The organism is Pedobacter kyonggii (assembly GCF_004310665.1).
In the GTDB taxonomy this organism is placed as follows: Bacteria; Bacteroidota; Bacteroidia; order Sphingobacteriales; family Sphingobacteriaceae; genus Pedobacter; species Pedobacter kyonggii.
In genome coordinates this window covers 1-45961 of the sequence record NZ_SIXF01000038.1, presented here as the reverse complement: position 1 = coordinate 45961, position 45961 = coordinate 1, and the positions used below count along the sequence as shown (strand labels likewise).

The 45961-nt window shown below is 37.5% G+C and carries 39 protein-coding genes and 1 pseudogene; 19 read left to right on the top strand and 21 right to left on the bottom strand.

Annotated elements, in window-relative coordinates; translation table 11 throughout:
* The 5 genes from EYS08_RS26185 to EYS08_RS23130 form a co-directional block, all read right to left on the bottom strand.
* Positions 1-197 (bottom strand): hypothetical protein (locus tag EYS08_RS26185; protein WP_208745889.1); only part of this gene is annotated, 197 nt, incomplete at its 3' end.
* Between the two features lie 216 nt (positions 198-413).
* Entirely contained in the window at positions 414-695 is a 282-nt protein-coding gene (ppnP, locus tag EYS08_RS23145; protein ID WP_131032314.1) for a pyrimidine/purine nucleoside phosphorylase, read from the bottom strand.
* 8 nt (positions 696-703) lie between these two features.
* The gene (locus tag EYS08_RS23140) at positions 704-2599 is read right to left on the bottom strand and encodes a DUF3857 domain-containing protein (protein ID WP_131032313.1); all 1896 of its coding nucleotides are present in this window, start codon (positions 2597-2599) and stop codon (positions 704-706) included.
* A complete protein-coding gene (locus EYS08_RS23135; protein WP_244216028.1) occupies positions 2599-4569 on the bottom strand; it encodes a DUF3857 domain-containing protein in 1971 nt (656 codons plus the stop codon). The genes EYS08_RS23140 and EYS08_RS23135 overlap by 1 nt, the downstream gene beginning before the upstream one ends.
* 183 nt (positions 4570-4752) lie before the next feature.
* Complete coding sequence (locus EYS08_RS23130; RefSeq protein WP_131032311.1) at positions 4753-5760, bottom strand: sterol desaturase family protein; 1008 nt, start codon at positions 5758-5760, stop codon at positions 4753-4755.
* A gap of 230 nt (positions 5761-5990) precedes the next feature.
* Between EYS08_RS23130 and guaB the strand changes: the two genes are divergently transcribed.
* The 5 genes from guaB to EYS08_RS23105 all read left to right on the top strand — a co-directional run bounded on the left by guaB (position 5991) and on the right by EYS08_RS23105 (position 12500).
* Positions 5991-7460, top strand: a complete 1470-nt coding sequence (gene guaB, locus EYS08_RS23125; RefSeq protein ID WP_131032310.1) for an IMP dehydrogenase — start codon at positions 5991-5993, stop codon at positions 7458-7460.
* 361 nt (positions 7461-7821) lie between these two features.
* Positions 7822-10401 carry a TonB-dependent receptor gene (locus EYS08_RS23120; RefSeq protein WP_131032309.1) on the top strand — a complete coding sequence of 860 codons (2580 nt, stop codon included), beginning with the start codon at positions 7822-7824 and terminating at the stop codon, positions 10399-10401.
* 365 nt (positions 10402-10766) lie between these two features.
* Positions 10767-11360, top strand: a complete 594-nt coding sequence (locus EYS08_RS23115) for an LOG family protein (protein WP_131032308.1) — start codon at positions 10767-10769, stop codon at positions 11358-11360.
* 78 nt (positions 11361-11438) lie between these two features.
* Positions 11439-11900 (top strand): MaoC family dehydratase, encoded by a 462-nt coding sequence (locus EYS08_RS23110; protein WP_131032307.1) that lies wholly within the window; start codon positions 11439-11441, stop codon positions 11898-11900.
* A 60-nt stretch (positions 11901-11960) separates the two neighbouring features.
* Complete coding sequence (locus EYS08_RS23105; RefSeq protein ID WP_131032306.1) at positions 11961-12500, top strand: hypothetical protein; 540 nt, start codon at positions 11961-11963, stop codon at positions 12498-12500.
* Here EYS08_RS23105 and EYS08_RS23100 read toward each other — a convergent pair.
* Together EYS08_RS23100 and EYS08_RS23095 are read right to left on the bottom strand one after the other, a co-directional pair.
* Positions 12497-12958 (bottom strand): DUF1801 domain-containing protein, encoded by a 462-nt coding sequence (locus tag EYS08_RS23100; protein ID WP_131032305.1) that lies wholly within the window; start codon positions 12956-12958, stop codon positions 12497-12499. The two genes, EYS08_RS23105 and EYS08_RS23100, sit on opposite strands and share 4 nt — an antisense overlap.
* Before the next feature lies 1 nt (position 12959).
* Entirely contained in the window at positions 12960-13403 is a 444-nt protein-coding gene (locus EYS08_RS23095) for a DUF2721 domain-containing protein (protein ID WP_131032304.1), read from the bottom strand.
* 253 nt (positions 13404-13656) lie between these two features.
* Between EYS08_RS23095 and EYS08_RS23090 the strand changes: the two genes are divergently transcribed.
* From EYS08_RS23090 to EYS08_RS23065, 6 genes are all read left to right on the top strand, one after another.
* The gene (locus EYS08_RS23090) at positions 13657-15285 is read left to right on the top strand and encodes an acyl-CoA carboxylase subunit beta (RefSeq protein WP_131032303.1); all 1629 of its coding nucleotides are present in this window, start codon (positions 13657-13659) and stop codon (positions 15283-15285) included.
* Between the two features lie 442 nt (positions 15286-15727).
* Positions 15728-16891, top strand: coding sequence for a dipeptidase (locus EYS08_RS23085; RefSeq protein ID WP_131032302.1), 1164 nt, complete (start codon positions 15728-15730; stop codon positions 16889-16891).
* Positions 16892-17197: 306 nt separating this feature from the next.
* Positions 17198-18154: a thioredoxin-disulfide reductase gene (gene trxB, locus EYS08_RS23080; RefSeq protein ID WP_113951968.1), complete on the top strand. Its 957-nt coding sequence runs from the start codon at positions 17198-17200 to the stop codon at positions 18152-18154.
* 957 nt (positions 18155-19111) lie between these two features.
* Positions 19112-21022 carry a beta-N-acetylhexosaminidase gene (locus tag EYS08_RS23075; RefSeq protein WP_131032301.1) on the top strand — a complete coding sequence of 637 codons (1911 nt, stop codon included), beginning with the start codon at positions 19112-19114 and terminating at the stop codon, positions 21020-21022.
* 59 nt (positions 21023-21081) lie between these two features.
* A complete protein-coding gene (locus EYS08_RS23070; RefSeq protein ID WP_131032300.1) occupies positions 21082-21678 on the top strand; it encodes a hypothetical protein in 597 nt (198 codons plus the stop codon).
* Between the two features lie 248 nt (positions 21679-21926).
* Positions 21927-22298, top strand: a complete 372-nt coding sequence (locus tag EYS08_RS23065; RefSeq protein ID WP_131032299.1) for a diacylglycerol kinase family protein — start codon at positions 21927-21929, stop codon at positions 22296-22298.
* On the opposite strand, the gene EYS08_RS23060 is transcribed toward EYS08_RS23065, so the two are convergent.
* The 3 genes from EYS08_RS23060 to EYS08_RS23050 all read right to left on the bottom strand — a co-directional run bounded on the left by EYS08_RS23060 (position 22287) and on the right by EYS08_RS23050 (position 24056).
* Positions 22287-22853, bottom strand: coding sequence for a DUF922 domain-containing protein (locus EYS08_RS23060; RefSeq protein ID WP_131032298.1), 567 nt, complete (start codon positions 22851-22853; stop codon positions 22287-22289). The genes EYS08_RS23065 and EYS08_RS23060 overlap by 12 nt on opposite strands.
* Before the next feature lie 119 nt (positions 22854-22972).
* Positions 22973-23572 (bottom strand): hypothetical protein, encoded by a 600-nt coding sequence (locus tag EYS08_RS23055; protein ID WP_131032297.1) that lies wholly within the window; start codon positions 23570-23572, stop codon positions 22973-22975.
* The gene (locus EYS08_RS23050) at positions 23559-24056 is read right to left on the bottom strand and encodes an RNA polymerase sigma factor (protein WP_029275756.1); all 498 of its coding nucleotides are present in this window, start codon (positions 24054-24056) and stop codon (positions 23559-23561) included. Before EYS08_RS23050 ends, EYS08_RS23055 begins: the two co-directional genes overlap by 14 nt.
* A gap of 121 nt (positions 24057-24177) precedes the next feature.
* Between EYS08_RS23050 and EYS08_RS23045 the strand changes: the two genes are divergently transcribed.
* The 4 genes from EYS08_RS23045 to EYS08_RS23030 all read left to right on the top strand — a co-directional run bounded on the left by EYS08_RS23045 (position 24178) and on the right by EYS08_RS23030 (position 28287).
* The gene (locus EYS08_RS23045; RefSeq protein ID WP_244216027.1) at positions 24178-25761 is read left to right on the top strand and encodes a dicarboxylate/amino acid:cation symporter; all 1584 of its coding nucleotides are present in this window, start codon (positions 24178-24180) and stop codon (positions 25759-25761) included.
* A complete protein-coding gene (locus EYS08_RS23040) occupies positions 25758-26258 on the top strand; it encodes a hypothetical protein (protein WP_131032296.1) in 501 nt (166 codons plus the stop codon). Before EYS08_RS23045 ends, EYS08_RS23040 begins: the two co-directional genes overlap by 4 nt.
* A 173-nt stretch (positions 26259-26431) precedes the next feature.
* Complete coding sequence (locus EYS08_RS23035) at positions 26432-26794, top strand: BlaI/MecI/CopY family transcriptional regulator (RefSeq protein WP_131032295.1); 363 nt, start codon at positions 26432-26434, stop codon at positions 26792-26794.
* A gap of 5 nt (positions 26795-26799) precedes the next feature.
* Entirely contained in the window at positions 26800-28287 is a 1488-nt protein-coding gene (locus tag EYS08_RS23030) for a M56 family metallopeptidase (protein ID WP_131032294.1), read from the top strand.
* Between the two features lie 299 nt (positions 28288-28586).
* Here EYS08_RS23030 and EYS08_RS23025 read toward each other — a convergent pair whose 3' ends face one another.
* Positions 28587-31229 carry a TonB-dependent receptor gene (locus EYS08_RS23025; RefSeq protein ID WP_165456542.1) on the bottom strand — a complete coding sequence of 881 codons (2643 nt, stop codon included), beginning with the start codon at positions 31227-31229 and terminating at the stop codon, positions 28587-28589.
* Between the two features lie 14 nt (positions 31230-31243).
* Positions 31244-32200: a GLPGLI family protein gene (locus tag EYS08_RS23020; protein WP_131032292.1), complete on the bottom strand. Its 957-nt coding sequence runs from the start codon at positions 32198-32200 to the stop codon at positions 31244-31246.
* Positions 32201-33079: 879 nt separating this feature from the next.
* Here EYS08_RS23020 and rplU point away from each other — a divergent pair.
* Positions 33080-33391, top strand: a complete 312-nt coding sequence (gene rplU / locus EYS08_RS23015) for a 50S ribosomal protein L21 (protein ID WP_025146774.1) — start codon at positions 33080-33082, stop codon at positions 33389-33391.
* Between the two features lie 52 nt (positions 33392-33443).
* Entirely contained in the window at positions 33444-33872 is a 429-nt protein-coding gene (gene rpmA / locus EYS08_RS23010; protein ID WP_131032291.1) for a 50S ribosomal protein L27, read from the top strand.
* Positions 33873-34265: 393 nt separating this feature from the next.
* On the opposite strand, the gene EYS08_RS23005 is transcribed toward rpmA, so the two are convergent.
* The 6 genes from EYS08_RS23005 to EYS08_RS22980 all read right to left on the bottom strand — a co-directional run bounded on the left by EYS08_RS23005 (position 34266) and on the right by EYS08_RS22980 (position 41418).
* On the bottom strand, positions 34266-35240 hold the full coding sequence (locus EYS08_RS23005; RefSeq protein WP_131032290.1) for a polyprenyl synthetase family protein: 975 nt from the start codon (positions 35238-35240) through the stop codon (positions 34266-34268).
* 46 nt (positions 35241-35286) lie between these two features.
* Positions 35287-37419: a ribonuclease R gene (gene rnr, locus EYS08_RS23000; protein WP_131032289.1), complete on the bottom strand. Its 2133-nt coding sequence runs from the start codon at positions 37417-37419 to the stop codon at positions 35287-35289.
* A gap of 268 nt (positions 37420-37687) precedes the next feature.
* A complete protein-coding gene (locus tag EYS08_RS22995; RefSeq protein WP_131032288.1) occupies positions 37688-38728 on the bottom strand; it encodes a sialidase family protein in 1041 nt (346 codons plus the stop codon).
* Between the two features lie 6 nt (positions 38729-38734).
* A complete protein-coding gene (locus EYS08_RS22990; RefSeq protein ID WP_131032287.1) occupies positions 38735-40441 on the bottom strand; it encodes an ABC transporter ATP-binding protein in 1707 nt (568 codons plus the stop codon).
* Entirely contained in the window at positions 40441-40704 is a 264-nt protein-coding gene (locus EYS08_RS22985) for an Imm32 family immunity protein (RefSeq protein ID WP_208745941.1), read from the bottom strand. The genes EYS08_RS22990 and EYS08_RS22985 overlap by 1 nt, the downstream gene beginning before the upstream one ends.
* Positions 40705-41418 carry a 3'-5' exonuclease gene (locus EYS08_RS22980; RefSeq protein ID WP_131032286.1) on the bottom strand — a complete coding sequence of 238 codons (714 nt, stop codon included), beginning with the start codon at positions 41416-41418 and terminating at the stop codon, positions 40705-40707.
* A gap of 97 nt (positions 41419-41515) precedes the next feature.
* On the opposite strand from EYS08_RS22980, the gene EYS08_RS22975 reads away from it, so the two are divergent.
* Complete coding sequence (locus tag EYS08_RS22975; protein WP_131032285.1) at positions 41516-42013, top strand: DUF1579 domain-containing protein; 498 nt, start codon at positions 41516-41518, stop codon at positions 42011-42013.
* A 52-nt stretch (positions 42014-42065) separates the two neighbouring features.
* Here the strand turns inward: EYS08_RS22975 and EYS08_RS22970 are convergent, their stop codons facing one another.
* The 3 genes from EYS08_RS22970 to EYS08_RS22960 all read right to left on the bottom strand — a co-directional run bounded on the left by EYS08_RS22970 (position 42066) and on the right by EYS08_RS22960 (position 45457).
* Positions 42066-42962: a DUF72 domain-containing protein gene (locus EYS08_RS22970; protein ID WP_131032284.1), complete on the bottom strand. Its 897-nt coding sequence runs from the start codon at positions 42960-42962 to the stop codon at positions 42066-42068.
* A 160-nt stretch (positions 42963-43122) separates the two neighbouring features.
* Positions 43123-44511, bottom strand: a complete 1389-nt coding sequence (locus EYS08_RS22965; RefSeq protein ID WP_131032283.1) for an arginine decarboxylase — start codon at positions 44509-44511, stop codon at positions 43123-43125.
* A gap of 367 nt (positions 44512-44878) precedes the next feature.
* The gene (locus EYS08_RS22960; RefSeq protein WP_131032282.1) at positions 44879-45457 is read right to left on the bottom strand and encodes a PhnA domain-containing protein; all 579 of its coding nucleotides are present in this window, start codon (positions 45455-45457) and stop codon (positions 44879-44881) included.
* Between the two features lie 296 nt (positions 45458-45753).
* On the opposite strand from EYS08_RS22960, the pseudogene EYS08_RS26180 reads away from it, so the two are divergent.
* A pseudogene (locus tag EYS08_RS26180) lies at positions 45754-45961 on the top strand (IS110 family transposase); the annotation flags it as partial.

The window sequence follows — 45961 nt, the reverse complement described above, 5'->3', positions numbered from 1 at the left end:
AAAGCCCATTGACTGAATGTGTTTTGTATTTGAGAACAGCTTAACACAAAGCCCATAACAAAATCCATCGGAGAAATCTTCTTTGCACTGCGCTGAAGAAAACCACTGCTTCGAGCTATAGTATCAATGGTTGATCCATTAAAAAAAATATCAAATCTTTTCTTTATTTTAGAGTTGAAAAAGCGGCTTGTAGACATTGTCAAATGTGTTTAGAACTACAAGTTGCTTTTTCCCTTTTAAATAATAATCACAGACTTTTCAACCTTTGTCAATATCATTAACTTGACGCTAATGCGAACTTTCGGGAGAGAGATCTATCCAGATAGATTTTGCTTCGCAGAGCCTTCGGGTTCTCGGCTTCGTTACACTCCGCTCGAAATGACGACATTTTCGGTTTGTTATTCTTTTATTAACTACCTGTACTGGCATAAATATGCCGTTTGTACGATTGCATTTACTTTAAAAGATGAGTTTGCAGGCACTTCAAAATTACTGCCAGCTTTAATGCTTTGCCAGTCTGTAGTACCTGGTAAAAGCGCTGTTAGTTCACCCTCTATAACATGCATAATTTCTTTCTGAGCTGTTCCAAAAGTATATTCTCCTGGATTTATAACGCCGATAGTCGATTTTCCTTCAGCGGTTTCATAGCCTAACGATTTAACGTTGCCATCAAAATATTGGTTTTCAGTAATCATACGCTAATTTATAAAGTTTTTGCTAAAACGGCTTTTTGTTTATCAGCCTGGTAAATCTTTTTATAAAAATCTACATACTCACCATATTTTTCTGGTGGATACTTTTTATTGTTCATGGTTTGCGTGCGGCTATAAACAATCATATTATCCTTAACACTAAATTTCGCGGAATATGATCCAAACTCAGAACTAATTGCAATATCTTTTGGAATAAATTCTACATTATACCCTTTTGGTAAAATGTAATTAATTTCATCATCGTCATTATAACTGAACGGAACAGCAAAGTATGTTTTTCTGTTCTCTACTTTAAGCGGAACGCTTTCGCGGCGGTTAACCTGGTTTACCACCAGAAATAACTTATCTCCACCTTTAGTTAACAATGGATTGGTTTTAAAGTTAATCTCTTCTGTAAGCACAGGTAATGTTTTATCTGGCTGTACATACTTATAACTGATCAGTTCTGCTACCGGAATAGGACTATCTCCAATTATTGTTTTCCGGAGATCTACTGGTTCCATTAAAGTCATTGGAAAATTTTCTTCAAACTGCGCGTTGCCATAAGTAGATTTTATTTCAGCGCTGGCTGTACCATCTTCTGCCAAGGTAATTTTGGTTTTTCTGATCTGATAATTTTCTTTGGCATTGTAAGCAGGGGTATGCACTATTTTTCCTCCATCTTCGGTAACCATTAATACATTTCGGTCAGAATTGCTATAGCCGATAAATCCCATTGGTTTATATTGGCTTGTGCATTCTAAAAAGGTAGTATCTTTTGCTAATGGAACACACAAAATCATGTGATTTGCCTGCCCCATACTGGAATAATTGGGGTTTAAACTTGGCATGTCATTTCCAATAACAATTAAGTTTGAAGAAATTCCAGCCTCGTTAAGCAGTGCTTTCATGTAATTGGATAATGCCTTACAATCTCCATAATTTACCTGGGCAACTTTTTCAGCTAAAATCGGTCTAAAGCCGCCAATCCCCAGTTGAACACTTACATAACGGGTATTTTGTTGCAAATGGTTATACAAAATCCGGATTTTTTCTTTTGGTGTTTTAGTATCCTTGATTAAATTCTGTACCATTAATTTGGTCGCTTCAGGAAGTTTATTTCCACCTTGATTTAAAGTATACAGCCACGATCCGAAATTTTTCCAATTATCGAAATTTCCTGTCGAACCATCATATTCAAATTGATTGGGGGAGGCTTTAACCCAGGCAGAAATGTTATCAATGCCTGTACTTAAAGGCTCTTCAGCAACTGCTGCAACATTGGCACTTTTCCATTTGTACTGTACTTTTTCTCCATTAATTATCGAGTCGGTCTGTAAATTCGAACTCGTAATATACCGCATTTTGTAATTTTTGGCCCTTTGAATCGTATATGCCGATTTTTCTACCGATACTCCAAAGCCTTTTAAGTCGCGCCATGAAGGGAAATAAAGCAGTCCATTATAGTCCTGGCTATAACTGTACTCTATGGTGTATGGATAGGTAATACTTACAAATTTTAAGTGCTTAAGTCTATTCTCTTCGAAGATCGAAAAATCCGAAATCAGGCTTTGGTCTTTAATATCCGAACTTTTATAATCTTTAACTTTTTTACCTGCTGCATCGTAAAGCGTAGCTCTAATGTTGTAGATACTGCTAAATTTATCGTAAAATTCTGCCATTTCACCAAAACCTTCTCCCGCCTTGTTTAATATGGTTATGGCTACCTTATAATCCATTTTTGCCGTGCCAAGTCCTTTAATATCAAAAAAGGATTCTTCATTTCTCACTACGGCCACGGCATCCTTTTTCAAGTTTTCGGGGATCTTCGCCACATCGTAATCTACCTGAGCAAATGTGGTATTAATGGCAGCAAGTGCGAACACCAAACTTAAATAATACTTCATTATACTTTCTTTTTAAAGACGATTTGTTCGGCCTGTTTTTCTACAACCGTTTTAAATAATTCTTTTAAATCGAAATATTCTTCTGGTGTATAAAGCGATTTGTTTACGCTTATGATACTTCTTACCATTAAGGTTTTACCTTCTGCAACGTAATTGATTGTAAACGTCCCGTTGTCTTCAGGAAGCTTATAAACCCCGCCTTTTGGCAGCTTATCCACCTCATAATCCTCAGGGAAATTGATTGTAATCCTATAACTTTCTTTAAACGGATAGGCAAAATCAACCGGGAATTTCCGTTGCTCTAATTTGAATAAATTTTCTTTGGTTCTTTCAAAAAGGAGAGGCGTAAAATACACCAGGTTTCCGGCTTCTTCCACATTATCTTCAATTACTACATCCATGCTTTCTGTCAACAACTCATCAAGATTGTCGAGGTTGTCGATTTTGTAATTTGAAATCTCTAGGCCTGTTTTGTCTTTTTTGAAGTTTTTAACAAATTCAGTTTCGTTATTCGTTTTTCTATATTTATTGCGCAGGTTTAATGCACTGTATCCTTTTGAGTATTGATTAATTTTGCCGGTTAGCTTATTTTCTTTATCAAGTGTCATGTTATAAACAAAAATCTTTTCACTTGATAAGCTTGGTTCTGTAGAAAGCCATTTTCCATTAAAGCTTTTTAAATTCATATAAAAGCCCTGGTGGCTCAGGTTCTCATAATCTAACATACCGACAGGAAGATCTTTATCTGTAGCATCAAGAAAATAAAGTGTATTCCCGATCTGTGTAACGCCAATTATGTTATTAAACGCAGATTCTACCGGATAGCCTGGGTGTTCTCCATTTTCTCTTGTACTGATCAAAACAGGGTAAGCCTCAATTTTTGCTTCTTTCAATAAGCTTAATAGAGAAAGGTTGATATCAGCAGACGAACCAGTTTTCTTTTCGAAGATACTTTTTGGATTGGTTTCTTTAGCATACTCCGAGTATTCTTTATTCCATTTTAAGTTGTTTTTAACATAGTTAAAAATGAGTTTCACTGCTGCAAGGGTATCTTTTTCGCCTTTCAGAATGCCAGGAAGTACAGATTTGGCATAACTGTTTTTATTAATAAAACCGCCAAATTTTTCGTCTTGAGCCAGCCCATTAATGATTTTGGACCACGAACCATTAAAGTCTTGGTAAAGTTCGCCTGGAAATTGGGTTGCCCTAAGTTCAAATTTTATTTTGGGGATATAATCATCCATCGTGGTTACATAAGGCTCCTCTTTCAACGCAGGTACATTAGCAGCGCAATATTTATCGTAAACAGCAGTAGAACTTAGGCCGGGTACATAAGATGCACTTACATTTTGGTGTAACGGATGATCGACCTGATAATACCCACTTAGGTTGTTCTTATAAGTTAGGTATTCAGGTATTTTTACATTGTACTCAGACCAGAGCGTTGGAATGTTTGACTGAAATTTCCAGCCGCGTAATGTGAAAATAAAATCTGATTTGATTTTGTACTTAAATTCGATGATAGAGCCTTCTTTAACATTAGGCAATGCAAATTTTTTAACTACATTGTTTTTATCGAACTCTTCAGTAAATCTGGCATCCTTGTTCAGTTTACTGGTAACCATTTTGCCATCAACCATATTGTATGTTGCAGCATCCATAAAACTGAGGTCTTCTTTGGCAGAATTACTGTTTCTATACAGTTCTACTCTATAATTAGCCAGATCGTAACCGTTTTTGTTTAAGATTTTGTAACGAATATGCCGTTCAAACACATAAATAAATCCTCCAGTAGGATTATATTCGAAATAACAGTCGCCAACATCAAACAGTTTAATCGCCGAGGCAGAGGAGTCCTGGCCTGTAGCTTTCACTTCGAATTCTGTTGGTGCAATTTTACCAAACTTAAATTCTCTTTTTATAGTTTGAGTGGTTTGGGCATAGACGGTGCTAACTCCAATGCATAGCATTAGAGTCAGAAATTTGAGAGCATTTTTCTGCATTTATAAAATTAGTTTTTTGGTTACTGCAATATTAGAAAGATTTAGTTAAATATGATCAATTAATTGACAACATATTTTTAATCTAAGACTTTTAAATCAGCTTGGTAAGGTATAAGCAAAGATTTTATAAAGTACTTCTGTTAACTCATCTTATGAATTGGCCATTTCAGTTTTGTAGTTTTTCAAATATTCCGATCTCACTATTTTTGCCGTTTTATGGTCTTTGGTGTGGCTCCATCCCGGAGGCATAAAGATATATAGAAACTTGTTTTTAATACCTGGTGCACGCCAAACATCTTTGGCCAACAGAACAATCTCGCCGAAATAAGCATCTAAAAAACTGTTTTTTTTCATTTCCCGGGTAATACCATATTCAATTTTTATCGTTTTATCTTCTTCCTGATAGGTTTTAAAGACATGGTCCCAGATGGGTAGCAGGTTGCAGAAATTTGTATCCATATACAATGCATTCTTGGCATGGTGTACACGATGGTGAGATGGAGTAAGTATGATTTTATTTAAAAAACCGAAACGGCCATCTTTAGAAATGTTTTCTCCAATGTGGATAAAAGATCCCCAAAAACCATCGATAAACATGATTAAAAAAAGCAGGGCAGGGCTTACACCTAAAAGAATGCATGTTGTAGTTCTAATGAGGTCTGCATAAGGTGCCTCAAGAAAAAAATGCGCAAAATTTACCGATAAGTTCATGGTTTCGGGTGCGTGATGGGTGGAATGCAAACACCAAAAAAGCCTTACTTTATGTGCTAAAAAATGATAAATAAAATGGCCCAATTCCCAGATCACATAGCCATATATTAGCCAATACCAGGTAATCTCAGTTTTAAAAATGGCGTATTTACCAAATAAGCCGATACAGATAGACACCATGCCGATAGAAATAATGCGGCCAATAAAAGAATTAATCACCAGTGAAAAGAAAGAAATCCGGTAATCAACTACTTTAAAACGGCGGTAAAATGCCATCCTGATGATTTCAAAAACCAATAAAAAGGGAATCAAGGGCCCCATAAGCGCACTAATGCCATTCCAGCTCATAAACTGGCTATAATCATTGGTCTGCAGTAGTTTTAACAGCGCTGGTAAGCCTAAAAATCCAACGAGCCATTCCTTTACGCCTTCAAGAAAATCTATCATCTTATTATATTTGGTTTGTTGAAATTATATAAAACTAAAATTTTATTCAAATAAAATCTCTAAATGGATAGGTCATTGTTACCATATATTCATTAAACCTTGATTTTTGCTTTGTGATGGTAACGATTGTCAGACAAGCTCAATATTTAAGCATTTTTATTATTATACTTTTATATTCTCTCAATTTTCGTATCTTTGCCTGGCAAATAATAAATCCTAATTTATTTGCTATGCAACTCGATTCCACAAAGTTTATTGCCACAGGTTTAACGTATGACGACGTACTTCTAGTACCTGCATATTCCGAAATTCTGCCCCGTGAAGTAAATACAGCCACTTTTTTAACAAAAAAAATTAAACTTAATGTTCCATTGATTTCTGCCGCGATGGATACTGTAACAGAAGCCGAACTAGCTATTGCCATTGCGCAAAATGGTGGTATAGGTATGTTACATAAAAACATGACCATAGAAAGACAAGCCGAAGAAGTACGTAAGGTTAAACGTTCTGAAAGCGGTATGATCCAAGATCCGGTTACTTTATTGGAAACAGCTGTTGTGGCCGATGCTTTCAAGATTATGAAAGAGCATAAAATTGGGGGTATTCCTGTTGTAAGCAGCGACAATAAATTGGTGGGTATTATTACAAATAGGGATTTACGTTTCCAAAAGGATATGAAAAGACCGATTTCTGAGGTAATGACTAAAGAAAATTTAATTACTGCGCCAGAAGGTACTACTTTGGTTCAGGCAGAGGAAATTCTTCAGAACCATAAAATCGAGAAACTTCCTGTAGTGAGCAAAGATGGTTACCTAAGCGGTTTAATTACTTTTAAAGATATTTCGAAGGTTAAAAATTACCCTGCCGCCTGTAAAGACGAACGTGGCCGTTTACGTGTAGGTGCTGCGGTTGGTGTTACAGCTGATACTATACAACGTGTTGATGCCTTGGTTCATGCCGGTGTTGATGTTATTACCATCGATACTGCTCATGGCCACTCAAAAGGAGTTGTTGATAAATTAAAAGAAGTTAAAGCCAAATATCCTGATCTGCAGGTTATCGTTGGAAATATTGCTACCGGTGCCGCTGCAAAATTCTTAGCCGATGCTGGTGCTGATGCCGTTAAGGTTGGTATTGGTCCTGGTTCTATCTGTACAACAAGAATTATTGCTGGCGTTGGTGTTCCTCAATTATATGCAGTTTACGAATGTGCCAAAGCTTTAAAAGGCACAGGTGTTCCTGTTATTGCCGATGGTGGTATTAAACACACAGGTGATATTGCCAAAGCAATTGCTTCTGGAGCAAGCACCGTAATGGCAGGTTCGTTATTTGCAGGTGTTGAAGAATCACCAGGCGAAACCATTATCTACGAAGGACGTAAATTTAAATCTTATCGTGGAATGGGCTCAATTGAAGCAATGGAGCAAGGTTCTAAAGACCGTTATTTCCAGGATGTGGAAGATGATATTAAAAAGCTAGTTCCGGAAGGTATTGTTGGCCGTGTGCCATTTAAGGGTACCTTAGCAGAAGTAATGTATCAATACATTGGTGGTTTACGTGCAAGTATGGGCTATTGCGGTGCAGCAAGTATCGAGGCCTTACAAGAAGCACAATTTGTGCAGATTACGGCTGCAGGTATGCGCGAAAGCCATCCGCACGATATTACGATTACTAAAGAGGCACCTAATTATACAAGATAAGTATTTCCTTCCCAATAATCGTCATTGCGAGAAACGAAGCAATCTCATTATTCAACATTTTTATAGAATTTAATTATAGCGGGGCATCGTTTACGATAGCCCCGTTTTGTTTTTAGACCTTATAGGTTTTTAAAAGCTATAAGGTCTGGAGAATTAATAAAAAATAGAAAAATCACAAAATAAAATTTGGCAGCTAAAGTTTTTTAATATATTTGTCTACTAAATCTATAGAATTTATATGATAATTATGAAAACACATCAAAAAACACGCTCGTATTGTTGTTGTAGCCATTCTAAAACAGTAATCGGATACTTCCGAACGAGTCATTAATCAACAACATTAAACAAACTATAACTAATCATGAACAAAAGTTTACTAATTCTCTTTTCATTTTTACTTTCGGCAAGTTTTGCCTTTGCCCAAAGCCCAATAACTGGCGTAATTAAAACAACAAATGGCAGTACAATACCACATGCTACCGTAAAGGTAAGAGGAACAAACCAGGCCGTAGTGGCCGATGATAATGGTGTTTTCAGCTTAAATGTAAAACAAGAGACTCCATTTTACCTTCAAGTAAGCTCAGTTGGCTATAAACCTCAGGATTTTCAGGTTTTAAAACTCCAGGAAACACCAATAGAGTTGGTTCTGGTAGAAAATGCATTATTAGATGAGATCGTTGTAACGTCGAGAAGACGTTCGGAGGTTTTACAGGATGTGCCTATTCCAATTACTGTAATCGGTGGCCAGGCAGCAGAAAATGCAGGTGCTTTTAACGTTAACCGTTTAAAAGAGTTAGTGCCATCTGTACAATTGTATGCTTCGAATGCCAGAAATACAACACTTAATATTAGAGGTTTGGGTTCAACATTCGGTTTAACTAACGATGGTATCGATCCGGGTGTAGGTTTTTACGTAGATGGTGTTTACCATGCGCGTCCGGCTGCTACTTCAACCGATTTCCTGGATATCGAACAAATAGAAGTAATCCGTGGTCCTCAAGGTACGTTATTTGGTAAAAATACTACCGCCGGTGCATTTAACATCACCACTACAAAACCAACCCAAACACCAAGTGCCAAAGTAGAACTAAGCGTTGGGAATTATAACTTTATCCAGGCAAAAACGTCAGTTTCGGGAGGAGTGGCAAAAAATCTTGCTGCAAAAATATCAATCTCCGGTACCCAACGCGATGGTACAATATGGAATACCAAAGAGGAACGTAAATATAGCGGACAAAACAACCTTGGTTTTAAAGGCCAGTTGTATTTCACCCCTTCGGATAGGTTACAGATATTGTTGAGTAGCGATGTAAGTGTTCAGCACCCTGCAGGTTACCCATTGGTAATTGCTGGTGTTGCGCAGACAGAAAGAAGCGCTTACCGCCAGTATGCCAAAATTGTTTCAGATTTAGGCTATCAACAACCAAAAATTGATCCTTTCTCTCGAGAGATCAATACCAATACTCCCTGGAGACACAATCAGTCAATCGGTGGTATATCTTTAAATGTGGATTACAAGATTGGTGGCGGAACATTAACTTCTACTACTGCATGGAGATTCTGGAACTGGGATCCTACCAACGACAGGGATTTCTCTGAACTGTCTGCATTGACCAAATCTCAAGGTAACTCCCGTCATGATCAATATTCACAGGAAATTAGATATGCCGGTAATATCACCGATAAATTAAGCGGCGTAATCGGCGTGTTTGCCCTTGCCCAAAACTTAAAAGGTTTAGCCCAAACTGAAGAGGTAGGCAAAGATCAGTGGAGGTTTGTACAAACCAGCAATACCGGTAGCCAGGCTTTATACTCAACACCAGGTTTATTAGATGGCTTTGGTATTAAAACCAATTCAACCATCAAATCGTTAAGTGCTGCTATTTTTGCTCAGGTAGATTGGGAGTTTTTAACCAATCTGCATGTTTTACCTGGATTAAGATACACCTATGACAAAAAAGATGTTGATTATGACCGGGTAACTTATGGAGGTTTGCAAACGACTGATGCAGCATTATTAGCACTTAAAGCAGCGGTGTACAGCAATCAGCAGTTCACTACAAATGTAGATAACAATAATTTGTCTGGAAACCTTACGGTATCCTATCGCCCAAATCCTAAATTAAATGTTTACGGAACTTTTTCTACTGCATATAAACCAGTTGGTGTAAACGTAGGAGGCTTGCCAACTACCTCAACCGGACAGGCAGACTTATCATTAGCTGTTGTAAAGCCAGAATATGTTCAACATTACGAATTGGGTTTAAAAACCAAACCAGTTAAAGGCGCTATTTTAAACATTACAGCTTTTAATACCGATATTAAAGATTATCAAACCAATGTGCAATCTCCACAATTGGGGGTAAACAGGGGTTACCTGGCTAATGCAGAAAAAGTTCAAGTAAAAGGTTTAGAAATTGATGGAACTTATCAACTGGAAAGGTTCTTAACCTTAAATGCGGCAGTAGCTTACCTTGATGGTAAATATGTGAAATTCACCAATGCACCACTGCCTTTAGAAGAAACCGGACATACTGAATTAATAAATGGTGTAGCTACTCAAGTGGCATTTAAAGATGCGTCAGGAGGCAGATTGCCGGGTATATCTAAATGGAATATTTCTGGAGGTTCTGAATTTAGTACCCCGGGTAATTTAGCAACCAGGGTTGGTAGATATTTTATTGCGGGGGATGCCAGTTACCGTTCAGAATATTCTTCAAATCCCACACCATCAAGCATTTTGAATGTTAAAGGTTATGCTTTATTTAATGCAAGGTTAGGATTCAAATCAGATAAGTTCTCTTTATTTGTTTGGAGCAGAAATATCGCAAACAAAAACTATTATGAACAATTGCAGGCTGCGGCTGGTAACTCAGGCTTATACGCAGGTGTACTTGGCGATCCAAGAACTTATGGCGCAACAATCCGTTATGCTTTTTAAGGGTGTTTAAATAAGATAATTTATCTCTTATATTTGGTTAAAAGGAGTGGCGTTAATGCTGCTCCTTTTTGTGCTAAAAAATACTTAAGTGGTCAATATTATTTAGAAAAACAAAGACAGAATTCCATTTTAGAGTCAGTCCTGCTATCCCTCTAAATCCTCGCCACATGCTTCGCTTTGGGCTTTCTGTTTTATCAGGTTTATTTAACAAAGTCGCTGGTTCTTGGGAAGAAAATTATACGATCAAACCTCGCAGGTTTTTAAAACCTGCGAGGTTTAATTAAAATAAGTCCTGTAACAGCTTTGTGCAGAATTAAAATTTACAGAAAGCCGATAAAGTCTTAACTTCGGTAAATTTTAACTAAATGAATAAGCTTAAATCAGTTTGTGTGTATTGTGGCTCAAACTTTAATGGCGATGTAGCGCTGCGTAACGCAATAAAGCAACTGGCAGAAACACTTGTAAAACAGCAGATCAGATTGGTATACGGTGGTGGAAGTGTAGGCGTGATGGGTGTATTAGCCAATGATGTACTCGAGTTAGGTGGTTTAGTTACAGGTGTAATCCCACAGTTTTTAATGGACAAAGAAGTTGGTCATAAAGGAGTAACAGAAATGATCGTAACTGAAAATATGCATCAAAGAAAACAGAGAATGGCCGATTTAAGTGATGGTTTTGTAATTTTGCCAGGTGGTTTCGGTACGCTTGAAGAGTTTTTTGAAGTGTTAACTTGGTTGCAGCTCGGCCTGCACACAAAACCAATTGGCATATTAAATGTAAATGGTTTTTACGATCCTTTATTTGCCCAGATGGATATGATGGTGCAAAGTAAATTTTTGAAACCGGCCAATCGCGATTTAGTTTTTAATGAAGCAAATGCCGAAACTTTAATCGATAAAATGGATGATTTTTCTGCCGTTCCAGACGAGGTTTGGTTTAGAGAAAGAAATCTGAGTTAAAAATTAATTGTCAAATAACAAGAAGCAAATTATTAATTCGCCAGCCGCATAACGCTTGGCGCTAAAAATATAACCAAAATGCAAATCATTACCTCCCACGCAGAATTTGAACAATACCTTGGCAAGGAATTAGGCGTTTCTTCATGGCACACCATTACACAAGAACAGATTAATAAATTTGCTGATGCCACATTAGACCATCAATGGATTCATGTTGATGAAGAAAGAGCCCAAAATGAAGGCCCTTTTAAAGCAGCCATAGCGCATGGCTATTTAACGCTTTCGCTAATCCCTTATCTATGGAAAGAAATTGTTGATATCCAAAAATTAAAAATGGAGATCAATTATGGTATCGAAAGTTTAAGATTTGCACAAGCTGTTACTGTAAACAGCAAGGTAAGGTTAAAAGCTAAACTGGCTTCTATTATAAATCTCCGTGGCGTAACCAAAGTAAATATGGCTATCGAAATGGAAATTGAAGAACAAAAAAAACCTGCGTTTAGTGGTGAGGTTGTTTTCTTATATCATTTTGTGAATTAATAGCTTACAATGTAGCGCATTGTTTATCTTTAACGTTAAATAAGGAAAAACAAATGCCTCATGATCGTAAACTGGAAATCTTTAAGTTTTATTTTAATTAGTCTTGCTATCCTTTCTTGCCAGAACAATAAGGCTCAAAACAGGGCTGCCGATTCATTTTTGCCGATGCAGATTGGCAATTTATGGTATATGAATGCTCAATCCTATACCGAAATCAAGGATACTGTTCGCATCAATAAAAAGCTTTTTTACAAGTTTTATTCATTGGTAGGAGGCGATGCAGTGAGTACAGTTTATTTAAGGATCGACGAGCAGAATAAATTGATTGAGGGCTATCCCGATAGTCCTTTGAAAACTTATACCAGAGCTGATTTTAATGCAAAAATGGGCGATAAATTTTTTACGACAGGAGAAAAGGATGAAAATGATAACGAAGTAACTGTTATTCAAAAATCGGATACCGAAATGACCTTTTCGTTTGATCCAATTTATCATCCAAATTTAAAAGGACACCCATCGCAGGTAAAATACATAAAAGGTAAAGGCTGGGCAGAAAAGTTTAAAAAGCTGAAGATTGATGGCGTAGTTTATCAAAATTAGCCTTTACGTTTATATACTTTTTCATATTGTTCAATCCACTGCTCGGGCGTGATTTTTCTGATGAGCTCGGCAATTAATACGTATGGGATATCATCAGGCTTTTTAAAACGGACGCAACCTTTTCCCATATCCAATTTGTATTTGCTGTGTTTTGGGTATTCTGCCTGAAACCATACCAATAGATCAGTAAAAGTATACAATCCTAAGTGGTGCATAACAATAAAATTCTTTTGCGAACCAATATTGATAAAAGGTAAAGCCTGTTCTGGTGTACAATGGTAACCTGCCGGATAAAGCCCGAGTGGAATAACATATCCCAGCATACCATAAGTAATCTGTTCTTCGAAACCAGCTGGCAGGTTATCTAAAATAGTATTTCTCAATTTCGAAACCGGCGCTTTCCTTTCTTCAGGGAGGCTATTTAAATATTCTTCTGGTGTATTTACAGATGGTTGCATATCAATCTTTATCAAATTTCTTTTTAAACCTACTTACAATTGATGGATTATCGAGTTCTTCTAAACTGCTCAATTCCAATTCCAGTGCCTTTGTACTGATCTGGATTTCAATTAAGGAAATGATTAATGATATCATGAAAAATATCAAGCTCAGGGCAAAAAGAATTTCAGCAACAGTATTCCAGTCCAAATAAATAAAAAACATACAAAAAAGGCAGCTGGCAAAGCTAAGTACACCAAAAGCCTGCATGTTTTTGATCAACCTTAAGCGGTAACGCAGGTTTTCGATCTGTTTATGAAGCGCTGCATTTTTATTGCCATCCTCATATTTCGATTTTAAACTTCTCACTAAACTTGCCAAAGCCAGAAAACGGTTGGTATAAGCAAGCATAATTAAGCTAATGGCAGGAAACAATAGCGCAGGAATATTGATGGTTAGTTCCATTTTTCGGATTTACCCAAAAATATCATTTTAAACGGATAATTAACCACAAAGGGAACAGAGTTTTTACACAGAGGTAAACTGAGAAAATACTTTAGTTATCATTCAAATTGTAGGTAATCTAACCTTAAATAAAGCGTTCAGATCTCTGTGCCCTCAGTGATTTCTCTTGTTTTCTCTGTGGTTAAAAATCGCTTTGTACCAGAAACCGTTTTGGTCAATACTGTTTTTCTAAAATTAAATTTAAATTGCCACCATGAATATCGAATTCAATAAAAATGAGGATGTAAATAAACAGTTGGTATATGAACTGAAAACCAGACTCAAAAAAATATATTTAGGTGGCGGTGAAAAAAATGCGGCCAAACAAAAAGAAAAGGGAAAGCTATTGGCCCGCGAGCGGATTGCCTATTTAATTGATAAAGATACCGATTTCTTAGAAATTGGTGCTTTTACGGCTGATGGTATGTATGCAGCGCAAGGTGGCTGTCCTTCGGCAGGAGTGGTGTGCGGTATTGGCTATGTAAGCGGAAGACAATGTATGATCGTAGCCAACGATGCCACAGTAAAAGCAGGTGCCTGGTTCCCCATGACCGCAAAAAAGAACCTCCGTGCACAGGAAATTGCTATGGAAAACCGTTTGCCAGTAATTTACCTGGTTGATAGCGCTGGTGTATATCTGCCCATGCAGGATGAGATATTTCCTGATAAAGAACATTTTGGTAGGATGTTCCGTAATAATGCCATCATGTCGTCGGAAGGGATTGTCCAGATTTCGGCTATTATGGGTGCTTGTGTTGCAGGAGGAGCGTATTTGCCTATTATGAGCGATGAAGCGATGATTGTTGATAAAACCGGGTCGGTATTTTTAGCTGGTTCTTATCTGGTAAAATCGGCCATAGGTGAAGAGGTTGATAATGAAACTTTAGGTGGAGCAACTACCCATTGCGAAATCTCCGGTGTTACCGATTATAAACATCCCAACGATCAGGCATGCTTAGATAGTATCAGGAATATCATGAGTATGTTGGGGTCACCTCAACATGCGGGTTTTGATCGGATTAAACCAGCAAAACCAAAAGAAAATGAAGAAGAGTTATACGGTATCCTGCCTGAAAATCGCGATAAACCCTATGAAATAATGGATATCATTAACCGTTTGGTTGATCAATCCGAATTTGAAGAGTACAAAAAAGGCTATGGGCAAAGCATTGTTTGTGGTTTAGGCCGTATTGATGGATGGGCAGTGGGTATTGTGGCCAATCAGCGTAAAGTGGTGAAGTCGAAAAAAGGCGAGATGCAGTTTGGCGGTGTAATTTATTCTGATAGTGCCGATAAAGCTACCCGTTTTATTATGAACTGTAACCAAAAGAAAATCCCGCTGGTGTTTTTGCAAGATGTTACTGGCTTTATGGTAGGCAGCCGATCAGAACATGGTGGCATTATTAAAGATGGTGCCAAAATGGTTAATGCTGTTGCTAATTCTGTGGTGCCAAAATTTACGATTGTGTTGGGTAATTCTTACGGTGCAGGCAATTATGCTATGTGCGGAAAGGCTTACGATCCTCGATTGATTTATGCCTGGCCAACGGCTAAAATTGCGGTAATGGGTGGCTCGCAGGCTGCAAAAACTTTACTTCAGATTCAGGAAGCCTCTTTAAAAGCGAAAGGTGAGGTGATTACGCCAGAAAAAGAGGCAGAGTTGTTAAAAGAAATCACCGATAGATACGATAGCCAAACCACACCTTATTATGCCGCGTCGCGGCTTTGGGTAGATGGTATTATCGATCCACTGGAAACCAGAAAGGTTATTTCGATGGGAATTGAGGCTGCTAATCAATCGCCGATTACCAAGAAATTTAATGTTGGGGTGATACAGACTTAGTATAATGTGCTGTCAGATGTTACCATCTGACAGTCGGTGTTATATTTTTTACAAGCTAAATATATCCAAGTATTAATATTAAGTATGGACTATAAAATATCATTTTCAAAAATGGATCAATTAGGTCAACAAGCTAACTTAAATAGATGCAGAGTTTCCTTATCGCAAATGAGAAAACAAGCTTTAGATCTAAAAAGCAGAAGTATATCAGAAGCGAAAAAACGTTCTATTTAAATAGGGTTTGCTCTAAAATAAATTTTTTTGATGTGCTGTCAGATGGTGCCATCTAACAGTTAAATATTACATAATTTTTTATCATCTAAGCCAACTTAGCACACCTGGGTTTTGAATATAAAAGTGCCTTTGTTTCTTAGTGGTGAAAAAAAATGATGGGAACCCGAGTGTCTGTACTGGTAAAAACAATTAATATTATATTTAGCACATGAAAAATCTTTATCTTTTTCTTGTCCTTACATTATTGCAGATCAATCTCTTTGCCCAAAATTCGGATAAAATTCATCAAAATGCGATCGTAATCGATACCCATGGAGATATACTGTTCAATCAGATTATATCGGGCATTGATATCGGCAAACCTCAACCCAAAGGTAATTTCGATTTAGTGCGTGCCAAACAAGGTGGCTTAGGTGCTCAGTTTTTCTCCATCTGGTGTGATGAAACGGGTGGGTATGCTATAGCTAACCAGGAAATAGACTCGCTTTATAGTTTAATTAAACGATATCCAGATAAGATCCAGTTGGTTACCACCGCTAAAGATTTGGAGCAGGCTGTTAAGCAGCATAAATTAGCTGCTATGATAGGTGTAGAAGGTGGACATATGATCGAAAACCGTTTGGATTATATTGATAGCTTAGCAAAGCGGGGAATGGCTTATCTTACCTTAACCTGGAACAACAGTACTCCATGGTCCAGTTCGGCAGCCGAAGAAACTTCTGGTAAAGTAAAACCTGAAAATGCAGGCTTAAATAATTTTGGAAAACGGGTCGTAAAGCGATTGAATAAACTTGGGGTGATGGTCGATTTATCACACGTGGGTGAAAGAACATTTTATGATGCCGTTGCTGCATCTGCCAAACCCGTAATTGTTTCCCATAGCTGTGCTTATGCTCTAAATCCGGTTCCACGAAATTTAAAAGACGATCAGATTAAAGCTGTTGGTAAAAATGGCGGTGTAGTTTGCATTAATTTTTATAGCGGTTTCTTAGATTCTGCCTTTAATACTAAACAAAAAGCTTTCTTTACAAAGTATGATAGCGAATTTAAAACATTGACTGCTAAATATGGTAGAAGCAATGCCATTGATACCTTGATTTTCAATCATCTTGCTGATGCCGATGCCACACGACCACCAATTGCACTTTTGGTTAAACATATTAGTCACGTAGTGAAATTAATCGGTATAGACCATGTGGGACTGGGCGCGGATTTTGATGGTGCCGAATCTTTTCCTTTAGGTATGAACAGTGTAGCAGATTATCCTAAAATTACCGACGAGCTAATTAAAAATGGATATTCGGAAAACGATATCAAGAAAATTTTGGGAGGCAATGTAATTCGGTTGATCAGAGAGAACAAAGGAGAATGATTTTTTGTGCTGTAAGATGTTGCCATCTTAAAGTTGAAGCATACCTGAATTTATTGTGCTGTTAGATGTTACCATCTGACAGGTGAAAAAATCATCAGGCATATATGGAGTCAGTGTCAGATGGAAACATCTGACAGCACGAGTGAGGCACCTCAATGCGCCTGAGCTTTAAACACCAAACGCCATGCGCTTTCCGCTCGGCTTATGATGTTAATAAGTAAACTATGTTGACAATGTGCACTTGCCAACAAATATTTAAAGCATTAAATTTGCGCTACGATTAATGAATTTCAAACACACAATATAATGTCACAAGAAAACGAACACGTTCAGTGTTTAATTATAGGTTCAGGTCCTGCAGGTTATACTGCTGCAATTTATGCTGCCAGAGCTGATTTAAAACCAATTATGTATACCGGTATGCAAGCCGGTGGGCAGCTTACGCAAACAACAGATGTAGAAAATTTTCCAGGTTACCCGCAAGGAATTATGGGGCCAGAAATGATGGAAGATTTCCGCAAACAAGCAGAGCGTTTTGGTACCGATATCCGTTTTGGTTATGTAAGTTCGGTAGATTTCTCTTCAACGCCACATAAAGTAGTGGTTGATGAAATTAAAACCATTACGGCTGATACCGTAATTATTGCTACAGGCGCTACGGCTAAATGGCTGGGTTTACCAAGTGAGCAACAATACAATGGTTTTGGGGTTTCGGCCTGTGCCGTGTGCGATGGTTTCTTCTTTAAAGGACAAGATGTTGCCATTGTAGGCGCTGGAGATACTGCCGCCGAAGAAGCAACATATTTAGCCAAATTATGTAAAACTGTTCATTTATTGGTTCGTAGAGACGAATTCAGAGCTTCTAAAGCAATGGTGAGCCGCGTATTGGCTACACCGAATATTGTGGTGCATTATAATACCGAAACCCAGGAGATTTTAGGTAACGGTAAAAATGTAACTGCCGTTAAAGTTTTAAATAACAAAACCGGTGTTGAGTCTGATATCGCTGTAGAAGGTTTCTTTGTGGCTATCGGTCACAAGCCAAATACCGATATTTTTAAAGGTCAGTTGGATATGGATGAAACAGGTTATTTAGCTACCAAACCAGGTTCTACTTTAACCAATATCGAAGGCGTTTTTGCCTGTGGCGATGTGCAGGATATGTATTACAGACAGGCGGTAACTGCTGCAGGTTCTGGATGTATGGCCGCGCTCGATGCCGAAAGGTATTTGGCTGCTAAAGAACATCCGGTAGAAGCTTAAGGATATTTAATATAATTTTAGGAAGAGAAATCAGTAATGGTTTCTCTTTTTTGTTAAAGTCGTCATCTCCTGAAGTGCAGTCCCGAATTTTCGGGAGAGAGGTCTATTAAGGTTGATCTTGTTACACAGGGCTTCCGACTTCTCTTTTCTTGGAAAGCAATTGCAGTGGCTCTTTTTATTGTTAGTCCTGCTTTACATTTCAAGCCAGCTCCCAATGAAAAATCACTGTTGTCCGGTTAAAACCTAAACGTACTATAAAATCATTTGAATTAAGCTAAAACAGCCTTTTTAAAGGACTTTAAAAAGGCAAGCCCCCCTTATTTCTTCATTTTTAAAATTCTTAATCAAATCCGGCTGTCCGGAGAAAATTTGATCATAATCCTAATTTTAGCTTTTTAAACTCGTCGTAGCTTCAATATTCATAAAAAAAATATTTCAGTCCCTGAATATTGCAGCCATTTGTAAATCGGCTGTCCGGTTAAAATTTATTAAAAGATTTCTCCGGACAACAGTGATGAAAAATCGGGATTGCGTGCTTTCCATTGCAATCAGGTTTAAATACTTAGGTTTTTGCTACTATTTAAAGTTGAACAGCATTGCTGCCTAGAATAATTCTGCTACGCTTTGCAGCCCAAAATAGTACCACTGGCAGTGCCACTTAAACCCGATCGAAGCGGGATGCCAATTTTCTTCTAATTGGCAGAAGCGGGAGCGGGACTATTGTAACCCAAACGCTTCTGCACTCGATTTCCAAAAAAGACTAAGGTTTCCATTATAATAGTTTATCAGAAACATTGGAAAAACGTTTTAATAAATATTGTTTAGATTTATCTGCGTTATGCGGTGCAGTCAAACGGTTGATCTTAATTGTAACAAGAATGTGGGATTCGTAATATCTCCATAATCTCTATCTTGGTTCCAACAATCAAATAAATCTATAAAAAACCTAAACACAACATGAACAAAGCATTATCGATTTTTATTGGAGTATTAATCAGCACGAGTGCATTTGCGCAGAGTGATCCTAATCTGGGTATCATACCTGCACCTGTAGCCATTACCAGGGCAAACGGAAATTTCATTTTAGATAAAACTACAGTTTTAGTAAATCAGAGCATCGACGGCGCAAAGATGGCTGATTTATTAAACGCTTTTATCGTTACCAAGGCAGGCTTTGCCTTACGTGAAACTAAAATTACCCAACCTAACCAAAAAGCAATTGTTTTAACATCTGTTGGAGCAGATCAATTACCAGCCGAAGGTTACACCATTAAAGTTACACCGACACAAATTGTTTTAACAGGAAAAGGTGCAGGTCTTTTTTATGCCGTTCAATCGGCCATGCAGATGATGCCAGATAAAGTGGCCAATAAAATTACCATTCCAGCAGTTAACATTAACGATTATCCACGTTTTACTTATCGCGGAACCATGTTGGATGTAAGCCGTCATTTCTTCCCGATCTCTTTTATCAAAAAATACATCGATCAGCTGGCTTATTACAAAATCAATACCTTCCATTGGCATTTAACTGACGATCAGGGCTGGAGACTGGAAATAAAAAAATACCCTAAATTAATTGAAATCGGTTCTTCACGTAACGGATCGATTATTGGCAATTATCCGGGCAATGGCAATTACCTAACACCTGTTAAAGGTTATTATACGCAAGAAGAAGCCAAAGAAATTGTTAAATATGCGGCTACGAAATACATCACCGTAATTCCGGAGATCGAATTGCCAGGTCACGCTTCTGCGGCAATTGCAGCATATCCTGAATTAAGTTGTTTCCCTGATCGTGATACCTTTATCAGTGATAAAACACCATGGGCGGGCAGCAGAAAAGGAAAGCAAGTGCAGCAAACCTGGGGTGTTTTTGATGATATTTTTGTGCCATCTGCAAATACATTTACGATGTTGAATAATATTCTAGATGAGGTTATTGCTATTTTTCCTTCTAAATACATCCATATTGGTGGCGATGAAGCACCTAAAACCTATTGGAAAGAATCTACATTCTGCCAAAACCTGATGAAAGAAAAAGGTTTGAAAGATGAGCATGAATTACAGAGCTATTTCATCCAGACGATAGAAAAACATGTAAACGGAAAAGGACGCTCGATTATTGGTTGGGATGAGATTTTGGAAGGTGGTTTGGCGCCTAATGCAACCGTTATGAGCTGGAGAGGTGAAGAAGGTGGAATTGCAGCTGCACAGCAAAAGCACGATGTAATTATGACCCCAGGATCGATGGGTTTATATATCGACCATAAACAATCTAACTCTCCTGACGAGCCGGTAACTATTGGCGGATTTGCCCCTTATCAAAAGATTTATGCTTACGATCCGATTCCGAAAGTGTTAACTGCCGATGAAAGAAAATACATCAAAGGCGTTCAGGCAAACATGTGGTCTGAGTATATTAAAACCACAGCAAAAGCAGAAAATCATGCTTTCCCACGTTTATTGGCTCTATCTGAAATTGCTTGGTCGCCAGTTGAGCGTAAAGATTTAAAGAATTTTTCTGAACAACGCTTACCTGCTCATTTGGCCCGTTTAGATAAAATGAATGTTAATTTCTGGGTTCCTACACCAATTGGTCAGAGTGATAAACCTTTAACCGGAGGAGAATTTACAATTGATTTAAAAGCACCTGTTACAGGTGCTAAAATTTATTATTCGATTGATTTGTCACGTCCATCAGAAAATGCATTTTTGTACACCTCGCCAATTAAAATTACAGTACCACAAGGCGAAAAAAGAGTATTAAAAACCATTGTTATTGCACCAAGCGGCAGAAGAAGCGTGGTTGCCGAAACGGTTTTAAATAACGGAGCACCTGAAGTTAAAGCAGAGGCAAAGAAATAAAATGTTGCTTTAAAAAGCTAAAATACTTAATTTGGGGCAACCAAAACGTCCTAGATAGAATGAAATTACAGAAATATACATTACAGCATCTCTTGTTAATAACAGGGATGCTGTTTTGTTTTGCCTGCACAGAAGAAAAACCTAAAGAAATTAAAGCCGAAACCGCAAAAGTGCAGAAAAACCCCTTCCGTTTTTATAAAGATATAGAAGTGAGACCCGGATTAAATTTCGAAATTGTAAGCTGGGGAAAAGGGGTTGACTCTATTGGAGGGTATCAGATTCTTATGTCTGATTCTGTGCGTAATAATTACAGATCTGCTGCAGTAGATCGTAAAGGTATTGTTATTGATGCCTGGAATATGGATTTAGACAATGATGGAAATCCTGAATTGTATATTCAGCTCTTAAGCAAGAAAACAGTTTCGGATTTAAATGTTTTTGAATGCACGCGTGGCGATTTCAATAAAATCAGTTTCCCTCCTTTAAGTACCAGTCAAAAGAAAGGTTATACAGGTAACGATAATTTTTTTATTAAAAATGGAGACCTGTTCCGTTCTTTCCCGGTGAAGGATAACGCCGATAGTACTAAAACGATTACCAGGACCTATCAATATAAATTAAGTGGAAATAGTTTTTCTACAAGTGAGGTAAAGTAAGGTTTAGGGTTTAAGGTTGATGGTTTAGGGTAAAAAGGGTAGGGCGTACAGCATAAAGTGGCAAGGGGACTGATTGTTGCGACTTTTTGCACTTGGTGTCATCCTGAGCGTAGTCGAAGGATCTTTCCTCATGCTTAAATAAATTGGTAATAGCATGTGCTTTAAGATTGCTTCGTACCTCGCAATGACAACCCTTTTAAACATGTTATTGAACTTGTTTCAGCATCTATCACGCAATTTAACAAACAATGAACAACGAAAAATTTTCTATCATCGATCGGATCAAGAGCTTTAAATATGCTTTTAACGGGCTAAAACTGTTTTTTGTGAACGATCATAACGGAAGAGTTCATTTGTTTGCAGCAATCGTTGCCATTGGTTTATCCTTTTACCTGAAAATTTCCGGTTCAGAATGGATTGCCATTTTATCTGTTATTTCAGCTGTTTTTGTTGCCGAAATTATAAATTCTGCTGTCGAGAAACTGGCCGATGTGGTTTCTCCAGAGTATCATCCAAAAATTAAAGTGGTAAAAGATTTGGCTGCTGCTGCGGTTTTGATAGCTGCATTGCTGGCGGTAGCTGCTGGTTTTATTGTTTTTATTCCAAAACTATTTTTGTAATTCGGACATAGCAATCCTCGATTCTTCAATCTTATCCCGGATAATGTCATCCCATCGGGCCTGCATTTTATGGTTGCTGCCATGCTCGGTTTCTTCATCATAGTTACGTTGCATGGTGTCGAAATAATTGCTGATCTGATTGGCGAGTTCGGATATCTGGGCTTTATAGTTGCTTACAGCATAGTTCCGGTTTTTTAATACCCTTTCGGCCTCCAATAATAAAATATACTGAATATCGGCGTGCCCTTGTTCATGGTGTAAAAGACTTGCCCTAATTTCAGGATCTTTAATTTTATCCCACTTAACCCACGATCTCGTTTTATCAATACTCACATCATTTTTAAGCTTAATGGCAACCCGATTACGGTAAACAGTGCTGGAGTAACTATATTTCCAGGTCATTGCAGTCAGCGCAAAAAATGGAGAGCGCATATCGGCTTTTCCTTTAAAATGCATTTCCCAATTTAATTGAATTGGCCCGGAAAAATCTTGTTTAAAAGCAAAAGTACATGGCAGTACCAGCAAAAATAAAAGCAATATAATATGTCTTTTCACCTGTGTAATTTTAGTTTCAACGCTGGTGAAGCGATCATGACTTAGTTATCCCATTGTTAAATGGTAAATCATGATGGTTTCATGTGTTGGTTTTTACAATGAAAAAACCGTGCCTAAAATTACTCAGCAATAGAAATCTGTCCGCTAATGCGCTCAAATTTCTCAATTAATAAAGCAATGCGTTCTTTTTCCCTTTTAATTACAGCTTTTCGCAGTATTGTTGAGCAAAATAGTATCCATGAAAAAGTTAACACAATTGCAGCCACTTTTTGAAGCATGCTCAAATGGGTTAAAATTTCAATGAAATAGAATATAATTCCGAGTGATAATGCAATAGCGTAAAACCAATATAGAGAATTGTAAAGTTTGTACCGGTTTAATTGATATGTTTTTAAGTTGTTCAGGTATTCGTGTGGATGGGCGGTAGCATCATTTTTAGCAATCAAACGGTGATCGCGATATAGGATAAGTGTGTATACACCAATAGCAACAATGGTAATGCTGATGCCAACATGGGTTGTCCATGATTCGAAATGCATAAATATCCATAATGCAGCAATGGCAATAAAGGATGCGAGCATACCCAAAATGTTTAAAGCAGATTTTAGCTTTAATCCATTTACTTCTTTCTTTGCTTGTTGCAGCATTTCATCAGCAGAAACCTTAACTTCTACCTCGTGCTTTTGCCACAACTCCTGTATTTGATCAAACGCTTGCATACTGGCTATATAGTTCTGTTAATTTTTGTTTAATACGGTGAATTTTTACCCTTAAATTGCCTTCGCTTATTCCAGATATATCGGCAATTTCATGGTATGGTAATTCATCAAGTACCATTGTAATAATTAAACGGTCATTCTCTTCGAGTTTGGAGATACATTTGTAAAGTAGGGCAACCTGTTCATTTTTCTCTGAAAATTCCTCTATTTTATTCTCTATGATGTTGTCAGTTAACTCGTCTTTCGCCTGTCTTTTTTCCGATCTCAAATAAGTTAAACAGGTATTCACGGCAATTCTATAAATCCATGTAGAAATTAACGATTTGTTTCTGAACTTATCCAGATTTTGCCAAACCTTTAAAAAAGTTTCCTGTAAAAGATCATTTGCAGCGTCGGTATCACCAGTATAACCATAACATAAATGGAATATCTTTTTGGAATTTGAATCGAAGATCTCTTTAAATAACTTGTCTTTTTGTTCCATTTAGGGGTTTATAGTTGCGTTTTAGATGATGATGTACATTTTTTGTTACACCAAAACCAAAAATAATAATTGTTTGCTTACTTGACGCAATTAATTACTTTTGTGGATAAACCAAAATAGCATGAAAAAAAACCGACCGATGTTGATTGCAGTAATCTGCGTATTTTTATTAGCCATATTATTACAAGTTCTCGGTTTTTTTGAAGTTATAGGTACAGGAAAAGATTTTAATGGAATTTTTACCCTTAAAGATCATCTACCATTATATTGTGTAGCCTTAGGAGGTTTATTGCTTTATCTCTTGCCCAAAAAGGCAAGTACAATAATCTTCGGACTTCTGTTCATCAGCTTTTTATCTTTCAGCGCCTTTCTATTACTGAACACACAATTTAATTGGAATACCAATCTTTCTTTAGAGGTTGATACGCTATTTTTTGCACTGAGGTGGGTAATGCTTGGTTTTATTGTGTTTTATGGTTTTATAAAAAAGACACTAACCTTTTGGATTTTGGTAGCATTACTTGTTGGTATTTCCATCGGTCATGATTTTCCATTCTTTGGTCAGGGACTGCAAATCTTTAGTCAGATTTTCCTTAAAATGATTAAGGTAATTATTGCACCATTACTTTTTGCAACACTGGTTTATGGTATTGCTGGTCACTCTGATATTAAGCAGGTTGGCAGAATGGGCTGGAAATCGTTGCTGTATTTTGAAATTGTAACCACTTTTGCACTAATTATTGGATTAATAGCCATTAACGTTAGTAAGGCAGGTGTGGGTATAAAACAAGCGGCTGCTGTTGCACATGATATACCCAAAGTAGAGGCACAAACCGCTAAAGAAGTTATTCTACATATTTTTCCTGATAGCATAGTTAAAAGTATGGCAGGTGGCGATGTTTTACAAATTGTAATATTCAGTGTTCTTTTTGGTATTGCATTAATTATGGTGCCTATGGCACAGCGAAAACCGCTAATTAACCTTACCGAGAGCTTATCCGAAACCATGTTTAAGTTTACTAACCTGGTGATGTATTTTGCACCGATAGGCGTGGGGGCGGCTATGGCTTATACCGTTGGGCACATGGGGCTCGGTGTACTTGTTAATCTTTTCCATCTACTTATTACACTGTACATTGCGCTAATTGTATTTATATTGGTTATACTTTTGCCAATTGCACTAATTATAAAGTTACCAATTAAAAGGTTTATTCAAGCCATTGCCGAACCGGTATCAATAGCTTTTGCAACTACAAGTTCAGAAGCTGCTTTGCCCCGAGCGATGGAAGCAATGGTTAGTATCGGTGTTCCGCGTAAAATTGTAGCTTTTGTAATGCCAACTGGCTATAGTTTTAATCTTGATGGAACAACATTATACCTTGCATTGGCCTCGGTATTTGTAGCCCAGGCAGCAAATATTAATTTAACACTTGGTCATCAGATTGTGATTGTTTTTACACTAATGCTCACCAGTAAGGGGGTAGCAGGAGTACCGAGGGCATCACTGGTTATCCTTTTAGGCACTGCAGCATCATTTGGATTACCAACCTGGCCAATATTTATAATTTTAGGTATTGATGAGTTAATGGATATGGCAAGAACATCAGTAAATGTAATAGGCAATTGTTTGGCATCAGTTGTGATTGCAAAATGGGAGGGTGAATTTGACCCTAATAGTGAAGAAGCAAAAGAGATTAGTATATGAGTAGTAAAGGAAAAAAGATATTCTTAGCAATTACCATTGTCGTTCCGATGATTATTTATTGTTACATCTATTACAAGCCAATTATACAAAATGCACCTTTCCGTAAAGATGATTTTGTTTCGATGCAGTATAGCTATGGCTTAAAAGATACTTTGGAAAACAGATATGATTCGAAGACTGGTGTTTACCAGTACGTAAATAATAAGGACTCAGTGGTTACCAAAAAGTTCTTTTTAAAGAGCAATGATGTGTTATACATGCATAGAAAAGCAAATGAAATAGGCCTTTGGAATTTTCCAGATACCATTGGTAAAAAAAGTGATAAATCCAGGTTGGTGCCACGTTATGATATAACTTTCAATTATAAAAAAAAGTCGAAACACGTAACCATTTATGGCGACTTTGATGGCAATCCAAAATTACTGGATGCGGCTGTTCAAATGAGGAAAATCATTCAGGAAACCTTATTACAAGCCGAAAAAAGAAGCGGTAAGTAGTCCGAAGTTCACAGTCGATTTAATTTTTTAAAGTCGAACACTGGTTAACTATTTACTAATGGCCAATGAACTGGGAAACCAGAAAAGACTTTAATAACGCGTTAAATGTTAGCGTTTTGTTAAAGTCTTTTTCTTTTAGGATGTTTTCGTATATTTACGATATATTCGTAATAATGGAAAAATTAACATTGCAGGAAGAGGAAGCCATGCTGGCTGTTTGGCAGATCGGTAAGGGCTTTATCAAAGATTTTATGGATGTACTTCCTGATCCGAAACCACCGTATACTACACTGGCCTCTACCATCAAGAATTTAGAACGCAAGGGCTATCTGATGAGCGAGCGTTTTGCGAATGCCAACCGCTATAGTGCAAAGGTTAAAGAGGTGGAATATAAAAAACGCTTTATGAGTGGTTTTGTGAATAATTATTTCCAGAGCTCTTATAAAGAACTGGTTGCTTTTTTTGCAAAGGATAAAAAAATCAGTGCAGAGGAACTTAAAGAGATTATAAATTTAATTGAGCACCCTGAAAAGTAAATGCCATGCCACATTTCTTTATCATTTTATTGAAAATTAATCTGGTGCTGATCTTGTTTTCGGCAACCTATTACCTGGTGCTGCGGAGGCTAACTTTCTACCCCATCAACCGGATGTTTCTGCTCTTTGGAATCATCTTTTCTACTGCCTATCCATTTATAAATCTTACTGAGTTTTTTGCCGGACAAAAAGCTGTGCCTGCCTTTGTTCCACAATTTAGCCAACAGGTAAGTGAATTTGTAAAACAAGATGCCGTTTCGGTATTTTGGCAAGGACTAACGGTGCTTTTTTATACCGGTGTTTTATTGATGGCCTTAAGATTACTCGTGCAGTTTATTTCGCTTTATAGAATGCATAAAAATTCTTCACCCGATCATTTAGATGATTATAAGGTGCGGATTTTAAACGATGAGGTGAGTCCATTTAGTTTTTGGCAGACCATTTATATCAACCCAAATCTGCATAAAAAGCAAGATTTAAACAATATTCTCGAACATGAAAAAGTACATGTAGAACAATGGCATACTTTAGATATTATTCTGGCCGAAATCTGTGTGGTTTTCTATTGGTTTAATCCAGGGGTTTGGTTGATGAAAAAAGCCGTTAGAGAAAATATTGAATTTATTACTGATGCAAAGATTTTAAAAAAAGGAATCGATAAAAAAGCTTATCAATATAGCATGTTAGATGTTGGAACATTGCAGCCATCGGTAGCTATTGTGAATAATTTTAATCTATCCGACCTAAAAAATCGGATTAAAATGATGAATGCGAAACGTTCATCAAAAGTAAATTTAACCAGGTATTTATTTGTCTTACCTGTATTACTTTGCGTTACTTTAGCGTTTACCATCGATAAAAAGGACGTAAAGAAAAGTTTAGCACCATTAACAAAAATAGTGAATGATGTTTTGCCCGAAAAGGTTGCTGTACAACCTAAATCAGTTTTAAAAGCTAAATTCAAAAAGAGAATAATCATTGATACGCTGAAAGCGCCTGATACCGCCACCAAAATGACTTTTATTTTTAAAAGCATTGTAGACGGTGCAGATTCTTCACGAAAATCGATAGAAGAGACTTTAAAAGGTTTAGGTAAGCAATTGAAGATCATGAGCTTTAAAACCGACGGAAATTTTAAAGGCAGAACCTTTGTACAGCATTTTAATTTTACTGATACCATGAAACCAGACCATAAAATGGTTGATATAAAAATTGTAGCTAAAAAAGGTGCTGATTTCGAGGCTTTGCCAATACCCGGGAAAAACAGTGTTGCGATGTTTTATTTTTTAAAATCAACGGCCAAAACCTCAGCTGCTAAAGATGGAAACCAACATGTAGCAGGCAATGGAGCTATCGTTAACGAAACCACAACCTATTTTTTAAATGGTAATAAAATCTCAAAAGAGGAGCTTGATAAATTGAATGTAAATGAGATTTCTGATCTCAAAGTTGACAGAAATAATCAGGCGATTCAAATTAGTATGAAGCCATAGTTAATTTCATCATTCGTCATTTCGAGCGCAGTCGAGAAATCTTTTAAACTTGCCATTTAATATGTACAGGCATTGCTAGGGATAAAAATCTGCGTTATCATCTTAAATCTGCGGGAAAACAAATAGTCGATTGCTTATTTTTCCCGCAGATCAAAAAGATTTTCGCAGATTGTATTCAAGAGGTCATAAACTTCGGAACGCCATTACGGGAAGGCTTTTTCAGCCGACATCTTTTTAGCAAGAATCACTAGCATGAAAGATTGCTTTGTCGTTCCTCCTCGCAATGACGAATCTATTTATTAAAAATTAAAAGTAGCTTTCAGCATGGCCACTCTGCCCGGTATATAATAGGTTCCGGTTGTAAGTGAATTTGCTGAAAGGTAAATCGCATCAAACCTTTTGATATTGGCCAGATTCGTTACACCAAATTCTAAATCTGTTTTCATTTTTAACAGTTTGTATTTGATGTTCATATCTGCAAAAAGATATTTCAGATTAGGCTGTGTAGATTGATGCGTAAATAAATGCTCTGCAGATAAATTTAAATACACATTTCTAACGGTGGTAATGGCTAAAGTAGATTGCTGCCTAAGCTGTTGGAAATTTGTTTTTATCGCACCAGCAACTTTAGCTTTATTATCGGTAACCGCAAAATTAGCAAGGTAAGACCAGTTGATGAAATTGGTAAGTTTTGCTTCTATACCTACTTTATAAGAAACCGTTTGCGCGTTAAAGGCAAATAGTTCATTATTCTGCAATTGATCGTATTTACTCTGCGAAAAAGTTACCCCTGCACTCACTGTACTTCTCAGGTCGAAAAGATATTTACTTGCATTTGCACTGAATGAGAGTGTACGGATGTGGTTGTTTAGTGGCAAAACAACCCTTTGCTGAATGTTGTTGCTCAAACTGTATGAAGAAATGGTGTTCAGTTTAGCATCACTGTAGTTAGCCGTTAAATTAATAAACAACATCTGCATCGCTTTTCTAAAGTTAAATCCAGCTCCAATGTTATGGGTTTCCGATTCCGAAATCGGGGCATTGTTCGCGAAAAGTGAGCGGTAATTTTTTAAAACTGTACCACGATAAACATCGTCAATTCCTCCCAAATCATTTCGGAAGGCATAATTTGCCGTTACATAATTCTCAGGACTGGTTTGATATCTTGCATTAAATGAAGGGTTTAAAAATAATCTATGCAGGCTTTTGTCTAGTTGATTTACGTCATCACTGTAATTGATCTGGTTGTAACTCAAAGGTAAACTCAGTCCTGCTTTTATTTTATCATTTGTAAAATCATAGTTAGCTTCAGTGTAGAGCTTTGTTTTAAGCCAATCAAGGTCATTTACTGCATTGCCCGAAACCAGTTCTGTTTGCTGGTTATTTTGTTTACGGTAAAGTTCAGAGTTGAGCTGTTGCTGCTGTACATTAAAACCTGCCTTATAGGTTTGTACGAAATTGTTTTTTACAAAAGCAAATGATGCATAATTATTAGTGTACCAGGTTGGTATTTTAATGTACTGGTTTAAGCCGAGGTAACTATTTCCGTTGTTTAAGATATCGGCATTAAGTCCCGGTGTAATGTTTAATGTTTCAGGCTGTGTTGTGCGGTTTAAATAGGAGTAGAGGTTGATCACATCATCCGACTTTAATTTTTTTCGGTAATTAAATTCGTTAGAAATATCAATTGTTTCCTGCCGAAGTATCTGATTGGCTGCAACATTATTGATTACAAAGCCGGAAGAGGTTTTATAAGGTGCATAATCCAATACAAAATTATTGTTCAGGTAATATTTATCTGCATTTCCATTCAGGTTAAACTGTACCCGGAGTTTTTGCGGATTGATGGCATTGTTCTGCGATTCTGAATAACTGATGGTTTGGCCCGAAAGGTAAGTTTCCGAAAATTTATTGTATTGTTGATCACGCTGATCATATAGATACGAAAGGTTTGCCCTCAATTGCAGGTCCTGATTAAACTTATATAAGTTGTTTAGATTGATGAGCCCAGCTTTATTAAAAAGATACCTGCTTTGTGGTAAAGAGGGTACACCAGCTGCCCCTGTAGATAGCAATCCACTTGGCTTATTGTTGTCGAGGCGTTTTAAATAATCCGATAAATTATGCGAGGTGAGGTCAATACCCGGATCGTTACCAATATTATTGCCTTTAATATTGTTGATAAATTTCAGCTTTTTATTAAATAACATGGCCGTTAGGTTTTCGTCAAAACGGTTGGGCATTCCTGCGCCAACCGTTGCATCGCCCATTACTTTCAGTTTAGCATCGTCTTTAATCACCAGATTTAGCGCAACATCATCACTCATGTTGTTTTTGCGCATCATTTTAATCGGTTGATCATTCTGGATCACCTGCACCTTATCAACAGCGCTCTGTGGGATGCTTTTAGTTCCAATGTTATACTTGTCGTCCAAAAGGTTGTCGCCGTCCACATAGAGGTTAGAAATCGATTTTCCGTTATAGCTGATCTTTCCATTCTCTGCAACTTCGATTCCAGGCATTTTTTTAAGTACATCGCCAATGCTCCGGTCTTGTTTGTCTGCAAAATCTGATGGCCTGTAATTTAAGGTATCGCCATTTGCTGTTAAAGATGGCCGGTTTTTTACGGTAACTGTTTCTAATGCGGTTTCGCTGTTTTGCAGAACCAGATCATAATTTTTGTTTACATCGGCAACAACCATGCTCAGTTTTTTATAACCAATGCTCGAGGCTTCTATTTTATAGCCAGTAATCTGATCATTTTTTAAACTAATGCTAAACTCGCCATTGCTGTTCGTCCTGGTGAAATTGATTATGTTCCCTTCGGGATCTTTTAAACTGACATTAACAGATTCAATTGCTTTTCCATTGCTATCCTTAACAATTCCTTTGATCGGTTTCTGTGCCAGCGCCGAAAAAGCAGCAAACAGTAGCACCAGCATTATAGCGCATTTTCTCATTTTTTCTCAGGGATTTCGATCGGGTTGTTGATTTCAGCTTTTGTTATGCCTGCGCCTCCAGCCGGACGGGGAGCGGCAGTGGTCTTAAATGAACCCTGCATACCACTTGCGGCCATTTGTGCCTGCATAAAGCCTTGAGGGTCTTTATCTCTTGCCGCTTTAAGTTTATCTAATTCTTTTCTGGTCGTTTTAATGGCATCTGCAGGTAATTTAATCTCCGATCCAAGGTAAGAAGTGCTTACATCTATACCCACCATTTTTACTACGCCTGTGCCATTGGGTATTGCAATTTTACCGTCATCACCTGCGTTTGTTTGGTTGGCATCGTCTTTTACATTTTCAAGGCCAGCGAATGTAAATTTTACTTCTTTTTTTTCATCATAGGCTTCCACAATTAAGCCTGGTAAACCATTTAATTTCCATGGACCACTTTGAAAAGGAATTTCTGTGGCAAACCAGGCAATCCATTTTCTGCCTTTAAAGGTTGCGGTTGCTTTCTGGCATGGTATCCCTGAAAAACTCATGGTATCTTTTAAAATCTTCCAATCAATTTGTGGAGCGGTTTCTTCAACAAGGTAATTGTTAAACAGGCGTTCCTTGGTAATCATTTTATGTTCATTGGCAAAAAAGAAATAATCTTCCTGTGTTAATGGAGCTTTCATTTCACTTTTCACCTCGATTTTGATATTGGAGTTGCCTGTTTGGTTTTTCATCTGCTCCTGAATCTGCTTCTGGGTATTTAACGCTTGGTTCAGCTTATCGTAACTGGTATAAACAGAAGCATTTTTTCCAGTTACGAGTAACATGTTTTCGGTTTTAGGTTTATCGCGCTGTGTAGTATCCTGGATGTGTGTAAAAGTATACCGTACTCTTGCTAAAGCCTTATCGGGGCTTTGTGCTTTTGCCGAAATGGTTAAAGCGGTTGCTAAACAAATGGTTAGGGTTAATTTCATGAGGTTGGTTTTTAAGTTATCTATTTAGTTTTCGTAAATCTACGAAACATTCGTAATAAGAAAAACGCTTTAACATTTTTTAACGAAGAGAATTAAGTAGGGTCTTTAGCTGCGGAGACATATAGATTAACACGGAGAATTATTGCTATTATCCTTAAGGGGAAAGAAGAATTTGTCATTCTGAATGTAATGAAGAACCGCTCTAGGCTGAACTTAGGTTCTAAGTCTATTAAGTAAGATTCTTCACTGCGTTCAGAATGACGGTTAACTCTGACTAGAATACTGCAAAGGAAAATATTTAGAAATGAATGGCTATAGATCTCGGATGGTGTCTCACCGCCCGAAACCAAGCGTATGCTCGCGAGTGTTTAATTCCGATTTGGAAATGAGCGGCTTGTGGTTCTTGGAGGTTTTCAGCCCCGCCATTCGCTGTAGCTCCGATGGAAAATCGGAGGCTGCCGCTGCTGTCGGGTTTAGGAACAAGGGGTTGTGCACCCTGCAACCATAAAAATGAAATGCAGTCTTAGCTCTCTAGCCCTGGTTGAAGCGTTACCCTGCAGCAACGAGGTACGAGGAAGCGAAGCGTATAAGCGTAAAACGGGAAGAAACTTAATATTTTGCACTGACCTTGCGCTCCAATCATAAGTGTTTGCTACAATAGACAGCAAGGCAGGCTTAACCTAAGAATTATTAAACCACGATTTTCAAAAAATGCAGTTAAAATAGTCGTTAAATCGATATTGAAATCCTTAAATTCTCCGAATCTTGATCCTGTATGATTTTAGTGAAAAATATTTTCGATATGTATTTGTGTGTTAATTGAATTTGTTCTATATTTGCACCTCGTTAAATAAAAATTAAAAAACTAATATTTAAACAATGTACGCAATAGTAAATATAGCAGGGCAGCAATTTAAAGTTGCTAAAGACCAGCACCTTTTTGTACACAGATTACAAGGAGATGAAGGCGCTAGTATTGAATTTGATAATGTATTGTTGGTTGACAACGGTGGTGCAATTACTGTAGGTGCTCCTGCAGTTAAAGGTGCTAAAGTTTCAGCTAAGATCGTATCTCATTTAAAAGGTGATAAAGTAATTATTTTCCACAAAAAACGTAGAAAAGGTTACAAAAAGAAAAATGGTCACCGCCAGTTTTTCACTAAGATTCAGATCTCAGACATCACTCTATAATTAATTGTTAACCCAATAATTCGCTCTTTAGCGAGTTACAAAATATAAAATCATGGCACACAAAAAAGGAGCCGGTAGTTCGAAAAACGGACGTGAATCGCATAGTAAGCGTTTAGGTATTAAAATTTTCGGTGGGCAATTAGCTATCGCTGGAAACATTTTAGTACGTCAACGTGGAACAAAACACCACCCTGATAAAGGTGTTGGTATTGGTAGAGACCACACTTTATTTGCTTTAGTTGATGGTACTGTAATTTTCAGAAAGAAACAAGATAACAAATCTTATGTTTCTATCCTTCCTATCACTGAAGCTGAAATTGAAGCAGCAGTAGCTAAAGCACCAGTTGCTAAAAAAGCGGTTGCGAAAAAAGAAGTTGTAGCTGAAGAGGTTGTTGAAGCAGCTCCGGTTGCTAAAAAAGCACCTGCTAAAAAAGCAGCTAAAAAAGACGAAACTACTGAAGAAGCTGCACCTGCAGAATAATTAGTAACAAAGTTATAAAGGAAAGTCCCGATGCAAATCGGGACTTTTTTGTTTTTATATATGGTTCACTGGTTCATTAGGAACTAGTTCGATTGGTCAAATCGGTTAATTGGCGCTAAACGCCAAGCGCTCAACTCAGACTGGTTAATCGCCCTTCGACTTCACTCTCCACAGGAGTCCTTTGGACATGGTGACATATTGCAGAGATCAATTAATCGACTCCAAACCCAAAACTCCCAACTCCAGAAAGCTAGGGTATATAAGTGCGTCATTCCGAGCGAAGTGCAACAAGGCCGAGAACCCGAAGGCTCAGCGAAGCTAAATCTATTTTAATAAAAATCAATTTTATAGATTTCTCCATTCCGCTATGCTTCAGTCGAAATGACGAATATCTTAATATTCTCTGGCCATTAATTGATCAGTAAGCATTAAGAGATTCGCTTTGCGCTCATCGCTCACATTAATCTGCGCAAATACAGCTAAAGCTCTGTTGAGGTAGTTATTCATGCTTTTTTTTGCAATATCCTGAATATCCAAAGTGTCGTATACCTGGCGCACAGTATCTACTTTTTCTTGCGCATTAAATTCTTTGTATCCAGTCCAGGTATCTAATGATGCTCTGGTTTCTCCATCGGCAAGTTCAAAGGCTTTTAATAGCAGGAAGGTTTTTTTGTTGGCTATGATATCACCACCAACCTGTTTTCCAAATTTTTCAGGATCAGCGTAAACATCTAAAATGTCATCCTGTAGCTGAAAAGCGATACCGATATTTTCGCCAAACTGATAAACTAAGTCTGCATCTTTTTCTGAGGCACCAGCGATAATGGCTCCAAGTTTTAAGGCTCCCCCCAAAAGCACTGCCGTTTTTAACCTGATCATGTTGATGTATTCTTCAATACTCACATCATCACGGCCTTCAAATTCCATATCCAATTGCTGGCCTTCGCAAACTCCCTGAGCGGTTACATTAAAGGTATTCAATACCGGACCAAGAAAGGCTGGATTAACTTTTGCAAGGCTTTTATTAGCTTCCACCATCATTACATCACCACTTAAAATGGCAATATTGGTACTCCATTTCTCGTGGACGGTAGCTTTCCCTCGCCGGAGTGGTGCATTGTCCATAATATCGTCATGAACGAGCGTAAAATTATGAAAGATCTCAATGGCCATAGCGGCGTGGATCGATTCGTTTGCATTTTCACCAAACAGCTCTGTCCCCATTAAAACTAATAACGGTCTTACCCGTTTCCCGCCAAGATTAATGATATAAGTAATCGGATCGTAAAGCTGTTTAGGATGGTCCGGAAACTTTAAATTTTGTATTGCAGTATCTAAAATTTGTTGTAATTCTTCTGTAGTATGCATTGTACTTATTGCGTAAACACTGTGTTTAAGGCACAATTTTATATTTTTAATCTGGAATTAAGGTGAAATCGATCTGACGTTTAGAAAGATCTACTTTTTTTACCCTAATCATCACTTCATCACCCAACTGGTATTTTTTCTTTTTGCGTTGACCTACTATGCAATAATTTTTCTCATCAAGCACATAAAAATCGTCTGATATGTCTCTTAAACGAATCATACCTTCACATTTGTTCTCTTCAATCTCTACATACATGCCCCATTCGGTAACACCCGAAATAATCCCTTTGTACTCCGTACCGATATTGTTCTCTAAGTATTCGGCCTGTTTGTATTTAATCGAAGCACGTTCGGCATCAGCGGCTCTTTTCTCCATTGCCGAAGAATGTACAGAGGCCACTTCGTAAAATTCCATGTCTGCTGATTTTCCGCCATCTAAATAAGTTTGTAAAAGCCTGTGCGCCATCACATCCGGATAACGGCGGATAGGAGAAGTAAAGTGAGTGTAATATTCGAAAGCCAGACCATAATGGCTGGTTTTTTTAGTCGAATAAATTGCTTTTGCCATAGATCTGATGGCCAGCGAAGTCAGGATATTCTGTTCTTTTTTGCCTTCTACATCGGCCATTAAATTATTCAGTGATTTGGCAATTTCTTTATCCGATTTGGTGTTGATTTTATAACCGAAACGCGAAGCGAAAGTTGCGAAAGTATTCAGGGTTTCCATATTTGGCGAATCGTGCACACGATAAACAAAGGTCAGTTTGTCTTTTCCTTTAGTTTTCTTGGCTATAAATTCGGCAACTTTACGGTTGGCCAAAAGCATGTAATCTTCAATCAGTTTATGGGCATCTTTACGCTCTTTTACGTAAACACCAATTGGTTTGCCAGATTCATCGAGTTTGAATTTAACTTCTGTACTTTCGAAACTGATGGCACCGTTTTTAAATTTACGATCGCGAAGGATATAAGCCAATTCATTCAGTTTAAGAATTTCTTGAGCGTAATCGCCTTCTTTATTCTCGATTACTTCTTGTGCTTCTTCGTAACTAAATCTTCTGTCTGAGTGGATTACCGTTCTGCCATACCATTCGGATTGAATATTGGCCTGCTCATCCAGTTCGAAAACAGCTGCAAAACACAATTTATCCTCGTGTGGACGTAATGAGCATACACCATTACTCAAACGCTCTGGCAACATTGGGATTACACGGTCTACCAAATAAACCGAAGTTGCACGGCTATAAGCTTCTTTATCAAGATCGGTTCCCTGGATTACATAATGCGAAACGTCGGCAATATGCACACCAATTTCGTGGTTTCCGTTAGGGAGTTTTTGATAAGAGATGGCATCATCGAAATCTTTCGCATCTGCCGGATCTATTGTAAAAGTTAATACCTTTCTGAAATCTTTTCTTTTGGCAATTTCTGCTGCAGGAATTTCTTCTGGAATGGCATTGGCTTCGCGTTCTACCTGTGGTGGAAATTCTAATGGAAAACCATACTGCGCTAAAATAGCATTCATTTCGGTATTGTTCTCGCCCTGGTTTCCCAGTACATGCTTAACAATTCCTATTGGGTTTTTGGCACTTTCAGGCCAATCTGATAGGGTTACCAATACACGCTGACCGTTTTTGGCTTCGTGGGTATCGGCCAGGGGCACAAAAATATCGTGCATCATTTTTTTATCATCCGCAATTACAAATGCAAAACGATCTGATATCTTGATTACACCTGTAAAATCTGATTTTGCTCTTTTAATGATTTCGACAACTTCGCCGTCATTTTTACGACCGCTTTTCTTTGCGAAAACATAAGCCTTTACGGTGTCCCCGTGTAATGCATTTTTGAGTTTTCGTGGAGCTACAAAAATATCCTTCTCAAATTCATCTTCCGGAACAATATACGCTGAACCATCGGCGGTCATATCAACGGTGCCAATGATAAAATTTTGTAGTTCTTTAAGTTTAAATTTACCTTTTTCTGGTTCTAAGAAAATTCCTGCACTTTTCCCTTCTTTTAAGACCTCGAGAATGGTTTCTCTTGATTCTTGATCGTTCAAATTTAATTTGGCCGAAACCTGTTTGTAATTAAGTAGCTGATTATTGTTTTTTTCAAAAACATCGCTAACCAATTGATTCAGAACTAATTTTATATTTGCCGATTTTTTCTTTGCCATATGCTAAACTGAATTTACCGAAGATACAGAAAAGATGCTCAGGATGAAAAATATAGGGTATAATATGTAAAATGGATGATGGTTTATAGTTCATTGGTTCATCGGCCATTGGTTGGTAAAGCAAATTGCCAACTAACTTAGGGTTCATCGTTAATGGTCAATGGAGTGGATAGGTTATGGGGAATGGCTATTTGACTATCGGCTATAAACCATAAACCAAATAAATAATATTAGACGGTTAAAACTTCTTTCAGAATACCTTTCCGTTCTACGGACTATGGACTAACCTGATCTCCGCATAAGTAATTTTCTTCCGCTCGACAGTATAGCTCAAATGTATGTTGCCGTTTTTATCCTGGATAATGGCCGGATAGCTGTATTCGCCCTTAGCATGGTTTTCTAGCGTGTAAATATCCTGCCAGTTTTCGCCATCGGTTGATATGGCCAGTTTTAATACTGACCTGCCTTCCCACCAGTTTTTGCCTGCTGTTAACGGATTGTAAACCAGTAATTGTCGACCATCTTTTAAGGTTACGGCATCGCTACCAGAGTTTGGATTAGGTAACTGTGTAGCCTTAAGTTTTGACCAGGTTTCGCTATTATTTTCCGACCAGCTTTCTACAATCACATTCTGCCTGCTTCTGCATAATAACTGCAGTCTTCCGTGTGGATAGGTTAAAATAGAAGGTTGGATAACACCAAAAGTATCACAGTTGATATTAATCTTTTTCCAGTTTTTACCTTCCCCATCTGATTTTTCAATGTGGATGGCCCATGTTTTTTCATCTAAACTTTCTGTACTTGAGGGATAAAGAATTGTTCCATTTGGTAATTGGATAGGTTTGTTTTTAATTGGCCCTAGAAAATCTTTAGGCAATTTCTGTGCTTTAGACCATGTTTTTCCATTGTTAACGGATGTTTTATATTCTGCCCACCAGGTTCTGGGATTTGCACCGACCTTATAATGTAAAAACAAAGTGCCGTTTTTTGTTTTAAAAAGCACAGGATTCCAGCAAGCAAATCGGCTGGTATCGTTTATTATCCCATTTGCAATTTCGATTGGCTGACTCCATTGCGTTCCGGTTTTTATTGACGACCAGATGACTACGTCTTTACTGCCTTCATGTTTGCCACCAAACCAGGCCGCCATTATTTTTCCTTTACCCAAATCAACCAGAGTTGAAGCGTGACAGGCCTCGAATGGTGCCTTTTCAAAAATAGTAGTGGCCTGAATGATTTCTACTTTTTGCGCATAAACGTTTAAAGAAAGAAAAATCAGTGTAAAAACAATTGAAAGATATTTAAGCATTTTCTATTATTGGTGTCCTGGAATGGCCTCGATCAGTTTTTGGGTATAAGCTGCTTTTGGTGCATAAAATATTTGCTCTGGAAAGCCCTCTTCTTCAATTTTTCCTTTATTCATCACTAAAATACGGTCTGAAATATGTTTTACAACGGCCAGATCGTGAGAAATGAAGATATAAGTGAGTCCAAATTCGCGTTGGAGATCTTTAATAAGGTTTAAAACCTGCGCCTGAACGGAAACATCTAAAGCAGATACCGATTCATCACAGATGATAAATTTAGGTTGTAAAGCCAAAGCCCTGGCAATAACCACACGCTGCCTTTGTCCGCCACTAAATTCATGCGGATATCGGTTAAAATGCTCTTCTTTTAAGCCTACTTTATCAAGCAATTCCAGTACTTTTTGTTTACGCTCGCTATCATTACGGTATAATTTATGCACGTGTAATGGCTCTAAAATCGATTGACCGATACTTAATTTTGGATTTAATGAAGCGTAAGGATCCTGAAAAATAATCTGAATATCTTTCCTTAACTTCCGTAAGGCCGTTTTACCGATGCGTGTAATGTTTTCGCCATTAAAAATGATCTCGCCAGAAGTAGGCTGTATCAACCGTAAAATGGTACGGCCGAGAGTGGTTTTACCACAACCCGATTCGCCAACCAGACCTAAGGTTTCGCCAGGAAAAACCTCAAAATTCAACTGCTCAACAGCTTTAACATAATCAGTCGTTTTGCCAAAAAGGCCATTGTGAATGGGATACCAGGTACATAGGTCTTTAATCTGAAGTAAAGGCTTTTGGGCGTAAAGTTCCGCTCTCCGTGCGGTTATTTCGGCTGTTGTTAGTCGGTTTGAAGCCTGTAAATGTGCTGAAGCATCATCAATTTTTCCGGTAAGGAAATCGGCCACCACTGGTAATTTTTTTAATTGTAGACTAGGCGAGGGGCGACAGGCGAGCAAACCTTTGGTGTATGGATGTTGTGGGTTTTCGAAAATAGATTTTGCAGAGCCTTGCTCTACAATTTCGCCTTTGTACATTACTGCCAAATCATCGGCAATTTCATTTACTACGCCTAAATCATGCGAGATAAAGATCATCGCCATATTCCGTTCCTGTTTCAGTTTTAACAGAAGCTGTAAAATTGTTTTTTGAACGGTTACATCCAATGCCGTAGTAGGTTCATCGGCTATTAATAATTTCGGATCGCAGCTTAAAGCCATGGCAATCATTACCCTTTGCTTTTGCCCGCCTGATATTTGGTGTGGGTAGCTATAAAATATTTTTTCTGGTCGTGGTAATTGCACTTCATTAAACAGTGCAATGGTATGTTTTTTTGCTTCCGCTTTATCTACTTTTCGGTGCAGCATAATGGCTTCTGCCACTTGGTATCCGCAGGTAAAAACGGGGTTGAGCGAAGTCATGGGTTCCTGGAAAATCATTGAGATCTGGTTTCCCCTGATCTGGCGGATTTCGTTCGAGCTGAGATTGAGCAGGCCAATGTCTTCAAAATCTATTTCTCCGGTAATTTTTGCCGCACGTTCATCATGCAAGCGCATAATGGAGAAGGAAGTAACCGATTTTCCAGAACCAGATTCGCCAACAATGCCTAAAACAGTTCCTTTTTTTACATTAAAACTGATCTGTTTTACAGCTTTAAACCAGGTTTTTTTATCCTGGTTATAGAAATCGATATTTAGGTTCTCTACGTTTAGCATCAAATTTTTGAAATAATAAGCTCATTTGAACCTGTTTCCAGGCTATTGTAATCATCTAAATGGTAGTGAGAGCCAATTGGCGTTTCATCCTGTGCTAAGGAAAGCAGCTGTTTTGCAAGGGAAATGAGTCCTGCTTTATTCGCATGAATTTGGATTTGATTTTCAATAATATCTGTTTTAAGAATAAACCCATCTAACCAGCTAGATTGCAACCCTGCCTCATCATTATATTTTGGGATTTCCAGTTTTACTTCGACCATCATTTAGGTTACAATTGTAATGTTTTCTGCCGGAATTATATCCATTCCTTTAAATTTTAACAATACCTGGGCAGTAGTAATTACATCTTTCTGGCAGTAGGTAACAATTCTATCGAGATTTTTTTCTTCATAATAAACTTGTCTTACCTGCGCTCCGTTGATGTCATCTTTAGGTGTTGGAATATCTAAAATAGCAGCCAGCAGGTTTAACGAAGTAAAATGTTTGTAATCGCCGAATTTCCAGAGTTCCATCGTATCGATATGGTTTACTTCCCAAGGTTTTTTACCCGAAAGCTGCAATTGAACCGGAATTTCTATGCCATTAACCAATAAACGTCGGCATAAATATGGGAAATCGAATTCTTTTCCATTGTGCGCACAGAACATTAAAGTGGGCATTTGTTTACTCAATAAAGCAGAAAACTGTAGCAGCATTTCTTTTTCATCATGACCAAAAATAGATTTGATACGCAATGAGGCGGATTTGTCCTGAGCACTGAAAATCCCCATGCTGATGCAGATAATCTTACCGAATTCGGCCATAATGCCTGCTTTTTCATAAAATTCTTCAGCATTTTGGTCTGGACTTCTTTGATAATGTGTTTTCTGCTCCCAAAGTTCCTGAAAATGCGGGGGTACATCTTGAAAAGATGGATATTGAGGTACAGTTTCTATATCGATAACCATTACCTGATTGAGATCTAACGTCTTTAACATATATAGATAGTTTTCAGTTAACAATTTACAATTTTCAATTCAAAATCTTCTATGCAAACAATTAAACATTACTACTTAAATTTTATAAGTTTGGATTATGGCAAAAAGTAAATTTGAGCAATCTTTATCAGATGGTGCTCACCAAAAGCTTCAAAGTTTAATTGGCACCTGGAATGGGTTAACCAAAACCTGGTTCGAAAAGGATGTGCTGGCAGATGAATCTCCAGCTGAAGCAAAAATTACTTCAATTTTGGGTAACCGTTTTATTTCTCTTGATTACCAGGGAAGTTTGGAAGGAAAAGCTTTTGAAGGCAAAATGATTGTCGGTTTCGATATTCCTTACCAAAGATTTACAACAAGTTGGGTAGACAGTTTCCACATGGGTACGCAGATTATGCTTTCGAGTGGTGAGGCTACCGCAGATGGTTTTTCTGTTTTTGGCGAATATGGTAGCCCAGAATATGGTGAACAGCTTTGGGGCTGGAGAACAGCGCTTGAAATAATTAACGAAAATGAAATCGTATTAACAGCTTATAATATTTCGCCAGAAGGGGAAGAAGCTAAAGCTACCGAAACGGTTTATAGCAGAAAATAAATTTAGAAGGGCCTTCATTCCCAACTTGATTGGGAATGAAGTACCAAAAAAACTAAAACAAACTTGGCGAAGCCTGATTGGCCATTACCGGGATTTTTAAAACAGTTCCTACAGCTTTATTCAGTTTATCTGTAAAATAAGCTGAAAATAATGGGGAAGATAGCTCAATATTTTGATGGACAAAGAAATATAAGTTTTGCAAGCCCTGTTCTTTCCAACTTACAATTCTTTTAATCCAATCGTCTAAGCGTTTTTTATCTATGTCATCATCGTTTGCGCCAACAAAACGCACAAAGGCCGTAGGCGAAGTTAAACGCATATGCAGCATGTCTCTTCTCCCTGCAGTATCAACAATAATATTGGCTACACCATTTTCCTGAAATAATTGTGCAAATTCGTTGGTTATGGCTGGATTTGAAAACCATTCTTCATTTCTCACTTCAACACCCAAAGGAATTACTTTTGGGAATTCGTTGATTACGATTTTTAGCCTTTCAAAATCTTTAGGCTTAAAGTTATCGTGCAATTGAAGAAAAGCCATTCCTAATTTATCTTCAAAATTACTGATGGCATCACAATACTGTTCTACAGGTTCTTTAACGTTGATCAATCTTTTAAAGTGACTGATGGTATTGGTCAGTTTTGGGAAAAACTTAAAATCTGCAGGTGTTTTTTGTGTCCAGGTGATTACTTGTTCACGGCTTGGCATACCATAAAATGTGGCATTAAGCTCAATAGAATTAAATTGAGTAGCATAGTAAGTCAATTCATCCTTAGTTCCTTTTGGATAAAAGCCCTTTAAATCTGCCTTGTTCCATTTGGCGCAGCCCACATAGGCCTGGAAAGATTGTTTAGGTTTATTTGCTGCTAAAATTGCTGCTGTTTCAGGAGCATCAGCAGGAAGGGCATAATCTATAATGGTTGGGTCTTCTACTTGGCCGAATTTCATTTTTAAAGGTTTTAGGTGTAAGGTAAAAGGTTTAAGGCAAAAAAATACCTTAGCTTATTCAACTAAGGTATTTATATGTTGTAAAAATAAGAAACTTGTTCTTTGCTTTGGCTTATTGTGGAAAGTTTATGTTTTTCGTCTCTCCAAACTACAAACTGAATTAATAACCCAGAATCTTCAATACCTGCTTGCTATTTTGTTCTTCTCCGAAAACCTCAAAATTAAAGCTTTCATCACGGTTTCTGCGGATCAAAACATGTTTTGGGCTTGGCAATAAACAGTGGTGGATACCACCATAACCGCTCAATACTTCCTGGTAAGCACCAGTATGGAAGAAACCTAAATACTGCACCTTACGTGTTTTCGGCATAAATACACTGTTCATGTGCGCCTCCTGGTTGTAATAATCCTGTCCATCGCAGGTAATACCACCTAAGTTAACCCGTTCATATTCAGCGTCCCAATTGTTAATTGGCAATAAAATGTATTTTTGATTTAATGCCCAAACATCAGGTAAGTTGGTAATAAAAGAACCATCCAGCATTAACCAACGCTCACGATCATTCTGTTGTTTACGGCCCAGTACTTTATAAAGTATACCAGAAGCCTCTGCAACCGTATATTTACCAAATTCTGTAATAATATCTGGTTCCATTACATCGTGGATAGCGCAGATTTCTTTAATCCTTTTCACAATTTCGTTTACCATGTATTCGTAATCGAAATCGAAAACCAACGAATCTTTAAATGGCATACCACCACCAATATCGAGGGTATCTAAATCCGGATTGATTTTTTTGAATTTGCAATAAAGTGTTACGTATTTCTCTAACTCATTCCAATAGTATGGTGAATCGGTAATACCCGAGTTAATGAAAAAGTGCAATAATTTAACCCTGAAATTAGGATTGTGAACGATTTTATTATTGTAGAAATCAATAATGTCTTCCATACGCACACCTAAACGCGATGTATAGAACTGCGAATCTGGCTGCTCTTCAGCAGCAATACGGATACCTAAGTTACAAGGGGTATCAATATCAACCTCATCATCAAAAAGGTTAAACTCTTCTTTATTATCTAAAACAGGGATAATATTGGTATAACCATCATGCAACATATCAATGATATATTGTTTGTACTGGTAGGTTTTAAAACCGTTACATATGATGGTGGTATCTTTCGTTAACACACCTTTTTTCTCCAGCGCATCAACCATCGGCATATCAAAAGCCGAAGAAGTTTCCAGGTGGATGTTATTTTTTAAAGCTTCTTCTACAATATGCCTAAAATGCGAACTTTTTGTACAGTAGCAATATTTATAATCACCACGATAATTGTTCTTTAAAATAGCGGTTTGGAAAAGGATCTTCGCCTGCTGAATCTTCTTGCTAACCATTGGTAAGTACGTGAAACGTAGGGGAGTACCGTAAGTTTCGATCATTTCCATCAGGTTTAAATCCTGAAAATACAACTCATCATCTATAACATCGAAACCCTCTTGAGGGAAACCAACACTTAGATCAAGAAATTCTGAGTAACTCTGCATTTACTTTTAAATAATTTTTGCAAAAATGTAATTTTAAATCGAGAATTAAACGGTATTGAAAATATTTTTACTGTAAGGAAACGCTTAGCCTAACTACAAAAAATGCCGACAAATTGTTTTGAATAGAAAGTGAGTGATTCTATTTTGGTAATGATCTGGAAAACAGGTGCTAATAATATCTTTAAGTTTTAAGATTTGGAAAGCAGGTTCCTGTTTTTATAGGTTAGGGTTGGCCCTGCTCTCCACTTTACTCGTTGCACTCGTGTTCGTTCCGATCCCTTAGGTTTAGTTGGGAAGGACCGCACTGTTATTTAAGGTTTGATAGCGAGTGGACTAATAAGGCAGGAGTAAATAATCAAATAACGCTTTATCCTTTGCGGAGGTATTTGGTTAAGATTACAATAGTTTGTCCTTCAACCTTACCTTCAATTTGTTCGATATTATCATGAACTAATCGGATATTTTTAACTACGGTACCCAATTTAGCGCTCAAAGTTGAGCCTTTAACATCTAAAGTTTTAATCAAAACCACGGTATCGCCTTCAAATAAACGCGTACCATTGCTGTCCTGATGAAATTCTACAGTTCCGTCTTGCTCGTGGTCGCCGGTTTTTTTAGCCCATTCCAAAGTTTCGTCTTCAAGGTATAAAATATCCAGACTATCTGCTGCCCAGCCTTCATTTCTTAATCTGCTCAACATTCTCCAGGCAACAACCTGTACCGGGGCAAATTCCGACCACATGGTTTCTGTTAATATTTTCCAATGGTTTGGTGCAAGCTGTTCCGTTTTTTCAATCTGATCTAAGCAGGTTTTACAAACTAAAATACTGTTATCGCTATTGGCATTGCTGGTTGGCGGCACTTCATATACCGATAAATTGGTTTCAGCGGTGCATAATTCGCATTTATTGCCCGAACGGGTCTGTAATTCTTGTACTAAAGACATATTGATACTGGATTTTTGGCGAAAGTAATAAAACTAATCGGAATAGATGATTGTAAAAGGGGAGAAGTAAATATAGATTGTCATTTCGGCGGCATTAGAGAGAGCCTGTTTGCTGATCATTTGGAAAGCAGGTTCCTGTTTTTATAGGTTGGGGGTTGGTCTTGCTCTCCACTTTATCCCGATAAGAATCGGGATGTTCGTTCCGATCAGTATCTATGTAATAAAAGTGATCTTAGTTCAAGTGGTCTTTAGCAAGCCACAATTGTTAAATTTAAATAAACAATAGAACTAAGATCATGACAAATTTAGCAGAAAAATTAGATTTTAGCGGTCATACGATAAGCTGTGGCATCGATGTTCACCTTAAAAGCTGGACTGTTTCACTCTATCTAGGGAAACAGTATCTCAAAAGCTTCGTCCAGTCTCCCCCGTCAGTGGATGGACTTTGGAATTTTCTTTCAACCAATTATCCAGAAGCCCGTTATGAATGTGCTTATGAAAGCG

Coding starts and splice junctions, on each gene's coding strand:
- ppnP (WP_131032314.1), bottom strand. CDS start 695: ATGATTACTGAAAACCAATATTTTGATGGCAACGTTAAATCGTTAGGC.
- EYS08_RS23140 (WP_131032313.1), bottom strand. CDS start 2,599: ATGAAGTATTATTTAAGTTTGGTGTTCGCACTTGCTGCCATTAATACC.
- EYS08_RS23135 (WP_244216028.1), bottom strand. CDS start 4,569: ATGCTATGCATTGGAGTTAGCACCGTCTATGCCCAAACCACTCAAACT.
- EYS08_RS23130 (WP_131032311.1), bottom strand. CDS start 5,760: ATGATAGATTTTCTTGAAGGCGTAAAGGAATGGCTCGTTGGATTTTTA.
- guaB (WP_131032310.1), top strand. CDS start 5,991: ATGCAACTCGATTCCACAAAGTTTATTGCCACAGGTTTAACGTATGAC.
- EYS08_RS23120 (WP_131032309.1), top strand. CDS start 7,822: ATGAACAAAAGTTTACTAATTCTCTTTTCATTTTTACTTTCGGCAAGT.
- EYS08_RS23115 (WP_131032308.1), top strand. CDS start 10,767: ATGAATAAGCTTAAATCAGTTTGTGTGTATTGTGGCTCAAACTTTAAT.
- EYS08_RS23110 (WP_131032307.1), top strand. CDS start 11,439: ATGCAAATCATTACCTCCCACGCAGAATTTGAACAATACCTTGGCAAG.
- EYS08_RS23105 (WP_131032306.1), top strand. CDS start 11,961: ATGATCGTAAACTGGAAATCTTTAAGTTTTATTTTAATTAGTCTTGCT.
- EYS08_RS23100 (WP_131032305.1), bottom strand. CDS start 12,958: ATGCAACCATCTGTAAATACACCAGAAGAATATTTAAATAGCCTCCCT.
- EYS08_RS23095 (WP_131032304.1), bottom strand. CDS start 13,403: ATGGAACTAACCATCAATATTCCTGCGCTATTGTTTCCTGCCATTAGC.
- EYS08_RS23090 (WP_131032303.1), top strand. CDS start 13,657: ATGAATATCGAATTCAATAAAAATGAGGATGTAAATAAACAGTTGGTA.
- EYS08_RS23085 (WP_131032302.1), top strand. CDS start 15,728: ATGAAAAATCTTTATCTTTTTCTTGTCCTTACATTATTGCAGATCAAT.
- trxB (WP_113951968.1), top strand. CDS start 17,198: ATGTCACAAGAAAACGAACACGTTCAGTGTTTAATTATAGGTTCAGGT.
- EYS08_RS23075 (WP_131032301.1), top strand. CDS start 19,112: ATGAACAAAGCATTATCGATTTTTATTGGAGTATTAATCAGCACGAGT.
- EYS08_RS23070 (WP_131032300.1), top strand. CDS start 21,082: ATGAAATTACAGAAATATACATTACAGCATCTCTTGTTAATAACAGGG.
- EYS08_RS23065 (WP_131032299.1), top strand. CDS start 21,927: ATGAACAACGAAAAATTTTCTATCATCGATCGGATCAAGAGCTTTAAA.
- EYS08_RS23055 (WP_131032297.1), bottom strand. CDS start 23,572: ATGCAAGCGTTTGATCAAATACAGGAGTTGTGGCAAAAGCACGAGGTA.
- EYS08_RS23050 (WP_029275756.1), bottom strand. CDS start 24,056: ATGGAACAAAAAGACAAGTTATTTAAAGAGATCTTCGATTCAAATTCC.
- EYS08_RS23045 (WP_244216027.1), top strand. CDS start 24,178: ATGAAAAAAAACCGACCGATGTTGATTGCAGTAATCTGCGTATTTTTA.
- EYS08_RS23040 (WP_131032296.1), top strand. CDS start 25,758: ATGAGTAGTAAAGGAAAAAAGATATTCTTAGCAATTACCATTGTCGTT.
- EYS08_RS23035 (WP_131032295.1), top strand. CDS start 26,432: ATGGAAAAATTAACATTGCAGGAAGAGGAAGCCATGCTGGCTGTTTGG.
- EYS08_RS23030 (WP_131032294.1), top strand. CDS start 26,800: ATGCCACATTTCTTTATCATTTTATTGAAAATTAATCTGGTGCTGATC.
- EYS08_RS23025 (WP_165456542.1), bottom strand. CDS start 31,229: ATGCTGGTGCTACTGTTTGCTGCTTTTTCGGCGCTGGCACAGAAACCG.
- EYS08_RS23020 (WP_131032292.1), bottom strand. CDS start 32,200: ATGAAATTAACCCTAACCATTTGTTTAGCAACCGCTTTAACCATTTCG.
- rplU (WP_025146774.1), top strand. CDS start 33,080: ATGTACGCAATAGTAAATATAGCAGGGCAGCAATTTAAAGTTGCTAAA.
- rpmA (WP_131032291.1), top strand. CDS start 33,444: ATGGCACACAAAAAAGGAGCCGGTAGTTCGAAAAACGGACGTGAATCG.
- EYS08_RS23005 (WP_131032290.1), bottom strand. CDS start 35,240: ATGCATACTACAGAAGAATTACAACAAATTTTAGATACTGCAATACAA.
- rnr (WP_131032289.1), bottom strand. CDS start 37,419: ATGGCAAAGAAAAAATCGGCAAATATAAAATTAGTTCTGAATCAATTG.
- EYS08_RS22995 (WP_131032288.1), bottom strand. CDS start 38,728: ATGCTTAAATATCTTTCAATTGTTTTTACACTGATTTTTCTTTCTTTA.
- EYS08_RS22990 (WP_131032287.1), bottom strand. CDS start 40,441: ATGCTAAACGTAGAGAACCTAAATATCGATTTCTATAACCAGGATAAA.
- EYS08_RS22985 (WP_208745941.1), bottom strand. CDS start 40,704: ATGATGGTCGAAGTAAAACTGGAAATCCCAAAATATAATGATGAGGCA.
- EYS08_RS22980 (WP_131032286.1), bottom strand. CDS start 41,418: ATGTTAAAGACGTTAGATCTCAATCAGGTAATGGTTATCGATATAGAA.
- EYS08_RS22975 (WP_131032285.1), top strand. CDS start 41,516: ATGGCAAAAAGTAAATTTGAGCAATCTTTATCAGATGGTGCTCACCAA.
- EYS08_RS22970 (WP_131032284.1), bottom strand. CDS start 42,962: ATGAAATTCGGCCAAGTAGAAGACCCAACCATTATAGATTATGCCCTT.
- EYS08_RS22965 (WP_131032283.1), bottom strand. CDS start 44,511: ATGCAGAGTTACTCAGAATTTCTTGATCTAAGTGTTGGTTTCCCTCAA.
- EYS08_RS22960 (WP_131032282.1), bottom strand. CDS start 45,457: ATGTCTTTAGTACAAGAATTACAGACCCGTTCGGGCAATAAATGCGAA.